The sequence below is a fragment of the Bradyrhizobium sp. Leo114 genome (assembly GCF_055229415.2).
Genome location: NZ_JBUYEN020000014.1, coordinates 1 through 56,611, shown reverse-complemented (window position 1 = coordinate 56,611; position 56,611 = coordinate 1). Strand labels below are relative to the sequence as shown.

The 56,611-nt window shown below is 63.0% G+C and carries 54 protein-coding genes and 1 tRNA gene (1 of these 55 cut by a window edge); 40 read left to right on the top strand and 15 right to left on the bottom strand.

The features are described from left to right. The 4 genes from ACZIRK_RS18585 to ACZIRK_RS18570 form a co-directional block, all read left to right on the top strand. Positions 1–1,301: the 3' portion of an aldehyde dehydrogenase gene (locus ACZIRK_RS18585; RefSeq protein WP_207231012.1), read on the top strand. The gene continues 193 nt to the left of window position 1, outside the view; only the last 1,301 of its 1,494 coding nucleotides appear in the window; the start codon falls outside the window, past its left edge; its stop codon occupies positions 1,299–1,301. A gap of 49 nt (positions 1,302–1,350) precedes the next feature. Further along, positions 1,351–2,121, top strand: coding sequence for an SDR family NAD(P)-dependent oxidoreductase (locus tag ACZIRK_RS18580; RefSeq protein ID WP_130225655.1), 771 nt, complete (start codon positions 1,351–1,353; stop codon positions 2,119–2,121). 164 nt (positions 2,122–2,285) lie between these two features. Then, entirely contained in the window at positions 2,286–3,563 is a 1,278-nt protein-coding gene (locus ACZIRK_RS18575) for a cystathionine gamma-synthase family protein (RefSeq protein WP_130225654.1), read from the top strand. Positions 3,564–3,723: 160 nt separating this feature from the next. Next, the gene (locus tag ACZIRK_RS18570; protein WP_130225653.1) at positions 3,724–4,674 is read left to right on the top strand and encodes a c-type cytochrome; all 951 of its coding nucleotides are present in this window, start codon (positions 3,724–3,726) and stop codon (positions 4,672–4,674) included. Between the two features lie 37 nt (positions 4,675–4,711). Here ACZIRK_RS18570 and ACZIRK_RS18565 read toward each other — a convergent pair whose 3' ends face one another. Beyond that, positions 4,712–5,161, bottom strand: a complete 450-nt coding sequence (locus ACZIRK_RS18565; protein WP_245474689.1) for a hypothetical protein — start codon at positions 5,159–5,161, stop codon at positions 4,712–4,714. Between ACZIRK_RS18565 and ACZIRK_RS18560 the strand changes: the two genes are divergently transcribed. The 4 genes from ACZIRK_RS18560 (at position 5,138) to ACZIRK_RS18545 (ending at position 6,527) form a co-directional block, all read left to right on the top strand. Then, positions 5,138–5,584 (top strand): baeRF12 domain-containing protein, encoded by a 447-nt coding sequence (locus ACZIRK_RS18560; RefSeq protein ID WP_130225652.1) that lies wholly within the window; start codon positions 5,138–5,140, stop codon positions 5,582–5,584. The genes ACZIRK_RS18565 and ACZIRK_RS18560 overlap by 24 nt on opposite strands. Before the next feature lie 66 nt (positions 5,585–5,650). Next, positions 5,651–5,824, top strand: a complete 174-nt coding sequence (locus ACZIRK_RS18555; RefSeq protein WP_155255129.1) for a hypothetical protein — start codon at positions 5,651–5,653, stop codon at positions 5,822–5,824. 119 nt (positions 5,825–5,943) lie between these two features. Then, the gene (locus ACZIRK_RS18550; protein WP_165435189.1) at positions 5,944–6,108 is read left to right on the top strand and encodes a hypothetical protein; all 165 of its coding nucleotides are present in this window, start codon (positions 5,944–5,946) and stop codon (positions 6,106–6,108) included. A gap of 206 nt (positions 6,109–6,314) precedes the next feature. After that, positions 6,315–6,527 carry a hypothetical protein gene (locus ACZIRK_RS18545; protein WP_028163304.1) on the top strand — a complete coding sequence of 71 codons (213 nt, stop codon included), beginning with the start codon at positions 6,315–6,317 and terminating at the stop codon, positions 6,525–6,527. A 68-nt stretch (positions 6,528–6,595) separates the two neighbouring features. Here the strand turns inward: ACZIRK_RS18545 and ACZIRK_RS18540 are convergent, their stop codons facing one another. Then, on the bottom strand, positions 6,596–6,973 hold the full coding sequence (locus tag ACZIRK_RS18540; protein WP_463327945.1) for a BA14K family protein: 378 nt from the start codon (positions 6,971–6,973) through the stop codon (positions 6,596–6,598). Between the two features lie 355 nt (positions 6,974–7,328). Here ACZIRK_RS18540 and ACZIRK_RS18535 point away from each other — a divergent pair, with 355 nt between their 5' ends. From ACZIRK_RS18535 to cutA, 5 genes are all read left to right on the top strand, one after another. Next, the gene (locus tag ACZIRK_RS18535) at positions 7,329–8,300 is read left to right on the top strand and encodes an isopenicillin N synthase family dioxygenase (RefSeq protein ID WP_130225650.1); all 972 of its coding nucleotides are present in this window, start codon (positions 7,329–7,331) and stop codon (positions 8,298–8,300) included. A gap of 15 nt (positions 8,301–8,315) precedes the next feature. Further along, positions 8,316–9,080: an alpha/beta fold hydrolase gene (locus ACZIRK_RS18530; protein WP_463327884.1), complete on the top strand. Its 765-nt coding sequence runs from the start codon at positions 8,316–8,318 to the stop codon at positions 9,078–9,080. Between the two features lie 138 nt (positions 9,081–9,218). Beyond that, positions 9,219–10,097: an FAD binding domain-containing protein gene (locus tag ACZIRK_RS18525; protein WP_463327883.1), complete on the top strand. Its 879-nt coding sequence runs from the start codon at positions 9,219–9,221 to the stop codon at positions 10,095–10,097. Further along, entirely contained in the window at positions 10,097–10,624 is a 528-nt protein-coding gene (locus ACZIRK_RS18520) for a (2Fe-2S)-binding protein (RefSeq protein ID WP_245474688.1), read from the top strand. Before ACZIRK_RS18525 ends, ACZIRK_RS18520 begins: the two co-directional genes overlap by 1 nt. Next, positions 10,624–13,017: an aerobic carbon-monoxide dehydrogenase large subunit gene (gene cutA, locus ACZIRK_RS18515; protein WP_130225647.1), complete on the top strand. Its 2,394-nt coding sequence runs from the start codon at positions 10,624–10,626 to the stop codon at positions 13,015–13,017. Before ACZIRK_RS18520 ends, cutA begins: the two co-directional genes overlap by 1 nt. Positions 13,018–13,124: 107 nt before the next feature. On the opposite strand, the gene ACZIRK_RS18510 is transcribed toward cutA, so the two are convergent. Genes ACZIRK_RS18510 through ACZIRK_RS18495 form a run of 4 tightly spaced genes read right to left on the bottom strand, consistent with a single transcriptional unit; the run spans position 13,125 to position 17,759 of the window. Continuing rightward, the gene (locus tag ACZIRK_RS18510) at positions 13,125–14,060 is read right to left on the bottom strand and encodes an ABC transporter permease (protein ID WP_207231011.1); all 936 of its coding nucleotides are present in this window, start codon (positions 14,058–14,060) and stop codon (positions 13,125–13,127) included. 10 nt (positions 14,061–14,070) lie between these two features. After that, positions 14,071–15,138, bottom strand: coding sequence for an ABC transporter permease (locus tag ACZIRK_RS18505; protein ID WP_463327882.1), 1,068 nt, complete (start codon positions 15,136–15,138; stop codon positions 14,071–14,073). A 22-nt stretch (positions 15,139–15,160) separates the two neighbouring features. After that, positions 15,161–16,663: an ABC transporter ATP-binding protein gene (locus tag ACZIRK_RS18500; RefSeq protein WP_130225645.1), complete on the bottom strand. Its 1,503-nt coding sequence runs from the start codon at positions 16,661–16,663 to the stop codon at positions 15,161–15,163. A gap of 16 nt (positions 16,664–16,679) precedes the next feature. Next, positions 16,680–17,759, bottom strand: a complete 1,080-nt coding sequence (locus tag ACZIRK_RS18495) for a BMP family ABC transporter substrate-binding protein (protein ID WP_130225644.1) — start codon at positions 17,757–17,759, stop codon at positions 16,680–16,682. A gap of 399 nt (positions 17,760–18,158) precedes the next feature. Here ACZIRK_RS18495 and ACZIRK_RS18490 point away from each other — a divergent pair, with 399 nt between their 5' ends. From ACZIRK_RS18490 to ACZIRK_RS18470, 5 genes are all read left to right on the top strand, one after another. After that, positions 18,159–18,833, top strand: a complete 675-nt coding sequence (locus tag ACZIRK_RS18490; protein ID WP_130225643.1) for a cysteine hydrolase family protein — start codon at positions 18,159–18,161, stop codon at positions 18,831–18,833. Between the two features lie 166 nt (positions 18,834–18,999). Further along, the gene (locus ACZIRK_RS18485; protein ID WP_130225642.1) at positions 19,000–19,854 is read left to right on the top strand and encodes an FAD binding domain-containing protein; all 855 of its coding nucleotides are present in this window, start codon (positions 19,000–19,002) and stop codon (positions 19,852–19,854) included. After that, positions 19,851–22,166 (top strand): xanthine dehydrogenase family protein molybdopterin-binding subunit, encoded by a 2,316-nt coding sequence (locus tag ACZIRK_RS18480; RefSeq protein ID WP_130225641.1) that lies wholly within the window; start codon positions 19,851–19,853, stop codon positions 22,164–22,166. The genes ACZIRK_RS18485 and ACZIRK_RS18480 overlap by 4 nt, the downstream gene beginning before the upstream one ends. Then, positions 22,159–22,647, top strand: a complete 489-nt coding sequence (locus ACZIRK_RS18475; RefSeq protein ID WP_130225640.1) for a (2Fe-2S)-binding protein — start codon at positions 22,159–22,161, stop codon at positions 22,645–22,647. The genes ACZIRK_RS18480 and ACZIRK_RS18475 overlap by 8 nt, the downstream gene beginning before the upstream one ends. After that, positions 22,644–24,920 (top strand): xanthine dehydrogenase family protein molybdopterin-binding subunit, encoded by a 2,277-nt coding sequence (locus tag ACZIRK_RS18470; RefSeq protein WP_130225639.1) that lies wholly within the window; start codon positions 22,644–22,646, stop codon positions 24,918–24,920. Before ACZIRK_RS18475 ends, ACZIRK_RS18470 begins: the two co-directional genes overlap by 4 nt. 10 nt (positions 24,921–24,930) lie before the next feature. Here the strand turns inward: ACZIRK_RS18470 and ACZIRK_RS18465 are convergent, their stop codons facing one another. After that, positions 24,931–25,551: a helix-turn-helix domain-containing protein gene (locus tag ACZIRK_RS18465; RefSeq protein WP_028163319.1), complete on the bottom strand. Its 621-nt coding sequence runs from the start codon at positions 25,549–25,551 to the stop codon at positions 24,931–24,933. A 112-nt stretch (positions 25,552–25,663) separates the two neighbouring features. Between ACZIRK_RS18465 and ACZIRK_RS18460 the strand changes: the two genes are divergently transcribed. The 3 genes from ACZIRK_RS18460 to ACZIRK_RS18450 are packed head-to-tail and all read left to right on the top strand — an operon-like array spanning position 25,664 to position 26,700. Then, complete coding sequence (locus tag ACZIRK_RS18460; protein WP_028163320.1) at positions 25,664–26,056, top strand: cupin domain-containing protein; 393 nt, start codon at positions 25,664–25,666, stop codon at positions 26,054–26,056. Between the two features lie 3 nt (positions 26,057–26,059). Further along, positions 26,060–26,464, top strand: coding sequence for a cupin domain-containing protein (locus tag ACZIRK_RS18455; protein WP_130225637.1), 405 nt, complete (start codon positions 26,060–26,062; stop codon positions 26,462–26,464). 11 nt (positions 26,465–26,475) lie between these two features. Then, the gene (locus ACZIRK_RS18450; protein ID WP_130225636.1) at positions 26,476–26,700 is read left to right on the top strand and encodes a hypothetical protein; all 225 of its coding nucleotides are present in this window, start codon (positions 26,476–26,478) and stop codon (positions 26,698–26,700) included. Positions 26,701–26,866: 166 nt separating this feature from the next. Here the strand turns inward: ACZIRK_RS18450 and ACZIRK_RS18445 are convergent, their stop codons facing one another. Continuing rightward, on the bottom strand, positions 26,867–27,235 hold the full coding sequence (locus tag ACZIRK_RS18445; protein ID WP_028163322.1) for a BA14K family protein: 369 nt from the start codon (positions 27,233–27,235) through the stop codon (positions 26,867–26,869). 157 nt (positions 27,236–27,392) lie between these two features. After that, positions 27,393–27,782, bottom strand: a complete 390-nt coding sequence (locus tag ACZIRK_RS18440; protein ID WP_245287255.1) for a hypothetical protein — start codon at positions 27,780–27,782, stop codon at positions 27,393–27,395. Positions 27,783–28,290: 508 nt separating this feature from the next. Between ACZIRK_RS18440 and ACZIRK_RS18435 the strand changes: the two genes are divergently transcribed. Beyond that, a complete protein-coding gene (locus ACZIRK_RS18435) occupies positions 28,291–29,289 on the top strand; it encodes a helix-turn-helix domain-containing protein (protein WP_245474687.1) in 999 nt (332 codons plus the stop codon). On the opposite strand, the gene ACZIRK_RS18430 is transcribed toward ACZIRK_RS18435, so the two are convergent. Continuing rightward, a complete protein-coding gene (locus ACZIRK_RS18430; protein WP_130225635.1) occupies positions 29,286–29,687 on the bottom strand; it encodes a YciI family protein in 402 nt (133 codons plus the stop codon). The genes ACZIRK_RS18435 and ACZIRK_RS18430 overlap by 4 nt on opposite strands. Positions 29,688–29,946: 259 nt before the next feature. On the opposite strand from ACZIRK_RS18430, the gene ACZIRK_RS18425 reads away from it, so the two are divergent. Further along, positions 29,947–30,636, top strand: coding sequence for a hypothetical protein (locus ACZIRK_RS18425; protein ID WP_474418290.1), 690 nt, complete (start codon positions 29,947–29,949; stop codon positions 30,634–30,636). Positions 30,637–31,178: 542 nt separating this feature from the next. Here the strand turns inward: ACZIRK_RS18425 and ACZIRK_RS18420 are convergent. Both ACZIRK_RS18420 and ACZIRK_RS18415 read right to left on the bottom strand, forming a co-directional pair. Beyond that, positions 31,179–31,252 (bottom strand) — tRNA-Gly (locus tag ACZIRK_RS18420). A gap of 350 nt (positions 31,253–31,602) precedes the next feature. Next, positions 31,603–33,297, bottom strand: a complete 1,695-nt coding sequence (locus ACZIRK_RS18415; RefSeq protein WP_130225633.1) for a tetratricopeptide repeat protein — start codon at positions 33,295–33,297, stop codon at positions 31,603–31,605. A 309-nt stretch (positions 33,298–33,606) separates the two neighbouring features. Here ACZIRK_RS18415 and ACZIRK_RS18410 point away from each other — a divergent pair, with 309 nt between their 5' ends. After that, positions 33,607–34,563 (top strand): helix-turn-helix transcriptional regulator, encoded by a 957-nt coding sequence (locus tag ACZIRK_RS18410; RefSeq protein ID WP_130225632.1) that lies wholly within the window; start codon positions 33,607–33,609, stop codon positions 34,561–34,563. Between the two features lie 225 nt (positions 34,564–34,788). Here ACZIRK_RS18410 and ACZIRK_RS18405 read toward each other — a convergent pair whose 3' ends face one another. Continuing rightward, positions 34,789–35,085, bottom strand: a complete 297-nt coding sequence (locus tag ACZIRK_RS18405) for a hypothetical protein (RefSeq protein ID WP_245474686.1) — start codon at positions 35,083–35,085, stop codon at positions 34,789–34,791. Between the two features lie 15 nt (positions 35,086–35,100). On the opposite strand from ACZIRK_RS18405, the gene ACZIRK_RS18400 reads away from it, so the two are divergent. From ACZIRK_RS18400 to ACZIRK_RS18375, 6 genes are all read left to right on the top strand, one after another. Beyond that, positions 35,101–35,319, top strand: a complete 219-nt coding sequence (locus tag ACZIRK_RS18400) for a hypothetical protein (protein WP_245474685.1) — start codon at positions 35,101–35,103, stop codon at positions 35,317–35,319. A 250-nt stretch (positions 35,320–35,569) separates the two neighbouring features. Then, a complete protein-coding gene (locus tag ACZIRK_RS18395) occupies positions 35,570–36,127 on the top strand; it encodes a TetR family transcriptional regulator (protein WP_130225629.1) in 558 nt (185 codons plus the stop codon). Between the two features lie 39 nt (positions 36,128–36,166). Continuing rightward, a complete protein-coding gene (locus ACZIRK_RS18390; RefSeq protein WP_463327881.1) occupies positions 36,167–37,363 on the top strand; it encodes an efflux RND transporter periplasmic adaptor subunit in 1,197 nt (398 codons plus the stop codon). Positions 37,364–37,367: 4 nt separating this feature from the next. Next, on the top strand, positions 37,368–40,517 hold the full coding sequence (locus tag ACZIRK_RS18385; protein WP_130225628.1) for a multidrug efflux RND transporter permease subunit: 3,150 nt from the start codon (positions 37,368–37,370) through the stop codon (positions 40,515–40,517). A 156-nt stretch (positions 40,518–40,673) separates the two neighbouring features. Beyond that, on the top strand, positions 40,674–41,996 hold the full coding sequence (locus ACZIRK_RS18380) for a glycosyltransferase (protein WP_130225627.1): 1,323 nt from the start codon (positions 40,674–40,676) through the stop codon (positions 41,994–41,996). Positions 41,997–42,209: 213 nt separating this feature from the next. After that, entirely contained in the window at positions 42,210–43,532 is a 1,323-nt protein-coding gene (locus ACZIRK_RS18375; RefSeq protein WP_130225626.1) for a glycosyltransferase, read from the top strand. Positions 43,533–43,586: 54 nt separating this feature from the next. Here the strand turns inward: ACZIRK_RS18375 and ACZIRK_RS18370 are convergent, their stop codons facing one another. Continuing rightward, positions 43,587–44,357, bottom strand: coding sequence for an IclR family transcriptional regulator domain-containing protein (locus ACZIRK_RS18370; RefSeq protein WP_463327880.1), 771 nt, complete (start codon positions 44,355–44,357; stop codon positions 43,587–43,589). Between the two features lie 105 nt (positions 44,358–44,462). Here ACZIRK_RS18370 and ACZIRK_RS18365 point away from each other — a divergent pair, with 105 nt between their 5' ends. The 5 genes from ACZIRK_RS18365 (at position 44,463) to ACZIRK_RS18345 (ending at position 48,576) form a co-directional block, all read left to right on the top strand. Beyond that, on the top strand, positions 44,463–44,954 hold the full coding sequence (locus ACZIRK_RS18365; protein WP_130225624.1) for a MaoC family dehydratase: 492 nt from the start codon (positions 44,463–44,465) through the stop codon (positions 44,952–44,954). A 13-nt stretch (positions 44,955–44,967) separates the two neighbouring features. After that, positions 44,968–45,417 (top strand): MaoC family dehydratase, encoded by a 450-nt coding sequence (locus ACZIRK_RS18360; RefSeq protein ID WP_130225623.1) that lies wholly within the window; start codon positions 44,968–44,970, stop codon positions 45,415–45,417. Between the two features lie 38 nt (positions 45,418–45,455). Further along, the gene (locus ACZIRK_RS18355) at positions 45,456–46,415 is read left to right on the top strand and encodes a Bug family tripartite tricarboxylate transporter substrate binding protein (protein WP_130225622.1); all 960 of its coding nucleotides are present in this window, start codon (positions 45,456–45,458) and stop codon (positions 46,413–46,415) included. A gap of 305 nt (positions 46,416–46,720) precedes the next feature. Beyond that, positions 46,721–47,950, top strand: a complete 1,230-nt coding sequence (locus ACZIRK_RS18350) for a CaiB/BaiF CoA transferase family protein (RefSeq protein WP_130225621.1) — start codon at positions 46,721–46,723, stop codon at positions 47,948–47,950. A gap of 239 nt (positions 47,951–48,189) precedes the next feature. After that, entirely contained in the window at positions 48,190–48,576 is a 387-nt protein-coding gene (locus ACZIRK_RS18345; protein WP_155255130.1) for a hypothetical protein, read from the top strand. 10 nt (positions 48,577–48,586) lie between these two features. Here ACZIRK_RS18345 and ACZIRK_RS18340 read toward each other — a convergent pair whose 3' ends face one another. Continuing rightward, entirely contained in the window at positions 48,587–49,258 is a 672-nt protein-coding gene (locus ACZIRK_RS18340) for a TetR/AcrR family transcriptional regulator (protein WP_130231013.1), read from the bottom strand. A gap of 199 nt (positions 49,259–49,457) precedes the next feature. Here ACZIRK_RS18340 and ACZIRK_RS18335 point away from each other — a divergent pair, with 199 nt between their 5' ends. The 5 genes from ACZIRK_RS18335 to ACZIRK_RS18315 all read left to right on the top strand — a co-directional run bounded on the left by ACZIRK_RS18335 (position 49,458) and on the right by ACZIRK_RS18315 (position 56,016). Further along, entirely contained in the window at positions 49,458–50,690 is a 1,233-nt protein-coding gene (locus ACZIRK_RS18335) for an acyl-CoA dehydrogenase family protein (RefSeq protein WP_130231011.1), read from the top strand. A 49-nt stretch (positions 50,691–50,739) separates the two neighbouring features. Next, positions 50,740–51,798, top strand: a complete 1,059-nt coding sequence (locus tag ACZIRK_RS18330; RefSeq protein ID WP_130231009.1) for a phosphotransferase family protein — start codon at positions 50,740–50,742, stop codon at positions 51,796–51,798. Positions 51,799–52,052: 254 nt separating this feature from the next. Then, positions 52,053–52,964 (top strand): DMT family transporter, encoded by a 912-nt coding sequence (locus ACZIRK_RS18325; protein ID WP_130231007.1) that lies wholly within the window; start codon positions 52,053–52,055, stop codon positions 52,962–52,964. Between the two features lie 516 nt (positions 52,965–53,480). Continuing rightward, positions 53,481–54,884 (top strand): adenylate/guanylate cyclase domain-containing protein, encoded by a 1,404-nt coding sequence (locus tag ACZIRK_RS18320; protein WP_463327879.1) that lies wholly within the window; start codon positions 53,481–53,483, stop codon positions 54,882–54,884. A 262-nt stretch (positions 54,885–55,146) separates the two neighbouring features. After that, complete coding sequence (locus ACZIRK_RS18315; protein ID WP_130231003.1) at positions 55,147–56,016, top strand: class II fructose-bisphosphate aldolase; 870 nt, start codon at positions 55,147–55,149, stop codon at positions 56,014–56,016. The last annotated feature ends 595 nt before the right edge of the window (positions 56,017–56,611 follow it).

Below are 56,611 nucleotides of genomic sequence, written 5' to 3'. Positions count from 1 at the left end.
GGGGGCGCATGCCCGGGCACGAGCGCGCCGCACTGCTGCGCAAGTTCGCTGACCTCTATGCGAAGCGCGCCGCTGATCTTGCGGTTCTGGAAACAACGGATTCCGGCCGCGCGCTGCGGGAGTCACGTGCCGATATTGGCGGCCACACCTATGGCTATCACTGGTGGGCATCATTGGCGGACAAGCATGCCGGCCGCACCATTCCATTCGACGACAGCGTGCACGCATTTACGACCCGCGTGCCGGTCGGCGTGGTCGGCGCGATTACGCCATGGAACGTGCCGCTCATGGCTGCGGCATGGAAGCTCGGTCCGGCACTCGCGGCAGGTTGCACTGTCGTGTTGAAGCCGGCAGAGCAGACGCCGGTCACCTCGCTTGAACTCGGAAAATTGTTTGACGAAGCCGGGTTTCCGCCTGGGGTAGTCAACATCGTTCCCGGATATGGGAAGGATGGCGCTGGTGAGCGGCTCGTCACCCATCCGGGCGTCGACAAGATCGCATTCACCGGCGAGGGCGCGACGGCGAAGGTCATTCTGCGTGCGGGCGCCGACACGATGAAGCGCTTCACTTTCGAGCTTGGCGGCAAGTCGCCCCATATCATTTTCGCTGACGCCGATCTCGAACAGGCGCTGAACGCGGCCACCAATTCCGCATGGACGCTGTGCGGACAGAGCTGTGCGCTCGGCTCGCGGGTCCTGGTTCAGAGGCCGATCTACGATCAGGTCGTCGCAGAATTTGCGCGCCGCGCGGCTCAGGTGCGGGTCGGTCCTCCGCTGGATGAAGCCACGCATATGGGCCCCCAGGCGCACGAGGAGCAACTCGCCAAGACACTGTCCTATATCGATATCGGACGGGCCGACGGCGCTGAACTGGTGACCGGCGGAAGCCGGCTGAGCGGCGGCGTGCATGGCGACGGCTACTTCGTCCAGCCAACTGTCTTTGCCAACGTCTCCAACGAGATGCGGATCGCCCGCGAGGAGATTTTTGGCCCCGTGGCCGCGCTGATTCCGTTCGACGATGAGGAGCAGGCGATCGCGATCGCGAACGACACGGCATACGGACTGACGGCCGGCCTCTGGACCCAGGACATCGGACGCGGCCATCGCGTCTCCAGCCGGATTCGCGCCGGCATGGTGTGGGTGAACACCTATCGCTTCATTCGCTGGTCGACGCCTTATGGCGGTTTCAAGGGCAGCGGGTGGGGCCGAGAGAACGGTATCGAAGCGCTCGATTCCTATCTCGAAACCCGCACCACGGTGGTCAGCACGACCGGGCGTTTTCCGAACGCCTATGCCAACTAAAATCAAGCACAGCACCTCTCGTTAAATCCAACAAGAAGAGAAGACGATCATGCGTTTGGCAAACAAGCTCGCGGTGGTAACGGCCGCCGCATCCGGGATGGGACGTGCCGGTGTCGAGGTCTTCCTGAGGGAAGGGGCCAAGGTCGTCGCCGTCGATATCAACCGCGATGCGCTGGCACAGCTCTCCGCGGACATGCGTGCCAAGGGCTACACCATCGAAACGCTTCAGGCGGATCTGTCACGGCCGGAAGAAACGCGACGGTCGGTGAACGATGCGGCGGCGCTATTGGGCGGCATCGACGTGATGTGGGCTCATGCCGGAATTCCCGGCCCGGCCGGCGTGGAGAATCTCGATCTGGCGGCCTATGAAGCCGCGATGGCGCTCAACGTCACGTCCGCCACCTTGGCAGCGGGCGAAGTGATTGGGCATATGCGCAAGCGGGGCGGTGGATCGCTGATCTTCACGGCATCCGTCTCGGGACTGGTCGGCTCGATGTTCAGCCCGGTCTATTCAGCGGCGAAATTCGCGGTGGTCGGGCTGACCAAGTCGTTGGCGCAACGCTTTGCCGCGGACAATGTGCGCGTCAACGCCGTTTGCCCCGGGCTTGCAGATACGCCCATGAAGACTGGATTCACGGGGCGTTCGGGTGATCCTGCCGAGGCCGCCGCCAATCAGGCGCGCCTGCTCGCGTCCGTGCCGATGGGACGGCTCTGCAAGGCGGAGGAAGTCGCGCATGCGGCACTTTGGCTGGCATCGGATGAAGCTTCGTTCGTGACCGGCGTTGCGCTTCCGATCGATGGCGGATTCACGGCTCGCTGAGTTCTGATGATCAGAACGAGGGCGGATGGCTTTCGATTGTGCCATCCGCCGAATTATGCCCGCATCGACGGGCTCGATCTGGCCATTCTGGCGTTATAGCCATAGGAGACTTCATACCGCCGTAGACAGGCGCCGGGTAAGGTGTTCCCCCAAAGGAGCGAGCCATGGTGAAACCGACGAAGACGCGCATTGGCAACCACACCCTGCACCCGGAAACGCTGATGCTGAACTACGGCTATGATCCGCAATTGTCGGAGGGAGCCGTCAAACCCCCGGTCTTCCTGACCTCGACCTTCGTCTTCAAGACGGCGGAAGACGGCAAGGACTTCTTCGATTTCGTCGCGGGCCGGCGCGAACCGCCGGAGGGGATGGGCGCGGGCCTGGTCTACTCGCGGTTCAATCATCCCAACAGTGAGATCGTGGAGGACAGGCTCGCCGTCTATGAGCGCACCGAGAACTGCGCGCTGTTCTCGTCCGGCATGGCGGCGATTTCGACGACGATCCTGGCCTTCGCACGCCCTGGCGATGTGATCCTGCATTCCCAACCGCTGTATGGCGGGACGGAAACGCTGTTTGCGAACACGCTTGCGAAGCTCTCCATCGGTGCCGTGGGCTTCGCCGATGGCCTCGATGAGGCCGCGGTCAGGCACGCGGCGGAGGACGCCATGCGCAGGGGCCGAGTGACGATGATCTTCATCGAAACCCCGGCAAATCCCACCAATGGCCTGGTCGATATCGCGATGATCCGCCGTATCGCCGAGCTGATCGGCGAGGTCCAGGGCCACACGCCGATCGTCGCATGCGACAATACGCTGCTCGGGCCGTTGTTTCAGCGGCCGATCGAGCATGGTGCTGATCTCTCCCTGTACTCGCTGACCAAATATGTCGGAGGCCATTCCGACCTGATCGCCGGTGCTGCGCTCGGCTCAAAGGCCCTGATGAAGGACATCAGGGCGTTGCGAGGCGCCATCGGCACCCAACTGGATGCCCATTCCTGCTGGATGATCAGCCGGTCGCTCGAAACCCTGAGCCTGCGGATGGAAAAGGCTGACAGAAATGCGCACCTTGTGGCGGATTATCTGCGCGATCATCCCAAAGTGGAGCGCGTCCATTATCTTGCCCACCACGCCGAGGATTCCGCGGCCGGCCGTCTGTTCGCGAGGCAATGCAGCGGAGCAGGCTCCACGTTTTCATTCGATATTGTCGGCGGCCAGACGGCTGCTTTCAAATTCCTGAATGCGCTAAAAATCCTGAAACTGGCGGTGAGCCTGGGCGGCACCGAGTCGCTTGCAAGCCATCCCGCAACCATGACCCACTCGGGCGTCCCGTCCGACATCCGTCAAAGGATAGGCGTGCTCGACTCCACGATCCGGTTGTCTGTTGGCATCGAGCATCCTTCCGATCTGATCGCGGATATCGCGCAAGCTTTGATCGCGGCATAGGTGCGACGCAACGGGAGGCGCTGGCTCAACCGCGATGCCGTGCACGTTACACCTGTAACGCGATAGGCCGGTCTCGAAATTATTTCGTATCGCGCGCCCCATAGCGTCTGCAGCGGTCGACATTTCATCGTCGAACGCATTGATTTGGGGGCAATACAGAATGTTCGAATGGCTCGAGCCTGCGGCGTTGATCGTCATAGCGGGATTGCTGGCATGCTCAGGTATTCGTAACTGGCGATCGAAGAAACCAATTGTCAAATGGGGCGGAGCAGGTTTGGCGGCTTTGGCTTCCGTCATTGCTTTCTCGATCAGCGTGCTGCTGACCATCGGGCTGTTCAAGCTGCACGCGCGCAGCGCGCCAAGCGTGGACGTGAAGGTTGCAGGGACCGCGGAGCAAATCCGGCGCGGCCAGACGATCGCGGACAGCTTTTGCAGCGGCTGCCATACCAGGACCGACACGCTCACCGGCGGCGCGGATCTCGGTAAGGATATCTCGTTGCCGATCGGTTCGTTTATAGCCGCCAACCTCACACCGGTCGGGCAATTAAGCCGGTGGTCGGACGGCGATATTTTCCGCGCCATTCGCAACGGGGTCGCTCCCGAAGGGGATTGGCTGGTCATCATGTCCTACACCAACGCCGGAAAGCTGAGCGACGCGGACACCAAAGCGGTGATTGCCTATCTCCGCAGTCTGCCTGCTGCAGGAGAAAAGACGAGAAATCCGGCCGATCGTCTCACGATGCTGGGCATCGCGATGTTGGGCGCTGGCATGCTGCCAGCAGGCAAGCCCGTCTCAACAGACCATGTGACCGCGCCACCAAAAGGCCCCACGTCACGATACGGCGAATATCTCATCTCGTATCAGGACTGCCGCGAATGCCATGGCAAAGATCTGACCGGTGGCAAACCCGGCCAGCTCGCCCCGCTAGGGCCCGATCTCAATGTCGTCAAGGAGTGGAAATTCCAGGAATTCGTCGCCACCATGCGCACTGGTGTCGATCCGAACGGTCACACCCTCGGCAATCGGATGCCGTGGCAGCCGATCGGCAGGATGGAAGATGAAGACCTTCGCGCTGTCTATGAGTATCTGACGCATCTGCCCGCAGCCTGAACAATTCCGTGCGGCGCTCGCATCCTTAGAATGACGGCTAGCTTTTCGGGGTTGAATCCGCGCCCAGTAGTTGGCCGGTCTTGCGGCTGAGAAAATGCAGTCGCGTGCAGGCAGGGCAGCTTACCGCCGTGAATTCGTTCTGATCGGTATTATCATCCTCGTCCAGGCTGTGCTGAACGTTGAGATGGGTATTGGGGCAGACGAAGATGAAATGTCTCATCCGCTCTTTGTCGAAGATCTGGAATCGGACGATTTGATCTAACGCAAGGTTTTGGGCCCGCGGAGGCGAAATGCCCCCACGGCCGGTACCGTCATATGGCGCGCGATCTATCCGGATGGTTTGATCCAGAACAAACGGCGGAGAAAAGCTCCGAGATAGCCTGTCGTCGTTGTTGAATTGTGCGCGGCTACGGCCTCGTTCCGCGCCGTTCGGCAGATTGAAGACAGGTACCGGAGGTTCATCATGGCTAAACTCAAGATTCCGCATGACGCCATCGTATTCGTGGGCGACGGGCGGAAAGCGCTGTTCCTCCGCAACGAAGGCGATGAGAAATTCCCCAATCTGAAGACCGAGCAGGTCTTTGAGCAGCAAAATTCCTCGACCCATGATCAGGGCAGCGAGCGGCCCGGACGCACGAGGAAGCCCGGTTCGGGGCAGCGAAGTACGGTCGAGCCGGTAGACTGGCATGATCTCGAAGAGCATCGGTTCGCGCGACAGGTGGCGGCCGCCGCCGAGCAGGTCATCCGCAGCGGCAAGGCAAAGGCCCTCGTCGTCGTGGCCCCGCCGCGAACCCTGGCAGAGCTTCGAGTTGCCTTTCATGCTGACGTGAAACGGCATATCCTGGCCGAGTTCGACAAGGATCTCACCAAGCATCCTGTCGGCGAAATCGAAAGGCATCTGGTTGGATGATCCGCGGGCGATGCCCGCCGATCTTGACGCATAACGTGTTCTCACGCGTCTCTGCGGGAGACAATGATGTCCGCTGTTCCTCGGAAGCGGGGCGCCGAACCGGCTGATCAGGCCGATGAAGCGCCCGGCTTGATCGATCAGGATCAGGTTGATGTCGAGCGCGATGAGCCGCTCGGCGAGAATGAGCCGGTCGAACGCGATTCCCCTGATGCGCCGGCCTCGCCGGCATTCGAGGAGTGATGTGCATGTGATGCAGTGTGGCTAAGCGTCGCTCGAAATCGTCTGGTCTCTCAGACCTCCATGCGGTAAGACGCAACAATTGTTGTGATGCTCGAATTCCGCGGATGGAGGTTGGTCCCGTGGAGAAATTCATTCACAATCAGAATCTCGCGCTGTTCAGGAAGAAGCTGAACGATCCGCACATCAGCGAGGCGGAGCGCGACGTCGTTCTCAAGCTGTTGGCGGATGAGGAAGCGAAGGAGGGGCTGCTGCGTTCCACCCGAGCGGATCGCAAACCGTCCTGATCCAACGCAATTTTCCGAAAATCACATCGCGCTTTGGCGCTGCTGCGGAAAGTTTGGGCATGGAAGACCGCGTCCGATGGTTCCGCTCTTGGGTGGAGATCTGCGTTGCAATTTCAAATCAGCTCATCGCCTATTCGACTTGCGCGAGATCAACGCGGGGCCTCGCGGGCTGGTTCAGCTAGCAGAGGAAAAGAGGAGCTACGCGGATGGCGCGCTTCATTGCCCGATTCTACAAAAATGTGCTCGGTGAGAACGGCCAGGTCGGCGATGTCTGCCAATGCACGGTGGATCTCGACGTGCCGGACGACGCGCAAGCAGTAGACGCCGCCAAGCAGAAATTCTGCGAGATACACGGGGTTCGTGATTGGACCCTGCACGCCGATCGGCTGGAGGTGAAGCCGGCCGACTTTCCGTCGTAGGCAGGGAGATACCGGGCTGCGTGCTGCGCACGCATCCCAGAATGACGCTTGCGCTCGGCTAGGACTCGTTACGGGCAGGGATGACGGTAGCCGTCGGTGCCGAGATAGGTGCCTGAGGCGGGATCATAGGAGCGGAAGCGCTGCGCGCAGTAAGCTTGGGCGTTTGCCGCCTGTGCCTGGCTGGATGCAATGGCACCGCCGATGATGGCGCCGGCGGCGAGTCCGCCAAGCACCGCGGCGCCGGTTCCGTATCCACGTCCATGTCCATACCCGCCGCGGTAACCGTAGTGGCGGTATCCGGGACCACCATGGTAGCGACGGTATTGCACCTGCTGTACCGAAGACTCTTGTGCCACGGGGGACGGCGTCATGGGCGCGGCTCGAACAGGTAGGGATGCCGATATCGTCAGCGCTGTGGCGGCGGCCATCAAGAAAATCCTACGCATGTTCACGGCTTGCTCCTTTTCTTGTTTGGTTGGGAACACAACGGCCGTGCTGCCGAACGGTTCCCGGGGACTTCCCGCTCGCGACGACAGAGAGCCAGCGAAGCGTTAACTCCCACTACAAGATTCCGCCCCTGCGGTCATCACAAGATCAGTCGGCCCTCACGTGCGAATATGAAGGGCTCCGTTGCATCTCTGTCGTGTAATCCGATTCGCCTTCGGATGCTTTTTTGAGCCGAAAGCGCCAATTTTTGCCGAAACTTTCAGCGCGCGTGATCGCGCTCGCCGCGCTACCTAGAAGCGGACGAGGGAAGCGCTTCATGGTCGTGAGGCGGCCGCGCGAAGGAGGGTAACCAACATGCTCGAAGCGGCACGGGTTTCGCAGTCCAGTCTGCCGGTGATCGATATCTCCGGCCTGTCGTCGCCAAACCTGTCGGATCGCAAAGCGGTTGCCGCCAAGCTGCGCGCCGCCTGTCTGTACAACGGCTTCTTTTATATCTCGAACCATGACGTCGATGAAAAGCTCGTCGCCGACGTCTTCGCCGAGGCTGCTGCGTTCTTCGATCTATCGCCCGAGACAAAGGCCGAGGTTGACAAGTCACGCTCGAAGGCCAATCGCGGTTACGAGCCGCTGCAGGGCCAGACGTTGGAGCCCGGTGCGCCGCCCGATCTGAAGGAGGGCTATTATGTCGGGCCTGAGCATGCGCCTGATGATCCGCGCGTGCTCGCCGGCATGTTCAATCATGGCGCCAACCAGTGGCCATCGTCGCGGCCGAACTTCAAGCCGGTGATGGAAGCCTATCTCAACGTGATGCTGGATCTGTCGGCCCGCATGATGGGCGGCATCGCGCTGTCGCTCGATCTTCCTGAGGATTATTTCAAAGGCTATTGCACTGACGCGATGGCGACTGTGCGGCTGCTGCACTATCCGCCGCAGCCTGCTGGCGGCAATCCGGATCAGAAGGGCGCCGGCGCGCACACCGATTTCGGCGGGCTGACGCTGTTGCGCCAGGGCGATATCGGCGGCCTGCAGGTCTGGGACCAGGCCACCGGCGGCTGGATCCACGCCGACCCGGTGCCCGGCACCTATGTCGTCAATCTCGGCGACATGATCGCGCGCTGGACCAACGACAAATACCGCTCGACGCTGCATCGCGTGGTCAACGTATCAGGCCACGAGCGCTATTCGGTGCCGTTCTTCTACACCGGCAATTACGCCCACAAGGTCGAATGCATCCCGACCTGCCTTGCACCGGATGAACAGCCGAAATACCCCCCTGTAACGGTCGAGGAGCATATGCGCGCGATGTACAAGCGGACCTACAAGTAGTCTGTCGTCGCCGCCATGACCGCTCCAACCCCGCGCTACACCTTCATCCTGATCCACGGCGCCTGGCAGGGCGCCTGGGCCTGGGAGACCATCGTCCCGCGCCTGAAGGCGCTCGGGCACGGGGCTGTTGCCGTCGACCTGCCGGGCAACGGCCACAACCCGCTACCGCCCGAGGAGGTCAATCTCGAGCGCTACGCCGCGCATGTTGTCGACATCATCGACACGACCGAAGGTCCGATCATCATGGTCGGGCACAGCATGGGCGGCACCGCGGCCGCGCAGGCCTGCGAATTGCGCCCGGAACGGATCGCGCTCGCGATCTTCCTCTGTGCGTTCATGCTGCCTGACGGGATGTCCGTGCTGCAGTTCTACGAGCGCTATCTGGAGCCATGGATGCGCGGCGCGCATGCGCGTGTCACCTATGATGAGGCAGGTCTCTTGTCGCGTATCGATCCGGCCTCCGCGGTCGAGGTGTTCTACCAGAAGGCGGATCGCGAGTTGGCGGAGGCCGCCGCGCGTCGCCTGACGCCGCAGCCTGAAGGCGGCCGCCGCTCGCAACTGAAGCTGTCGGGCGAGCGCTTCGGCACCGTGCCGCGCGTCTATATCGAGGCGCGCGAGGATCGCTCGGTGCACCTGCCACTGCAGCGGAAGATGCAGGAATTGTCGCCGTGCCTCGAAGTCTACGGCCTCGACAGCGACCACGCGCCGCAGCTCTCGCAGCCGGATGAGCTCGTTGCACTATTTATGAAGGCGGTTGCCGCGCACGCCCGCACGCTGTGACTGATCTCGCGACCGCGATTCAATCGCGGGGGCCAGATCGATGCTTCATTTGTGGGCAAATGGTGCTCATTTCACTTCGTTGACAGCATTTTCGCGCCACCTATCCTGACCGCAGTTTTGGCGAGCTGAAGAGATCAGATGAAGCCCTCCATCTTTGGCTATCAGGCGCCAGCATCAATCGAAGCGGTAATCAGCATTCTGGCCGGCGATCCCGACGCGGTCGTGCTCGCCGGCGGGCAGACATTGTTGCCCGCGATGAATTTTCGTGCCGCTAATCCATCCACGCTGGTGGATATCCAGCATGTGGCTGATCTCCGCGGCATCGAGGTCGGCGCCGACGTCATTGTCGTGAAGGCGATGACCCGCCACCGCGAATTCGAACTCGATGCGGGCGTCGCGGGCGTCAATCCGCTGGTCGCTGAGGTCATGCAGCATGTTGCCCATGTGCCGATCCGCAACCGCGGCACGGTGGTTGGCAGCCTTTGCCACGCCGATCCCTCCGCCGAAATGCCGATGCTGCTGGTGCTGCTCGGCGGCTCCGTGATCGCGCAGGGGCCGTCGGGGTGGCGCGAGATTGCGGCCGAGGATTTCTTTCAGTCGTTCCTCACCACGGCCCGAGAGCGGGACGAGATCATCACCGAGGCGCGCTTTCCGGTGCTGCCGAAAGGCGCCGGATGGGCCTTCGACGAGGTGACCCGGCGTCACGGCGACTACGCAATTGCCGGCGTCGGCTGCGTGCTGTCGCTTGACGATCGCGGCCATGCGTCGCGCGTGCAGCTTGCGGCGTGCGGCATCGCGGATACGCCAGTGCGCTTGAAGGAGGCGGAGAATATCCTCACAGGCACCGCGCTCGGTGCGTCCGATCTCGACGCCGCGGTGGCGGCCTCCGGTGCGGCCGTGACACAGCCCGACGAGATACATGTGTCCCAAACCTATCGCCGCAGGGCGCTCGGCACGCTGATCCGCAGGATCGTGACGACAGCCGCGCAACGTGCCACGCAGATGGAGACCGCCTGATGGCGCGAACGATGAAGGCCGCGATTCCGGACCGCTCCGCCGATGCCGAGGTCGACGTGTCGATGACGGTCAACGGCGAGGCCGTCAGTCGCAGCGTCAGCGTCCGCTTGCTGCTGAGCGACTTCCTGCGGCACGAGCTGAGGCTGACCGGCACCCATGTCGGCTGTGAGCACGGCGTCTGCGGCTGCTGCACGGTGCTCCTTAACGGCAGGGCCGGCCGCTCCTGCCTGACGTTGGCGGTGCAGGCGAATGGTTACGATATCCGCACCATCGAGTCGGTCGCATCGGCTGACGGCACGCTGCATCCGGTGCAGCAGGCGTTCAAGGAGTGCCATGGCCTGCAATGCGGCTATTGCACGCCCGGCATGGTGATGAACATCGTCGCCCGCTTCGAGGAGCCGGGAAAGCTTGATCTCACCGACGAAGGCATCAGGGATTTGCTCTCGGGCAATCTCTGCCGTTGCACTGGCTATCTCAACATCATCGCCGCGGTGCGCCGTGCCGCTGAGCTGCTCGGACGGGCCTGATGTCGACACGCCAGTTCGGAGCGCGCGTCGAGCGCAACATCGATCCCAAGCTGCTGCGGGGCGAGGGGGCCTTCGTCGACGACATTCCGCTGCCGGACGCGCTGCACGTCGCTTTCCTGCGCAGCCCGCATGCGCGGGCGCGGATCGTCTCCATCGACGCATCGGCAGCGAAGTGCCATCCGGGCGTCGCGGCTATCTATACCAGCGACGATATCGGCACTCTCGATGTCGAGATGCCGCTATTGATTCCGCATCCCTCGATGAAGAATCCGAAGACCCAGCGTCCGCTAGCGCGCGGCGATGTCCACTATGTCGGGCAGACCGTGGCAATGGTGGTCGCCGTCGATCGCTATACCGCCGAAGATGCTGCAGCACTGATCGAGGTCGAGTACGAACCACTGCCAGTCGAGATGGACCTGGCGAAGGCGCTGACCGACGACACGCCGCTTGTGCATGCCGACGTGCCGAACAATCTGGCGGCGCATTTCATCCAGATCAGCGGCAATCCGGACGACGCCTTTGCCCGTGCCGAGCACACTACCAAGATCACCGTGCAAGTCGATCGCTCGACGGCGGCCCCGATGGAGTGCCGCGCGGTCGCGGCGCGCTGGGATGCGGTATCCGGTGAACTCACAGTGTGGGACGGCACACAGGCGCCGATCTCGGTGCGCGGCGGGCTTGCATCCGTGTTCGAGCTCGATGAGGACAAGGTCCGCGTCATCGCGCCTGACGTCGGCGGCGGCTTCGGGCAGAAGGTGCTGCTGTTCTATCCGGACGAACTCCTGGTGCCGATGGCGGCGATGCGGCTCGGGCGCCCCGTGAAATATATCGAGGATCGCCGCGAGAACTTCCTGGGTTCCTCGCAGGAGCGGACGCAGATCCACACGATCGAGCTCGCCGCGCTCAGGACCGGTGAAGTGATCGGCCTGCGCGATTTCTTCCTGCACGACACCGGCGCCTTCATTCCCTATGGCATCGCGGTGGCGCAGGTCGCCTCCACCTCGATCGCGGGGCCGTACCGCATCCCCAACATCTTCGTGGAGTTCAAGGCGGTCTATACGCCGACGGTGCAGGTGACGCCCTATCGCGGCTGCGGCCGGCCGCAGGCGTGCTTTGCGATCGAGCGCGCGATGGATCAGCTCGCCGAGGAACTCGGGCTCGACCGTTTCGAGATCCGCCGCCGCAACTTGATCGCCGAGAAGGAATTTCCCTATGAGCGCGAGGGGCTGCTGTTCGCCGACGGGCTCAAGGTGACGCTCGACAGCGGCCAGTATGGCAAGGCGCTGGCGATGGCCGCAGCCGAGCTTGGCACGGAAAGTTTCGCCGCCGAGCAGGCGAAGGCGCGCGCCGAGGGACGTTATCTCGGGCTCGGGCTCGCCTGCTACGTCGAGGGCACGGGGCTCGGTCCTTACGAGGGAGGCCACGTCAAGATCCACCCGATCACCGGCAAGGTCTACGTCAACACCGGCCTCAGCACGCAGGGGCAGGGGCACGACACGGTGTTCGCGCAGATCGTCGCCGATCAGCTCGGCGTCAGTCCGCAGGACGTTATCGTGGTCGAGGGCGACACCAAGGCGTTCGACTGGGGCGTGGCGACCTTTGCCAGCCGCGCCGCCGTTGTCAGCGGCAACGCGATCCACAAGACCGCGCTCACCGTGCGCAAGAAGGTGATCGAAGCCGCTGCCAACATGCTCGACGTCGACCCCGACCAGATCGAGCTGCGCGATTCTGCGGCCTGGGTGAAAGGCTCGAACCGCTTTGCGCCGCTGGCGGCGATCGCGACCGCGAGCAATCCGCTGCGTTACGCCTTCAACAAGGCGGCGCAGGCGGCAACGCAGTTCGCGCCGGCGAGCAAGCATGACGGGCCGCCGCTCGCGGACGGCCAGGCGCCGGGACTGGAGGCCACCGACTATTACAGTCCATCCCAATCCACCTGGGCCTATGGCGTGCACGGCGCGATCATCGAGGTCGACCCGGGCCTGTGCACCGTGAAGATCAGGAAGTACGTCTGCATCCACGATTGCGGCAACATGATCAATCCGATGATCGTGGAGGGGCAGGTGCTCGGCGGCATCGCGCAGGGGATCGGCGGTGCGCTCTATGAACATCTCGACTACCAGGCCGACGGCAATCTCGCCAATGCCAGCCTGATGGATTTCCTGGTGCCTTACGCGACCGAGATTCCCAATGTCTCGATCCTGCACCTGGAGACGCCGACGCCGCTGAATCCGCTCGGCGTCAAGGGCGTCGGCGAGGCCGGCTGCATCGCGGTCGGCGCTGTCGTCGCATCAGGCGTGGAGGACGCGCTGCGTCCATTCGGTACGCTGAAGTTTCACCACGTGCCGCTGTCGCCGAACATGATCTCACACGCGCTGGAAACTGCTGGATATTGACGCCCGCCGTCATTGCGAGCGCAGCGAAGCAATCCATCTCACCGCTTGTGGAGACATGGATTGCTTCGCTACGCTCGCAATGACGTGGAAAGACAGGCGCGAGACGGCTACCGCCGCTCCTCGCGCACATGCGGCTGGCCCAGCGCGCCGGGCTCCTGCGTGATGCCGGAATCCTTGGTGCCGACCCAGATCATGACGGCGATGGTCGCAAGATATGGCGTCATCAGCATCAGATATTGCGGCACGCGGATGCCAGCCGCCGCGATCTGCGGGATCAGCGCCTCGATGCAGCCGAACAGAAGCGCGCCTGCGAGCGCGGGCCACGGCGCCCAGCGCGCGAACACGACCAGCGCCACCGCGATCCAGCCGCGGCCGCCGGTCATCCCGGTCACCCACAGCTTGACGCTGACGACCGAGATGTAGCCGCCGGCGAGGCCAATCAGTGAGGAGCCGGCGACGATCGCAAAGATCCGATGCAGCGTGACGTTGACGCCGGCGGCGTCTGCAGCGCCCGGGTTCTCGCCGACGGAACGAATCCGCAAGCCCAGCATGGTACGGAACAAGAGGAAGTTGACGGCGAAGAAGATGAGGATGGTGAGATAGACGATCGGATCCTGCTGGAACAATATCCGCCCGATGCCGGGGATTTCCGAGAGCGGCCAGATCTTCAGCGGAGCCAGCCCCGTCAGTTGCTTGTTCTGCCATTTCGCCAGCGTGCCGACGAGGCCTGTAAAGCCCTGGCAGAAGAACACGACTGACAGGCCCGCGATCACCTGGTTGATGCGCAGCACCACCACCAGCACCGCGAACAGCAGCGAGACCACGCTCGCCGCCACCATCGCGGCAACCAGCGCCACCGCCGGATAGCCGCCGAGCATGAGGCAGGTGCCGGCGCCGGCGAGCGCGCCGACCAGCATCAAGCCCTCCGCGGTGAGGTTCAATACGCCGGAACGCTCGGCGATGATCAGGCCGAGCGCCGCAAGCGCGTAGGGGACCGCCGTGACGGGAGCGTTGGCCAGCCAGTTGATGAGGAAATCAATCACAGTGGTCCTCTCAACGTATCCAGCGGATGCGGTGGCGGATCAGGAATTCCGACGACGCGACCGCCATGACGATGATCGCCTCGATCATCTGCACCATGGTGAAGGGGATCTGGTAGAATACCTGCAGCGTCTGGCCGGTGATGAAGAGCACCGCGATCAGGAAGCCAACGACAGCGACCACGATCGGATCGTTGCGCGAGAGGAACGCGATCAGCACGCCGGAGAACACGTAGCCGTTGGCGAAGGATTGCGTGAGCCGGCCTTCCTGGCTGGCGACATTGACGAAGCCGGCAAGACCTGAGCAGGCGCCGGAGATCGCGATGATCCAGATCGTCGCCGTCTGTACGGGAACGCCGACGACTTTCGCCATTTTCGGATTGGCGCTGATGAAGCGGGTGTAGAAGCCGATGCGGCTGAGATGGATCATCCAGCCGGCCGCGAGCACGCCCGCGATCGCGATCAATAATCCGCTGTTGACGCCATAACCGATATCGGTCAGCCGCTCGAAGGGACGGAACGGGGTCGATTGTGGAAACGCGGTTTTGGAGTCCTGCCAGGCGCCGTAGAGCAGGTGGAACAGGAAATATATCGCCACGTAATTGAGCAGCAGCGTCGCGATGATCTCGTTGACCCGGAAGCGCAGCTTGAGGAACACGACCAGCAGCACCCAGAGCGCGCCGCCGAGCGCTGCAGCCATTCCCATCAGGATCAGCCGCGTGGCCGGCGGGCCGATGTCATAGATCGAGATCGCGGCGGCAAAGATGCCGCCGAAGATCATCTGGCCTTCAATGCCGAGATTCCAGAAGCCGATGCGGAAGGCGAGGCTGGCCCCTAAGCCGACCAGGATCAGCGGCGCAGCCTGGATCAGGACGCCGCGCAGGTTCTCCGCCGTGAGCACGCCGGCAAGTTCGCTCGCGAGCGTCAGCGGCGGGATGCCGGCCACCGCGAGGATCGCGACCGAGATCGCGAGGCCGAGGATCAGCGATGATCCGACGAACACCGCCTGTTTCCATGCCGGCAGGTTCTGGCGCACGTCGAGCGTGAGGCGGCCGAGGCCGCGCGGGGGTGCGGGGGTCAATGGTTCGGCTCGGCGCAAGATGTCATGCATGGTCGACCATGGCCCGGCCAATCGCCTGGCGGTCCGCAGGGCGTTCGAATTCGGCGACGATCGCGCCGCGGGTCATCACTCCGATGCGGTCGGAGAGGCTTAATATCTCGTCGAGGTCCTCACTGATCAGCACGATGGCGGCGCCGCGTTCGCGCGCCGCGATCAGGCGCTGGTGCACAGCGGCACAGGCGCGCGCATCGAGCCCGCGGCTCGGGCTGTGCGCGACCACGACATCAGGCTCGCGGCTGAATTCGCGGGCGATAACGAGCTTCTGCGCATTTCCGCCGGACAGCAGCGAGGCCTTCTGCTTGACGCTGCGCACGCCCTGCACATCGTAGTCCTTCACCGCCGCGATGGCGTCGCGGCGCATCGCGGCACGATCGAGCCTGACAACGCTGCCGTAGCGCCCGGAGCGGATCTGCGCCACCGCGAGATTGTCCTGGATCGGCAGGCTGCCGGCGAGCGCATAGGCATAGCGGTCGGCGGGGATCACGGCGATCGCAGCTTCGCGCCGCTTGGCCTGGCCGGCACGACTGATGTCGCCGGCGCCATCGACCCAGATCTCGCCCAAGGAGGGCTCGATCGCGCCGATCAGCGCTTCCGCAAGCTCGGCCTGGCCGTTGCCGCTGACGCCGGCGATGCCGTAGATCTCGCCGGCGCGGACATAGAAGCTCGTGTTGTTCAGCATGGTGCGGCCGTCGGCGCGCGTATAGGTGAGGGCGCCGACATTGAGCCGGGTCGGACCACCCTGGTGCGGCGTTCGCTCCGGGAGCGCCGAGGTCTGGCCCACCGTGAGCTCGGTCAATTCTTCCGCGGTCGAATGGCGCGGATCGAGGGTCGCGACTGTCTTGCCGCCGCGCATGATGGTCACGACATCGGCGTAGCGCTTCACGTCCTGCAGCTTGTGCGTCACCAGCACGACCGCGGTGCCGGATCGGGCCAGCCGCTGCACGATCTCGAGCAGGCCGATAGCTTCGGCGTCGGTCAGCACCGCGGTCGGCTCGTCGAGGATCAGGATCCTGGCGCCGCCGACCAGCACCTTGACGATCTCGGCCTGCTGCTGCTCGGCCACCGTCATGGTGTCGATGCGGCGATCGGGATCGATGGAGAATTTGAGCGCATCGACCTGCTTCTTGATGGCGTCGCGGATGTCGCGCAGGCCGGAAGCAAAATGGGCCTTCGGATTGGCGAGCAGCACGTTCTCGGCCACGGTGAAAGGTCTGACCAGCTTGAAGTGTTGGTGCACCATGCCGATCCCGTGAGAGCGGGCCGAAGCGGGTCCGCTCAGCGAGATCGGTGCACCATTGATGGAGATCGATCCAGCATCCGGCGCGTAGAGACCGGCGGCGACGTTCATCAGCGACGATTTGCCGGCGCCGTTTTCGCCGAGCAGGGCATGGACCTCGCCGGAGCGGCTCTCGAAGGACGCGCCATCGAGAGCCAGAGCCCCGTCAAAGGATTTCCTGATCCCGGCAAGTTGCAGGGCCGCATTCATCAGAAGCTATGCTCGCCTATTTCTGAGTGATGACACCAGGGACGAACCAGTCCATCTTCCAGAAGCCGGCATCGTCGAGCGACTTGCCCTCGGCGACGCGGACGGTGCCGGCCGTGTCCTTGATCGGACCGGCGAAGATCTGCTTGCCGGCGATGATGGCGTCGCGCTCGGCCATCACCTTGTCGACGACGTCCTTCGGCACAACGCTGTTGCAGCAGGCGATGTCGGTGCCGCCATCCTTGATGCCGGGGAAGGCGCCGTAGGGATTGGGCTCCCAATTGCCCGCCGCGATCTTCTTCAGTTCGGGCCCGAGGAATTTTTCCCAGGTCCAGGCCGAGGAGCACAGCGTTGCCTTCGGCGCGAACTCGCGGAGATCGCGGTGATGGCCGGTGCCGTAGATGCCGCGCTCTTGCGCGACGATCTGCGGCGTCGGGGTGTCGACGTGCTGGCCGATCACGTCGATGCCCTGGTCGGCCATCGCCTGCGCCGCGGCGCGTTCCTTGACCGGATCGTTCCAGGCGCCGGTGAAGACCACGGTCACAGTGGCCTTCGGATTCATCTTCTGCGCGCCTAATTCATAGGCATTGATGGTCCAGTTCACCGGGCCGATCGGATGCGCAGCGACGAATCCGAGCTTGCCGGACTTCGACATCGCACCCGCGATCATGCCGCAAAGATACTGGCTCTCATAGGTGCGGCCGTAGAAGGACTCGAGGTTCGGGCCGTTGGTGGTGCCGGAGCCGTTGAGGAACGCGACTTTCGGATATTTCTGCGACAGCTCCTTGAAGGTGTCGGAATAGCCGAACGCGGTGCCGATGATCACATTGTAGCCGCGCTGGATGAAACGCTCCGCAGCCGGCGTGATCTGTCCTGCAACTTCAGGCACATTTTCGACGAAGGGAATCTGCATGCCGACGTCCTTCTCGATCTTCGGGCGCGCCTCGTCATAGGCTTGCGTCCAGCCGCCATCGCTCTTCTCGGCGAAATAGAGGAACGCAATCTTGGCCGGCGCCGGGAGTGTGAACCCGGCGGCATAGGCGGCTGCCGCGCCGCCTGTCAGGGCAGCGGCAAGAACAGGGATTGTAGTCCAGCGCATCACGCAAAATCCTCTCGATGTGCGAAAATTTGTCGACCGTTCAGGACGGGTTCCGAAAAAATCTTCGCATTGTTGGAAAAAATAGCACGCCAATTGTTTAGTCACCGTCGAGCCAATCGATGGGCAGTCCCCCTTGCATTCTCTTCGCCGCGCGACCGCGTGCCGTCGCGCGCAGGAATGAGCGAAGCGAGCTTGCTTTCGGCCCGCACATTCCAGTGTGTTGCCCGGCGGCATCTGGTCACGCGCAAGGCGCAACCGAAAATTGGTGTGTGATTGATGTTGGCGCGTTTGCGCGAGCGCCTCGTCGCGGCTTGAATATTGCTTGGCGAGCGCCGATGCGCTGTGATCGATGCGTGCGTTGGCGCGGAACGGAAAACTGCTTCGGCGATAGGAGAAATGATGAAGGCTTATGTGTACGGTGCGAAGCGCGAGCTGCCGCAGGGGTTCGAGGATTTCACGCAGGCCTCGCGGACCGCGATCATCTCCGTCGACATGCACCAGGGACATCTCGCCGATACGCCGGATTGTCCTTGTCCCGCGCCGCGCGCGCGAGAGATCGTGGTGCCGATCGATCAGTTCCATGCCGCCGCGCGCGCGATCGGCGTGCCGGTGATCCACGTCAAGTCGGTGCTGCGCAAGGGCGGGGTCGACGACATCGCCGGCATTCCGTCGGCATGGCGGCGCACCTTTCCGCTCTATGTCGGCGCGATCCCCAACTCCGATGCGCACGCGATCGAAGGCTCGCGCTGGACTGAATTCGTCACCCATGTGGAGCCGCAAGACCTCGTCGTCGCCGGCAAGAAACGGCTGTCGCCGTTCTTCGCCACCGATCTTGATTTCCTGCTGCGGCAGATGAACGTCCGCACCGTGGTGCTCGACGGGGGCATGACAGATTGTTGCATCCTCAACGCAGCGTTCGACGCCAGCAATCTCAGCTATCGCGTTGTCGTGCTGCGCGATCTCGTGCGCGGTACCAACGAGGAGATGGAAGACGCCGCGCTGAAGATGGTGTCGTTGCATCTTGGCGTCGTCACTGACGCCGCCGACCTGCTTGCGGAATGGCGCGCCCGTTGAGTTGAAACCACCCGGCGCATCGGGAGAAGCGAAAGCGCGGCCGCCGGCCGCTCTGCGCTTTTGCCCCTCGGCCCTGGACCAACCCATGCAGACAACCGTCCCGAACAGTAGACACCGCAATGGGGGCATGTTAATCAGACTAAATAAAATTGAGCAAGGTTGAAATGTGAAGGCTGCAGCGTTCGACTATCTCAGGCCGGCAAGTCTCGGCGAAGCGCTTGCGCTGCTCGCGACACATAAGGACGATTGCAAGATCCTGGCCGGCGGCCAGAGCCTGGTTCCGGCGATGAATTTCCGCCTGGCGCGGCCCGCTATCCTCATCGATATCAACGACCTCGACGAATTGGATCACCTGCGCGCGGACGCCGGTCAGTTGAAGATCGGTGCGCTGACGCGGCACGCCGCGTTCCATCGGCCGGTGGTCGAGGGGCCGCTCGGCGCGCTCCTGGCAAAGGTCGTGCGTCACATCGCGCATTATCCGATCCGCCAGCGCGGCACCTTTGCGGGAAGCCTGTCGCACGCCGATCCCGCCTCGGAATGGTGCCTGGTCGCCACGACCCTTCGCGCCGAGATGGTCGCAAGGAGCGCGCGCGGCGAACGGGGGATTGCCGCAAGCGATTTCTTCCACGGCACGTTCACGACCGCGCTCGAACCCGACGAAATCCTGACCGAAATCCGCCTTCCAATCATGACGCCGGATTGGCGCGTGGGCTTCTACGAGTTCTCGCGACGGGCCGGCGACTTTGCGCTCGGGATGGCGGTGGCGGCGGCCAGGGTTGAAGGCAGTACGATCCGGGAGGCCCGGCTAGGCGTCGGCGGTGTCGCCGATCGCGCGATCCGCCTTGGGGCGCTGGAAGATCAGCTTGTCGGGAAGTCCGCGTCCTCTGATGTCATCGACAGTATCGCCCGCGAGGCGCGCGGCATGATCGAGCCGAGCGGAGACATTCATGCGTCTCCCGAATATCGGCGCGATCTGATCGCCGCTTCTGTCAAGCGCGCATTGACCGAGGCGCTGGCATGAACTGGATCGGCCGACGGCTGCCACGGCTGGAAGATCCGGCGCTATTGAAAGGCGGCGGCAGCTATGTGGCCGATCGTGCGAGCAAGGCGGCTGCCGTCTGCTTCGTGCGCAGTCCGGTGGCGCGCGGGACGATCGTCGATATTGAGATTCCATCGGATGGAATCATCTTCACCGGGCGGGACCTTGCCGACGTGAAGCCGATCCGCCCCATTCTGCATCGGCCCGATTACGTCGCGATCGGCCAGCCCATACTGCCGGTCGATCGCGTCAGCTTCTGCGGGCAGGCGATCGCGGTCGTCGTCGCCGACGATCCGGCGCTAGCGGAAGATATCGCCGAGCAGGTGTTCGTCGATATCGACGTCGCGGATGCGATCATCGATTTCGAGGCCGCGCTGGCCCCCGATGCAACGCCGGTGCATCCCGAAGCTGCATCCAATGTGCTGGTCGAAGGGCGCATGAGGACGCAAGGACTCGATAAGGCCTTTGCGGATGCCGCCGAGATCGTCACGCTGGACGTGCGCTCGCACCGGCAATCGGCGGCGCCAATGGAGAACCGTGGCGGGCTCGCCGAATATGATGCCGCGTCGGGACGCGTCACGCTAACCGCGTCGGTGCAGATGCCGCATATGCTCAGAACCGGCATCGCCGACACGCTCGGCATGCCAGAGTCGGATTTGCGCGTGATCGCGCCAGATGTCGGCGGCGGCTTCGGGCAGAAGATGTCGCTATTCCCCGAATATGTCGTGCTGGTGTGGCTGGCGCGAAAGCTAAAGCGGAGCGTCGCCTGGATCGAAGATCGCCGCGAAAACCTGCTCGCCTCCGCCCATGGCCGCGATCAGGCCTTCAGCCTGCGCGGGGCCTTTGCCGGGGACGGCAGGCTGCTTGGGCTGGATGCGGATTTGCGTTCCAACATCGGCGCGTTCTCCTGCTATCCCGTGACCTGCGGCGTCGAGCCATTGATGGCTTTTGCCGAACTGCCGGGCCCATATGATTTCGCCGAATACGGCGTCCGCTCGCGCGGCGTGACCACCAACACCTGCATGATGGCGCCGTATCGCGGCGTGTCGCGGCCGACGCTGACCTTCTCCATGGAGCGGATGATGGATGTCGCAGCGAAACGGCTCGGCATCGATGCCGCCGAGATCCGCCGCCGCAACCTGATCAAGACGTTCCCGCATCGCTCGCCGACCGGCCTTGTCTATGATGAAGGAAGCTATCTGCAGGCGATGGAGGTGGCGCTCGATGCTGCCGACCTGCCGGCGTTCCGCGAACGGCAGGCCGCGATGCGCGAGCGCGGACGCTATCTCGGCGTCGGCCTTTCCGTGTTCAGCGAACGCACCGGCTACGGCACGCCGGCTTATGCCGCGCGGGGCATGGAGATCGTGCCCGGCTATGAGATCGTCGATTGCAGCATGGACCCTTCCGGCGATGTCGTACTGCGCATCGGCTCGTCGCCGCATGGTCAGGGCCTGAAGACCAGCCTCGCGCAACTGGTGTCCGACGAGCTCGGCATCGAGCCGCAGCGCATCCGGATCATCTCGGGCGATACCGACGCGACGCCCTATGGCTGGGGCACCTTCGCCAGCCGTTCGATGGTGATCGCCGGCGGCGCATCGAAGCTCGCGGCGGGGAAGGTTGCGGTGAAGCTCAAGACGATCGCGGCAACGCTGATGGAAACGTCACCGGACAACATCGAGTTGAAAGACGGTTGGGCACGGGTCAGCCATTCCAACCAGGCCATGGAGATCGGTGCGCTGGCGCGGGCTGCCTATCACCAGAGCCATCGCTTCAAGGGGCTATTGCCCGGACTGCATGAGAGCGCGGTCTACGATCCCGGCGGCACATTCTCCAATGCCTGCCACATCGCTTTTGTCGAGGTCGACATCGAGACCGGCGGCGTCAGCATCGAGCGCTTTCTCGTCGCCGAGGACGCCGGCGTCCTGATCAATCCGATGATCGTCGACGGCCAGATCACCGGAGGCGTCGCGCAGGGGATTGCGAATGCGCTGTTCGAGGAGATCGTCTACGACGACACCGGCAATCTCCTGACCGCGTCCTTTGCCGATTATCTGCCGCCGACCGCGGCGGAGATTCCGGAGATCGAGATCATGCACATGGAAACCGTCTCGCCCGAGAGCGTGACCAAGGCGAAGGGCGTCGGCGAGGGCGGGGCGATCGGCGCGCCGGCGGCGATCGTCAACGCGATCTGCGACGCGCTGGCGCCTTTCGGCATCGAACTGTTCGAACTGCCTGCAACCCCGCAGCGCGTCCGCGAGGCGCTGCGCCAGGCTGGAGTTGCGAGCTATGCCTGACAAGCGCGACATCACCCTTGCCGTGAACGGCAAGACTTACGCGGTATCGATCGAGCCGCGACGGAGCCTTGCCGACGTCCTGCGTGACGATTGCGGATTGACGGGCACGCATCTCGGCTGCGAGCACGGCGTCTGCGGTGCCTGCACCGTGCTGGTGAACGACAAGCCGGTCCGCTCCTGCCTGATGTTCGGCGTGCAGGCCGAGGGCAAGACGGTGCAGACCGTCGAGGGACTGGCCGACGGCGAGACGCTGCATCCGCTGCAGCAGGCGTTCTGGGAAAATCACGGTTTGCAATGCGGCTTCTGCACCCCGGGTTTCCTGATGCTCGCCGCCGGCGCGCTGCAGGAAAATCCGGATATGTCCGACGACGACATCAAGGACGTGCTGTCATCGAATCTTTGCCGCTGCACCGGCTATCAGAACATCGTCAAGGCGGTGCGGCTGGCCGCGCGCGAAATGCGGGCGAGAACGCGGGCATGAGCTTTGTTGGCCGCTCGCTCCGGCGGATCGAGGACCGTCCGCTGCTGATGGGCCAGGGCGCGTTCGCCGCCGACTGCAACTGGCCCAGCCAGCTTCACATGCGCGTGGTGCGCTCGCCGGTCGCTTTCGGCCGCATTCTCGGCGTCGAGACCGAAGAGGCCACTGCGCTCGAGGGCGTCGTCGCGATCTGGACCATCGTCGACCTCGACCACCTGCCGCCGATCGATTTCCGCCAGATGGGGCTGGAGCGGCTCGCGCCCTACCGGCAATTCGTGCTGGCGCGCGACTATGTGCGTTATGTCGGCGAGCCCGTGGCCGTGGTCGTTGCTGTCGATCCCTATGTCGCCGAGGATGCGGCCGATCTGGTGTTTTGCGATATCGAGGAACTGGAGCCGCAGCTCGATGCCACTGCCGAGCCCGTGGCGTTCATGCCCGATGTTCACCCCGGATTGATGTCCGAGCCGGCGGTGATCCGCCGCGGCTATGGTGATCTCGACGCGGCCTTTGCCGGCGCGCACATAGTCGTCGAACTGGAGGTGAAGATCGGGCGCCACACCGGTGTGCCGATGGAGACCCGCGGCGGGTTGTGTGTCTACGACACAGAGAAGGATACGTTGCGGCTCTACGGCGCCGCCAAGGTGCCGCACTACAACCGCGACGCCATCAGCAGGATGCTCGGCCTTGCGGCGGGGCGGCTTGAGCTCAGCGAAGGCCATGTCGGCGGTGGCTTTGGCATCCGCGGCGAGCTCTATCCCGAGGACGTGCTGGTCTGCGCCGCGGCGCTGCGGCTGAAGCGGCCGGTGAAATGGATCGAGGATCGCAGGGAGCATCTGCTCGCGGCCAACCATTCGCGCGACCAGGTCTATCGGCTCAAGGCCGCTGTCGACTCGCGCGGATTCATCCTTGGCCTGAAGGCGGATTTCTTCACCGACCAGGGCGCCTATGTGCGCACCCACGGCACCACCGTCACCGATCTCTCGGCCGGTCTGCTGCCGGGTCCCTACGTCATTCCCGCCTATGATGTCGCGGGCCATATCCGGCTCACCAACAAGACGCCGGCCGGCACCTATCGCGCGCCCGGCCGCTACGAATCGACGTTCGCGTGCGAGCGGCTGATCGACGCGATCGCCATCGAGTTGGGGCTTTCGCCGGTCGAAGTGCGCCGCGTGAACCTGATCAGCGAGGCCGCGATGCCGTTCGATCGCGGCTTCGAGACGCTCGGAACCAGGGTCGTCTACGACTCCGGCAAGTACGCTGATCTGCTCGAGCGCGTGCTGGCGCATCTCGATTATGACCGGCTGCAGCAACAGCTCACGGAGCGTCGGAGCCGCGGCGAGTTGGTCGGCCTGGGCCTCGGCTATTTCGTCGAGAAGAGCGGTCTCGGTCCGCAGGATCTGGTGCGGATGAGGGTCGACCTGCGCGGCGATATCGAGATCGTCACCGGCGTTGCCTCGGTCGGGCAGGGTGTCGAGACTGCGCTGGCGCAGATTTGCGCTGCGACGCTGCAGGTGCCGATCGAGCGCATCCGCGTGATCCATGGCCAGACCGACCGGATCGAAATCGGCTTCGGCGCCTTTGCCTCGCGCGTCACCGTCATGGCGGGCTCGGCCGTGAAGATCGCCGCCGAAGCACTGCGCGCTACCGCGCTGGAAGTAGCGGCAAGGCTGTTGCAGGCCACGCCGGAGGCACTGCGTCTGTCGAACGGCATGATCGAAACCGTCAACGGCAGCGCCTCACTGTCGCTTGGCGATGTTGCCGCGCATCTCGAAGAGACGGGCGGCTTGACGGGAGAGGGGCGTTTCGCCTCCTCGCATATGACCTATCCATATGGCATCCACGCCGCACAGGTACGTGTCGATCCCGCAACTTGTGCCGTCACCATCGAGCGCTATGTCGTCGCCTACGACGTCGGGCGCGCCGTCAATCCGATGCTGATCGAGGGGCAGATCGTGGGCGGCGTGGCGCAGGGCGTCGGCGGCGCGTTCCTGGAAGAGTTCGTTTATGACGAGAACGGCCAGCCGCTGGCGGCGAGCTTCGCCGATTATCTGATGCCGACCTGTCACGAGGTGCCGGAGGTCGAAGTGCTCCTGCGCGAGGATGCGCCGTCGCCGCTCAACCCGCTCGGCGTCAAGGGCGCGGGCGAGGGCGGCATCAACGCGGCCGGCGCTGCACTCGCGGGGGCCATCGACGCTGCGATTCAAAAGCCCGGCGCAGTCGCGCAGCTTCCGATCACGCCCGGCCGCCTGCACGCCATCCTGCGCGGAGGCCGATGATAAGGGGGCCTCAATCGCGATCGAGATTGAACCAGAGCGTGCGGACCTTGGTCTTGCCGTGGTTCCAGAGCTTGTGCTTGCGGCGCGAGCTATAGGCGATGAGATCGCCCTGCCGCAGCACGTGCTTGATGCCGTCGACCTCGACGGTCAATTCTCCCTGCAGCACGAAGCCATATTCGAATCCGTCATGGGTGATCGGATGCTCGGCGCTGCCGGTATGCGGGGCATATTCGTTGACGGCGACGGAGACCCCGCGGCTGCGGTCTTCCCGCATCAGCCGCCGCACGACATGCTGCGCGGTCTCGACCACGCGCGCCTCGGACGCGCGCACCACGATCTTCTCCTCGGCAAGGCTGCCGCTGACGAGCAGATCCGACATCGTGACGCCGAGCGCGCTCGCGATCACGATCAGCGATCCGATCGAGGGCGAGGCGCGTCCGCGCTCGACCAGGCTGAGCATGGAGGTGCTGAGGCCGGAGACGTCGGCGAGCTCCTGCAGCGTCAGTCCGCGCGCCTGCCGCAATTCGCGGATGCGCACGCCGATCGCCGCAAGCGTGTTCGCGGTGGTTTCGGCGATTTCCTCCGACAGATGGGCAAGATCGGCATTCGTGTCGGTCTCGGATTGGCTCATGTGCTGACGCTCCCGGCGCCGTTCGTCCTGGTCTTCGCAAAGAAGACGTTGCGTGTCTTGTGATTTTGAATATACTAAAAACACTTTAGTTTGGATCAAAAAATAGGCGGCGATGGCCAATCTCAGGTTTTCCCAGGTTCGAGTCATCGACAGCGCCGCCGGATGTCCAGAAATACCGATCGTGGAGGGCGAGGGCAACGCGAAGGTTGTGCTGTCGCCGCATAATGGCGCCGCGTTCCGCAGTTTTCAGCTGGTATCGCTGCAGCAGAATGCGCGCACCATCGACCTCCGCCATGCGTCCGACTGCGTGTACTACGTGATCGCGGGCGAGGGCGCGATCGTCGATACGGCCGGCGGCTCGCGGTATGAGGTGGCCGAAGGGCACATGGTCCATATCGATGCCGGCGATCGCTATCGTATCGAGGCGGGCGCAGCCGGCATCAAGGTGATCGGCGGGCCGTGCCCGGCGGATGCCAATCCCAACTCAACGATCGCAGCGAGCTAGACCATGGCCATTCGCCTGTTTCATCGCGACCATCCGACGCTGCGTCTGCCGCTGATCTCCAAGGACGCGCGCTTCGTGATCTGGCCCGGCGTCGGCGCCTGGCAGGCGAATCTCAACTATGTCTGCCTCGAACCCGGCGAGGCCAACGTCCCCCACATCCATACCCAGTCGGAGGACACGATCTTCATCCTCGAAGGCGAGGGGACGATTCACGACTACACCAATAACATCTCGCTGCCCTTCCATGCCGGCTGCGTCGTCCACGTGCCCGTCGGCGTCAAGCATGCGGTCGCAGCCGATCGTGGCAGCCATGTCGTCAGTGTCGGCGGTCCCTGTCCGGCTGACGTTCCGCTGCTGAAAAAGGTTGGTGCGCTGCCGGCGGATGCGACGCCGCCGCTATCGGCGTAACGGGGCCGGCTTTGCACGACACCAGCCACCTCGTGTTCCAGCGCGAATACTACATCGTGACCCTCAGCGACGAATGTCGCTCCGCGTGGCGCTGGGAAATCAAGCGCAGAGGCGCGCCGATGGGCGTCAGAGTGACCGGAGATGGATATTCGTCCCAGCGCGCGGCGGAAGAGGCTGGAAAGCAGGCACTCGCGGAGTTTCTCCTTGCTGTCGCTTCCGAGCAGAAGCGCGGATGAGATGATCGCGTCGACGTGTGCTCGGAACGAAGCGATCGGCCAGACCTCTCCGCCTGCCCGGCGAACCGCCAATCTCTTATCGCAGGCCCCAGCAAACAAAAAAGGGGCGGCGGTGTCACACCGCAGCCCCGAAACCGGATGCAGTCGCGACTGCATCTCAAAGAACTTACTGGCAGGGATACCGCCGGCCCTTTGCCACGTACGTATTCGTCGCTGGATCGTAGGAGCGGTAGCGCTGCGCGCAAGAGGCCGCGTGCTGCTGGGCGGCGGCGGCAGCGGCGGCTTCCTGCTGCGCGGCGGCAGTGGCCGCACCGGCCGCGATGGCGCCGCCGATGAGGCCGCCGACCAGTCCGCCAACACCGGCGCCGTTGTCATAGCACTGTCCGTAACGGCACCAGACCTTCTGGGTGAATGCCGGGACCGCGGCCGCAAGACCCGTGCCGGTCGGTAACGGAGCCGAAATCGCGGAGGCTGAAAGCGCCACGGCACCGGTGGTGGCCATCAAAACGACTTTCAAAATGTGATCGATGCGCATCGAATCTCCTGCTTCATTCCTGTGGGCGCAGGCCGGCGCCTGCCTCCCGATTCCTGAACATGGATTACGGGCTCGCCTGGCCTCGGCCCGGGCGAGACCGTACACGCACGGCCGGTTACAATTCGCGCGTCAGCTTAAGTTCACAGATGGGCGGTGTTTATTGGCCGGCTGCGTCCACGACGCGGCACAGGTTATTGCTGACACCCGGAGCCAATTGTCCGGGCGGCAAGACGAAGACCGCATCGACGCGGCTACCTCTGCCTTCCTTGCGGACGACGACTTGCAACGTTTGTGGTCGGCCGGATCCGGTTGTTTCTTGCTGAGTGGTCAGCGTGCCAAGCTTTTTGTCCACGTTCACACCGACAAAGCCCTCTGCCAGAACGGCCCGGGAAACCTTGTCAAGGGCGACACTGGGATTGACTGATGGGAAAATCATCCAAGTCTTGTGGGTCATGCCCGTCACCATCGGAACGCCGGTGCTCTGGAAGTGCTCTGCGCAGCCATCGGCCAGTGCGGGCATAGACGACAGAGCCATGAGCGTGAACACGCAAGTTATTCTTGTAAGCATGCTTTCATAACCTGTTGGAGTAAGTCGGGAGGATTGAGACCAAACGCGCCGTGAGTCCATGGATGCCTTCGCATTCTGGATGGAGGCATTCGGATTTTGGCTAGTGCACGGAGTGATCCTGCAAGCGATCGGCGATCTGGCCGACGCAGCAAACGCCGACGCTCGGCTTGCTACGTTCACCCGCAGGCGGAGCCCGCCTTCAACGAGCGCTGCGGGAATGGATCGGCGCTTTTTCGGAATAGAGGCCCCACGAATTAAATCGAATCTTATCTTTCGCGACTCGGTTGCGCGATCTGGATGTTTCGTTCGACGATTGGATATTGAGAGAAAGAATTGATAGAAAGAGGCCTCGACCTGAGTTTGCCAAAGCTGTGCCAGCGTGGTGACGCGGGTCTGTGCCTCCGGCGGACGCCCCCGAACGATGGATACTCGGTCTGGCGGGTGAGATCGGTTCGCGTCCAGCAAAAGTCCAATGGTCAGGATTTGCATGAACGAAGATGTACTCGCCGCACCTCCCACGCGATCAGGATCTTCGTTTCAAGAGTTGCTTGAAATACTCCAACCTCACGGGATCAATGCCCGCTCCTCGCCGAGGCCTGGCAAATCATTTCGTTGGCATGCGGATGTTGCAGTTGGAGCAGGAATTGACGTCGTAAGGGCGGAACTTTCTGCTGGTTGGGATTGGCGCTATTCATACGAGAATTCATCGGGAGAGCTTGCGATAAGCTTACTGAATGCGGGCAAGGCCGAAATGCTCATTTCAGGAAGGAACGTGCAACGAACACCCTCTGAAATCGCCATCGTATCGCTTCCGACGTTGCAAGAGCAGAGGGTCGAAGCGGTGGATGGGAGATACTCAAGTGTAACGCTAACGTTGCATACGGGTATGGTTACAAAGGCGCTGTCTGCGACGTTCGGGAGCACAGCACTGGAAGATCTCAATTTGACACCAACAGTCGATTTGTCTACCGGCGCCGGGCAGATCCTTTTTCAGCTTGTTCGTGCCAGCACGACCGGCTTGTATGACGGGATCCTGGCACGCTCTCCGAAAGCCAGCGCTCTGCTGTCAGAAGCTGCGATACAGCTCATACTTGAAAATGTCCCCCATCGGCTGATCGACCGGTTGAGCCGCTACCCACTGGATGCGCCCCCTCGTTACATCAGGCGGGCTATCGAGTATATGCGCGCCAATCTTCATCTGCCGCTTACGATAGCCGATATTGCTGGGACGGTTGGTGTTAGCAGCCGATCGCTAGAATCGGGATTTCGTAGAATCCATGGCACGACGCCTGTCGCATATTTGCGAAGAATTCGACTTGAGGCGATCCACGATGAGCTATCGCGACCAGAGAACCTGCTTCCGGTAAGCGAAGTTGCACTGAAGTGGGGTTTTACTCACATGGGCCGTTTTGCAGCGTTGTACCGCTCCGCATTTGGCCTGTATCCGTCCGATACAGTCCGGCGAGCGCGAGGGGTCTGCGACTAAGAGGGTTCGCTGTCGTCAACGGCCTCCGTCAGTGGAAAGGCCGTGCCCGGAAGATAGAGCGTGATCGGCCGGATCTCGTACACGGCCGTTGGATTCACCCGACGCAGGTCGCGCGCGGCTTCGATTGCGGCGTCCTCGCTGGTGCAGTCGACGACGTAAAAACCAAGCAGTTGCTCCTTGGTCTCGGCAAAGGGGCCGTCGATCACGACGCCGGCGCCCGGACCGCGCAAGGTGCGGGCTTTTCCGGTCTCGCCGAGCCGCGCCGCCGGCCCGAGGCGGCCTTCCTTGGTCAAGCGGTCATGGACCTTATGCAGGTCCGCCATCAGCGCGGCATCTTCCTCCGGCGTCCAGGACATGACCTCCGTTTCGACGTGATAGGCCAGGATGGCGTAGAGCATCGGTACCTCTCGTTGCTAGATGGCCGGGCAAAGGACGCTTGCGGCAGACTGAATCCGACAAATCGTCGTGGTTGGGCTACCCATTCTGAGCCGCCGCGTCCTTCATTTTTGTGCACGATGGCCGCTCGCGCCTTGTTTTGGCCGCAAGACGGGAATTCAACAAGCAAGTTAAAGTGTAAGCGTGTTCTGAGGTGTCCTTATGGTGGCACTTGCGGAGACAGCTCCTTCTGATCTAGTCGGCGAGCTCACCGCCCACGCGGTGGCCAGCATCGAGACGGCGGACCATTTCTCTTTACCCTTCCCCCATATCGTCTTCCGCGATTTCTTTCCCGCAGATTTTTACCGGGATCTGGTGCGGAGCATTCCCACTGATGGATATGATCCGATCACTGGCACGGGCACCCGCATGGCGCTGCGGCTCTATGGCGAGAACGTAGAGAAGATCGATCCGTCACTGCGACCCGCATGGGCTGCGGTATCGGTCATGTTGACCTCGATGGAGGTCGAGCATGCTGTACGGGACAGACTGCATGACGGGCTCGAAATTCGTGCTCGCGGCGACAAGGTGCCTCGCCCCGATGATTTGAAGCTGGTCGCGAAGCCGGTGCTCTACTGGGACCGGGACGGCTACCAGATCAAGCCGCATCCGGACACGCGCAAAAAGGTTGTAACGATGCAGCTCTATTGCCCGGGCGACAGCAGCCAGGAAGCGCTCGGCACCACGCTTTATCAGGCTTCCCTCAGGGGCCTGTTTCACGTCGGCTCCTATTGCCTCGAGCCTGTGAAAACCATCCCCTTCCTGCCCAACCTCGGCTACGCGTTCGTGGTCCTGAAAGCCTATCACTCGCTGGCAAAGATGAGCTGGCACGGCCGCCCGCCCATCAAGACCGATCGGCCTCGGATATCCATCCTCAACACCTTCTACATGAACGAGGATGTCGGCTTCTGATCTGGGCCGTATACAGCCACGACGGCGCTGCGGCGCTGCTTTCAGAACTGGGCCGGTTGAGCGGGTGGACTGGGCCAATCCGATCGCAGGTTGTTCGGGTTATTCCTGTCGAACAAGTCCTGCCTTAAAATGCCGCTCGGGTAGGCATTGATTGCTGGTGGCATTCTGCGGAGGTCACGGGTTGGCGGCACGATGACGCCGGGCCGAACGACACAATTGGCGGGATAGCCAACGGATTGGCAGTAAATTACGGCGCTCGCGCTTCCAGTGCTCGCAGCCGAGAAACCAACAATCAGCGATGCCGACAAGGCAATCGATCGCTTCATTTTTTGCCTCCGTAGCTTATCCACTCCCGTAGCTGATCCTCGGAAAAATGATCGCAAATGGAGTGCTGCGCTATGCCAAAGCGGCAAATGTCGAACCAAGGATTTCCGCTCCGGGTCCGTTTGCAGAAACCCCAATAGCTACGCCGCCTGCGGATTTGACCGCATGCGAAAGTACATGCAACGCGTTGTTTTATCGTGATTTTTGGTGCTGAGCGCTGGAGCGGGTGAAGGGAATCGAACCCTCGTATTCAGCTTGGAAGGCTGCTGCTCTACCATTGAGCTACACCCGCATATGAACGATCCACTATCACGCCGGAAGGGCTGCCTCAACCACCGTGAGGCGTTACGAACAGCCGGGTTCCGGCCGGTCCGCCTTGCGGCCTTAACAGGCGCGGATCGGCTCCCTATATTGCGTGTCCCATCAACAATGAAAGGAGGTGATCCAGTGTCTTATCTCAAGCGCTGTCACCTCGCTGGGATCGCCCGCTAAGCAGTCCAAAGCTTGGCATCGGGGCGCTCTCAGCCCTGGACCAGCGAGCACGAGAATCGGGCGCGGCGGAAGCGATTCCGCCGCGTCTTTATTATTGCTGGATTGTCGCGCCAGACCACGGAAAGACACCGACGACGCTTTGCGCTCTCGTCAGCGTTCCGGCAATCCGAGCTCGAGCAGCGTCTGCATGGTTTGCTCGCCCATCGCGAGAAAAGCCGGGCTGGCATTCCGAGTTGGCAGTCCGATGTTGAGCGCCGTCGAATCGGGCCTCAACGCCATGGCCTTTGCCATCGCCGTCCTTGCCTCGTCCGGCTGGCCCAGGCGCTGATAGGCTACGGCCAGCAGCATATAGGGGCGTCCCGACGCCGGCGTGATGGCGATCGACCGCTGCAGCCAGGACACCGCTTCCTCGTTGCGGCCCATGAGCAGGGCGGTCCATCCCGCCCCGAGCATCCAGGTCCAGCGCGAAACTTCCGGCGTGTCGAAGCGATCGGCCTGCTTGAATGTTGCCAGTGCGTCCTCGAAGCGCCCCAATTGAAGCTGCGCCAGGCCGATGTGGTAGAGAACGAGCCCGTTCCACGGATCAAAACTCAATGCTTTCGCGCAAGCCACCAGACTTTCAACGAACTCGTTGGTCGCAGTCAGGAAGCGGCAATAGGCTTCCAGCACCGGAATGTAACGTGGCGTCGTCTGCCGCGCGCGCTCCAGCAGCGATCCGGCGTTGCGCTCCGCCGCCGCACGTTCGGCCGGCGCGTACCACGTCATTTGAATCCCGCGCAACTGAAGGGCGGCCAGCGCGATCTGCAGCTCGGTATTGACGGGATCGGCGGCGAGCGCTTTTTCCAGCATGGTCTGCGCGGCGGCAAAACGTTCGCGTGTCGTTCGATTGATCGAGGCTGTGGCTTGCTCGATCGCAACTTTGGCGTCGCCGGTCGCGGCTGGATGGGCGCCGGATTCCAGAAGCGCGTTAAGGCGCCGTGCCAGCGCATGACCTGCTCCCGCGGCGAGCCGCGATTGCTGCAACTGCATGTCCAATTCGGTGGCGTCGACCGAAGCCGTAGCGACCGCCTGGACCTCGCCGGTGTTGGTCTGGATCATGCGTGCCCGCAAGATCCACGATTGCGGGCCTCTCTCCAGTTCGCCATTCAGTACGAAGTCCGACTGTGCCGAGGACGTGGACGTGGGCGCCGCTGCCACTGCGACGGCCCCCGGGGCGACCACGCGGATATTGTCGACCCTGGCCAAGCCATCGGTCAGGCGGTCGGTTACAGCCGCCGCCATGCCGGCCCCTCGGGGGTCGTTGCTCGCATCGACGATCGGCGTTAGCGCAATGGTCGGCGGCGACCGCTTGAACATGAGATCAGGACGGAAGGTCGGAGCGGCCACCGCAAACCCGACAATCACGCAGAGGGCCGCTGCGGCGGCCGCAGCCACCGGCCGGCGTAGGCCGAATAGTCGCCGCGGTGTTGTAATCTCGTTCGCGGGTTCCGCGCTTGCGATTGGCTCGGCGCTTGCCTGCACGGCAACGGCAGGTGCTGGCGGTTTAACCGACACCTCGGCGGCGAACAGGTAGCCGCGGCCGGACACGAGCTTGATCGTCTGGCGCCGGTCATCGCCCAGCGCGGTGCGAATCTCGCGGATGCATTGGAACAGGCTGTCTTCGCCGACATGGACGTTCGGCCAGACCGCCTCCATCAGCTCTTCTTTGCTCAGGACCCGGCCTGCATTGGCGGCGAATAGCTGCAGCATCTCAAGCGCTTTCGGCCTGAGCTTGATCGCCTCGCCATCCGGACCGCGCAACTCGGCGCGCTCCCGATCGAGCTCAAATCCGGCAAAACGAAACACCCAGCCCCCGAAACTGCTTCAACCCGCCGGAAATGTCGGAAGATCCGTGCTGTGGCGGCTCATTCAGAAAATATCAGAAAAACTTCAGAATGCCACGGGCCCCGCATCAGGACACCTGACCGCCATCATGGGACCAATGCGCCCCGCCTTTTCGGTTGCCGTGGGGCTGCGCGCCGGCGGGCGGGCGGGGCGAGACGGTGTTCCGGAAAAGTATGGGATCGGTTCGGGGCCCCCCGGGTACCGGCACACCGATCTCGCCCCGTTTTGAGACAACGACGTTTTTCATTCCTTTTGGACGACGAGACCCCTGTGCTCAGCTTTACGACCGACGACATCGATCCCGAGCATCGCTTCGATCACTGGCGCGAGGTGCGCGGAAAGGGCCTGTTCGGTGTCACGATCGAGCTGCCGGCCGAGCGCCGCGCCGACTTTCAGGGGCGATTTTCCGCTGATGATATCGGAGGCGCGATCGTCTCGCGGATGCATGCCTCGTCCTATCGGGTCAGCCGGACCAGCGGCGATATCGCGCGCACGCCGGCCGACAGCCTGTGCATTGCGTGGCAGACGCGCGGGGCCGGCTGGATGGATGTCGGCCGGGGGCGGGGGCATCGTGTGGCCGACGGCGACATCGTCATCAACCATTCCGACACTCCCTTCGAGGGGACGCCCGAGCGTTCGGACGGTTTCGACTTCCTGATGCTGAAGATCCGCTTAAGTGGCGATCTTCTGCTGGGCGCGCCGGCTCATGATCTTTTCGCGGCGACGCTGTTGCAGAAGAGTCCTTTCTTCAGGGCACTCTCCGCGCTGTTTCATGCGTTGACGCAGGAGCCGCGCGATGTCGTCGATCCGTCGGCAGAGATCACGCATGTCGCAAGATTGGCCATGCTGGCGCGGGGCCGTCTTTTGCCTGGAATGCCCGAGTGTCGCGCGGCGCTGCGTTCGGGCTTCTACTATGCCTCGCGCGACATTCTCGTCCGCAATCTCCACCAGCCGGGCTTGTCGCCCGCGGCCGTCGCGCAAGAGCTCGGAATATCGCTGCGGCAGGTTCATGTGTTGTTCGAGCCGACGGGGCTCTCATTTTCGCGCACGCTGACGGCCTTGCGGGTGCGCAAAGCTGGCGAACTGCTGGCAATGGCGCCGTCACGGCCCGTCGCGGATGTCGCCTATGCCTGTGGTTTCGATAGCCTTGCAACATTTTATCGCGCCTTCCGAAACTACTACGGCATGACGCCGCGCGACATGCGCATTCACGCGAATTGCGAGTGAGAGGCTGTGGCCGCTTGGCTGCAGCCGCGCAGAGTCATGGGGACGCTTGCCGGTCAAAATCGAGGGCGTGCGCGCATTGAGAAGACAGCCTGTTACCGCTTCTGTAAACGCGGGCAGGCATTTGGATTTTCGGATCATTCCCGAAAGAGGAATGGCCGGGCCGTTCAGGGAGCTCTTTTCGCTTGCTGACCATCAGGGTTTTCATCACCAAAATATTTTTAAAGTCTACGCTTGCGGCAGGCATCGGGGGTTTTCAATGGCGATCGACGCCGCTTCGCAACTTCGCCTGGCGCGTCGTCGGTTGCACTTGAACTGCTGTCCTTCCTCGGAGTCCGGCCGCTCGGCAATCCATGTGCGCCAGGTGCGCTCCGTAAATTGATCGGAAAGGAAGGCCAGTGTATCACGCTGCGCGAGATCTGAGCGCAGGGAAGAGAAATGGCGGCAGGGGATTTGGACGTTCTGATTCGGTCGATGGCAAAGAAGCAGGCCAAGGCGATCACTGATGCCGCCAGGAAGCAGCATGGCCGTCTGATGGGAATGGCCGTCAAGGCCAAGGACAAAGAGACCAAGGAACGCCATAAACACCTCGCCAAGAACACGCTCGCGTCGGCAGCGGCGGCGGCGAGAAGGCTGCAAATCACGGCGGAGAATGTGGCCGACAGCTATGCGCGATCGATGAAGAAGGCCGCCGAAGAAAAGCCGCCGGCGGCAAAGCCGGTCAAGGCGGCTAAGCCGGCCAAAAAGAAAAAGGGCTGACTTCGGACCCATCGCGGACGTCGCGAACTCGCGCTGGTCCTGCGAGCCCGGGGCGGCGTCCGATCGGCGGATGGCGCCAAGGAATACCCGGCGAACACAGAATACTTAAATATTTCAATCGGTTGTGCGCGAGTTGGCCGTCTTTGAGGCCGGGCACGACAACCGATACCTGCCAAATCGTCTGATATCAGCAAATCTTTACTTGAATTAAAACACGAACGTTCGTACTCGAACGGTTACGGAGCGCCAGTTGTCCAGGACACGCAAAATCACGACCGACGATATCCTCGATGCCGCGGAGCGGGTGGTTATCCGTCTCGGGGCCGCGGGGCTCTCGATCGATGCGGTGGCCCAGGAAGCTGGCGTCAGCAAGTCGCGGGTCGTCTACGACCATAGGTCCAAGAGCGCGCTGCTGGAGGCGTTGATCGACCGCCGCGTCAAGGTAGAGCTTGAGCGCATCGAAGCGAGCGTGGCGGAGAACGCCGGCGCGCCGCATCCCGAACTGTTCGGCCGGATCGCGGTGGCCGAGCGAATTCCCGACGATCGGGACAAGGCGGTCGCGCTCGCGATCAGTGCCTCGATGTCGAGCGAGGAGAAGATCCAGGAGCAGATGCGCGACTGGACCCTGGCCGACCTGCGCGCGATGGCCGCGGGCCTGCGGCCGAAAGCGGCGCTGATGGCCTACCTGGCGCTGACCGGCTTTTACTGCACCGAACTCTTCGGCTTCCACCAGTGGGACGCAGCCGAGCGATCCGAAATCCTGGCGGGCATCAGGACGATTTACACGTCCTATCCCGACGAAAGCTGATGCCGCCGACAACTGGCTGACACTCAAGGAAATCAAGACATGTACAGCAGCAGACCTCTGCCGCGCGTGAGGACTTATCTGGCAGCGGCGGCGTTCCTTGCGCTAACGATCGGTGGGGTTGCCGCGCAGCAAGGCGCGGAACTGCCGCCGCCTGCGGTCAGCGTGATCGAACTCAAGGCGCATCCCGTTCCGGTCGTGAACGAGCTTCCGGGCCGCATCGCTGCGACGCGCATCTCCGAGGTTCGCGCGCGTGTCTCCGGAATCCTTCAGGCGCGCGTGTTCACGCAGGGCACTCCGGTCAAGGAAGGCGACGTCCTGTACCGCATCGATCCGAAGCTGTTCCAGGTGCGCGTGGCGAGCGCCGAAGCCTCGCTGCGGCGCGCCAAGGCCGTTCAGCAAAATGCGAAACAGCAGTTCGAGCGCCAGAAGACCCTTCACGACCGCGACGCCACCAGCGGCGTGAACCTGGATGCGGCAACTGCGACCCTTGCCCAGGCCGATGCCGACGTCGCATTGGCCGAAGCCGCGCTCGCCGAGGCGAAGATCAATCTCGATTACACCGAGGTTCGCGCGCCCATCAGCGGCATCATCGGCGGCGCCCTGGTCACCGAGGGCGCGCTCGTCACCGCCGATGGAACGCAGAATCTGGCACTGATCCAGCAGGTGGATTCCGTCTATGTCGACTTCACGCAGTCGGCGCAAGACCTGCTCACGCTCAAGCGCGCCGTTGAGGAAGGCAAGCTCGCCAGCCCGGCGCCGGGAGAGGCTCGGGTCGAACTCGTTTTCGACGACGGCGGCCTCTATGCGGAAGCGGGGCGATTGCTGTTCGCCAGCGCCAGCGTCGATTCCACCACCGGGCAGGTCACTCTGCGCGCCGAATTCCCGAACCCGAAACACGACCTGTTACCGGGCATGTATGTTCGCGTGCGCATTGCGCAGGCGGTTCGCGAGGGCGCCATCACCATACCTCAGCGTGCCGTGACCCGGGCACGCGACGGCAGGGCGCAGGTCTACCTCCTATCGGAAGGCGGGATTGCGGAGACGCGTGACGTCGAGCTTGGACAGGCACTCGGTTCGGAATGGATCGTCGAGTCCGGCCTGAAGGAAGGCGAGCGCGTCGTCGTCGATGGCGTGCAGAAGGTGCGGGTGGGCGGCAAGGTTGTCCCGGAGCCATGGAAGCCTGCCGATCGGGAAGCAGAAATCTCCGCCGACCAGCCGACCAGCCGGGCGAGGTGATCCGATGGCTCAGTTTTTCATCAGGCGGCCGGTCCTTGCCTGGGTCTTCGCCCTGTTCATCTGCATTGCCGGTGTCATCGCGATTCCGCTGCTGCCGGTCGCGCAGTACCCCAAGGTCGCGCCGCCGCAACTGACGATTTCGACGTCGTATCCAGGGGCCTCGCCGCAGGAAATCTATCAGGGCGTCACGCGCCTGATCGAGGAGGAACTGAATGGCGCCGCCAGATTGATGTATTTCGAATCGACGTCGGACACGTCTGGCTCGATCAGCATCAACGTATCTTTCGAGGCCGGCACCAGCATCGAGCAGGCGTCGGTCGACGTGCAGAACAGGCTGCGGCGAATTCAATCGCGACTGCCGGCGGCGGTGGCCGCGCAGGGCGTGACCGTGGAAGAGGCTTCGGCCGGCTTCCTCATGATCGTGTCGCTCACGTCCACCGATGGCAAGCTCGATGAAGTCGCGCTCGGCGACTACTTCAGTCGCAACGTGCTTGGCGAACTGCGCCGTCTTGGCGGAGTGGGGCGCGCGCAGTTGTTTGCCGCTCAGCGCGCGATGCGCGTCTGGATCGATCCGGACAAGATGGTCGGCCTCGGGCTGACCGCCGCCGACATCAACGGCGCAATCATGGCGCAGAACGCGCAGGTCGCGGCCGGGCAGATCGGCGCATCGCCCAATCCGGTCACCACCGACCTGACGGCGACCGTTCTCGTCAAGGGACAGCTCGTCAATACCAAAGAATTCGGCAACATCGTGCTGCGGGCAAACCCTGATGGCAGTACGGTTCGGCTCAAGGATGTTGCCCGCCTCGAGCTCGGCGCGGAGAACTACAACTTCTCCAGCCGCCTGAACGGTCAGCCGAGCGCCGCTGTGGGCATCCAGCTTTCCGCAACCGGCAACGCAGTCGCGACGTCGCGTGCGGTCCAGGCGAAGATGGAGGAATTGTCGCGGTTCTTCCCGCAGGGCGTGAAATATTCGGTGCCGTACGACACCAGTCCCTTCGTGTCTGCCTCGATCAAGAAGGTCCTGGAGACGCTGCTCGAAGCGGTCGTGCTCGTCTTCGTGGTGATGTTCGTCTTCCTGCAGAACTTCCGCTACACGCTGATCCCGACGCTGGTGGTGCCGATCGCATTGCTCGGCACCGGCGCGGTCATGCTGGCGGCGGGCTTTTCGATCAACGTCCTGACCATGTTCGCGATGGTGCTGGCGATCGGCATCCTCGTCGATGACGCCATCGTCGTCGTCGAGAACGTCGAGCGCGTCATGGCGGAGGAGGGGCTTTCACCGAAGGACGCCACCACGAAGGCCATGAAACAGATCACGGGCGCCATCCTCGGGATCACGCTCGTTCTGTCTTCCGTCTTCATCCCGATGGCGTTCTTCCCTGGTTCGACAGGCATCATCTATCGCCAGTTCAGCCTGACCATGGTGGTTTCGATCCTGTTCTCGGCATTTCTGGCGCTGTCGCTGACCCCGGCGCTTTGCGCGACGTTCCTCAAACCGATCAAGCCTGGTCATCATGAGAAGAAGGGGATTGGTGGCTGGTTCAATCGCAAATTCGAAGCATTGACCGATCGCTACACCGACGCTGCCGGCGGCATCGTGCGGCGGGCCGGGCGCATGATGGTGATCTATCTCGCTTTGGTCATTGGCCTCGGTTACTTCTTCGTCAGCCTCCCCACCGCCTTCCTCCCGAACGAGGATCAGGGCTTTCTGGTCGTTGATATCCAGGGCCCGCCCGAAGCCAGCGCCAACCGGACACTGGCGTCGATCAAGCAGATCGAGGAGATTTTCAAGACGGAGCCTGCCGTGCGCGATATCGTGGCCATTCAGGGCTTCAGCTTCTCGGGCAACGGCGCCAACGCCGCCTTGATGTTCGTCACCCTCAAGGACTGGAGCGAGCGCGGCGCGGGCCAATCCGCCCAGGCGATCGCCGATCGCGCCAACGGGCAATTGTTTGCGTTGAAGGACGCCACCAGCTTCGCGCTTTCGCCGCCCCCGATCGACGGCTTCGGCACGACAGGCGGCTTCGTCTTCCGTCTTCAGGATCGCAATGGCCTCGGTCAGGCGGCGCTCACGGACGCGGCGGCCGAGCTGATGGAGAAGGCCGGCAAGAGCCCGGTGCTCGCGGGCCTTCGCATTGAAGGGTTGTCGGATGCGGCGCAGGTTCTTCTTGTTATTGATCGCGAGAAGGCCAACACCTTCGGCGTGACCTTCGCCGACATCAACAACACGATCACGGCTAACCTCGGATCGTCCTACATCAACGACTTTCCGAACGCCGGCCGTATGCAGCGGGTCATCATCCAGGCGCGGGATCACGGCCGCCTGCGGGTGGAGGATCTCTTGAAGCTCAACGTCCGCAATGCGGGCGGCGGCATGGTGCCTTTGTCCTCGTTTGCCATGGCCCAGTGGCAGAAGGGATCGCCGCAGATCGTTGGCTACAACGGCTACCCCACGGTGCGCATCGCGGGCGAGCCGGCTCCAGGCAATTCGTCGGGCGCGGCGATCGCCGAGATGGAGCGCCTCGCTTCGGAGCTGCCGAACGGTATCGGCTCCGAATGGACCGGTCAGTCGCTGGAAGAGATCAAATCGGGATCGCAGGCGCCGATCCTGTTCGGCCTCAGCATCCTCTTCGTCTTCCTGCTGCTCGCCGGCCTCTATGAAAGTTGGTCGATCCCGCTCTCGGTCATGCTCGTCGTGCCGCTCGGCGTGATCGGCTGCGTCCTGGCCGTGATGCTCCGGGGAATGCCAAACGACCTCTACTTCAAGGTCGGACTGATCGCGATCATCGGCCTGTCGGCAAAGAACGCCATCCTGATCGTGGAGTTCGCCAAGGACTACTACGCGGAAGGCAGATCGCTGGCTGATGCCGCGGTCGACGCCGCTCGTGTCCGGTTCCGGCCGATCATCATGACGTCGCTCGCCTTCACGCTCGGCGTGGTGCCGCTCGCCATCGCATCAGGCGCCAGCGCGGCCAGCCAGAACGCCATCGGCACCGGCGTTCTCGGCGGCATGATCTCCGCGACGGTTCTCGCGATCTTCTTCGTCCCGGCCTTCTTCGTGTTCGTTCTGCGGCTGCTGCGGACCAGAAGGCCGGCCGCGAACGACGACGCGGTAGCCGAAGCTCCGCTTGCGAAGCCTTCCGAAGCGTAGCGGTCAGCGCGGTGCAACTTCATTTCAGCCGTAACCATTCGGTCGCCGTTCGAAGCCGAAGCGTAGCGACGCTTCGCCAAAGTCCTCCGTGAGTCGGCCGGGCCTTCTCGAGGCGAGAAGGTCCCACCGCGCCGATCGTTCACGCTGGAGGATCACATGAAAGTTCTCATCGCCTGCACGCCCGCAACCGGCCATCTCAATCCGCTGCTGGCGGTGGCCCATGGCCTTATCGACGAACGACACGATGTTACATTCCTGACCGGCAGCGCGCTGCGGCCGCGGGTAGAGGCAATCGGTGCGAAATTCCGGGCGCTTCCCGCCGACGCTGACCTCGATCTCCGGGACATGGATGCGGCCGTGCCGGAGCTCAAGAATGTCGAGCCGGGGCTGCAATGGTTGAGCATCGCCCTTCAGCGCTTTTTTGTCGACACCATGCCAGCGCAACTTGCCGGTTTGCGGCAGCTGGTGCACGAAATCCAGGCCGATGTCGTCGTGGCCGACGACATGTTCTTTGGTGTGCTTCCGATGCTGCTCGGTCCGCGGGCAAGCCGTCCTCCCGTGGTGCTATGCGGAACCTCGATCCTGCACGCCACTCGTGAGGACGGTGCGCCTCTCTTCCTTGGACTGCCACCTGCAGCCACACAGGCCGATCGTGACAGCTATGCCGTCATCGCCAAGGAGTATGACAGCGTGGTCAACGAGCCCGCGACGCGCCGCATAAATGAGCTCTTGGCCGGACTGGGCGTCGGGTTGTTGTCCGTGCCTCTCTTCGAGTCCGTCGTCGTGCTGGCCGATGCCTATCTGCAACTGTCGGTGCCGAGCTTCGAGTTTCCGCGAAAGCTGCCACCCACGGTCCATTTCGTCGGTACGCCTCCGATCATTCCGAATCAGGCGCCGGTGCCGTCATGGGCCGGTGAACTCGACCGCTCGCGCAAGGTGGTGCTGGTCACGCAGGGAACGTTCGCCAATTTCGATTTCGGGCTTCTCGTCGCACCGACGCTCAAAGCCCTTGCGGACGAGCCGGATCTGCTCGTGGTGGTGACCACCGGCGGTCGTCCCGTCGACACGATCCCCGGTGCGATTCCCTCCAACGCCCGCGTGGCCAGCTACCTGCCGTTCGAGTGGATCCTGCGCAAGGCGGATGTGTTCGTCACCAATGGCGGCTATGGCAGCGTCAATCAGGCCATGAGCTATGGAATCCCGATCGTGGGCGCCGGGCTGACCGAGGACAAGGCCGATGTGAACGCACGCATCGCGTGGTCCGGCGTCGGTATCAATCTGGCGACCAATCAGCCGGATCCGAAGGCCCTGCGCGAGGCGGTCCGGGCCGTGCTCGAACAGCCGGGCTACCGCACGCGGGCCGCGTCGATGGCCGCTGAGTTCGACAAGCGCGATACGCGATCGCTGATCGTCCGCATCATCAACGAAGCGGCGACCGGAAGGAAAGCGCCCGCGCGTCGCAAGGCCGCGGCTGCGTAACTTCGCGCCGCATCCGTTCGATATCGCTCGGGGGGTGCTCGCGAATGTGACGTGAGTTGCCCTCCGCTGACTCAATCCTATTTCAGCCGTAACCATTCTCTCGCCGTTCGAAGTCGAAGCGTAGCGATGCTTCGCCAGAGTCCTCCTTGAGCCGGCCGGGCCTTCTCAAGGCGAGATGGTCTTCCGCGCCGATGTTCATGCTGGAGGATCACAATGAAAGTTCTCATCGCTTCGACGCCTGCAACCGGCCATCTCAATCCGCTGCTTGCAGTCGCCCGCGGCCTCATCGACGAGCAACACGAGGTTACATTCCTGACCGGCAGCGTGCTGCGGCCGCGGGTAGAGGCCATCGGTGCCGGCTTCCGGGCGCTTCCCGCCGGTGCCGACTTCGATCTGCGCGTGATGGATGAGGTCGTTCCCGAGCTCAAGACTATCGCGCCGGGACCGCAATGGCTTCGCATCGCCATGGAACGGCTGTTCGTGGACGCCATACCGGCGCAACATGCCGGATTGCAGCTCGCGTTGCGCGACGTCCGGCCCGACGTCGTCGTGGGCGATGACATGATCTTCGGCGTGCTTCCGATGCTGCTCGGTCAGCGGGCAAACCGGCCTCCCGTCGTTCTCTGCGGGACTTCGATCCTGCACTGGACCCGCGATGATGGCGCGCCACTGTTTCTTGGGCTGCCGCCCGCTGCCACCCAGGCTGACCGCGACAAGTATGCCGTCATCGCGCAGGAATTCGACGGGATCGTCAACGAGCCCGTGGCGGAGCGCCTGAACGGTGTATTGGCGAAGTTTGGCGTGGGGCCGCTGTCCATGCCGATGTTCGAATCCGTTGTCGCGCTCGCCGATGCCTATCTGCAATTGTCGGTGCCGAGCTTCGAGTTCCCGCGCAAGCTCCCGCCCACGGTTCATTTCGTGGGTACGCCTCCGATCATCCCGAACCAGGCGCCGGTGCCGCCGTGGGCCGCCGACCTCGATGGCTCGCGTAAGGTGGTGCTGGTCACGCAGGGGACGGTCGCAAATCACAATTTCGGTCTTCTCGTCGCGCCGACCCTCCAGGCCCTTGCGAACGAGCCGGATCTGCTGGTGGTGGCGACCACCGGCGGTCGTCCGGTCGATACGATTCCCGGCCCGATTCCGTCCAATGCCCGCGTCGCCAGCTACCTGCCGTTCGAGTGGATCCTGCGCAAGGCGGATGTGTTCGTCACCAATGGCGGCTACGGCAGCGTCAATCAGGCCATGAGCTATGGAATTCCGATCGTCAGCGCCGGGCTGACCGAAGACAAGGCCGATGTGAACGCGCGCGTCGCGTGGTCCGGCGTCGGCATCAACCTGGCGACCAATCAGCCGGATCCGCGGGTTCTGCGCGAGGCGGTTCGGACCGTGCTCGAAAAGCCAGGCTACCGCATGCGGGCCGCGTCGTTGGCCGATGAGTTCGCCAAGCGGGATACGCGAGCGCTGATCGTTCGCATCATCAACGAAGCGGCGACGGGGAAAAAAGCGCCCGCGCGCCGCAACGCCGCAGCGGCCTAACTTCGCATCCGTGGATATCGCCGCGAGGGATCAGCGCCGATCGTTGATCCCTCGCTATCGCGCGGAAACCATCTGGCTGCGAATGTCCTGCGCGGTCTTCTTCAGCGGGATCAGGTATTTCTTCTTGGCGGCGGCCTCGCTCATCGCGCCCGAGATCATGTTGATACTGATGGCGGCGACGACTGCGCCGATCTGGTCGCGGAGCGGCACCGCGATGCCGCAGATGGCCGGGTCAAGTTCGCCATCGACCCAGGCGTAGCCTTCTTTCTCGACGCGGCCGAGGATCGCGCCGATCCGCTGCGGATCGGTCTCCGTGCGCGGTGTCACCGGCTTGAAGTCGCCGCTCGCAAGATAGGCGGCGCGTTTCTCCGGTGGAAGCGCTGCGAGCAGCACCCGGCCGAGCGAGACGAGATGCGCGGGCAGGCGACTGCCGATGCCGAGATTGGTGGACAGAATCCGCCGCGCAGGCAGCCGCAGCGCATAGACGATCTCGCGTTCGTCGAGCACCGCCAGCGCGCAGGATTCGCCGATCTCGTTGCGCAGATCCTCCAGCGCGCGCTGGGCGTAGCCCCAATAGGGCAGCGCGTTGAGATACGACAGGCCTAATCCCAATGCCCGCGGCTTGAGCGAGAAATAGCGGCCGTCGGAGGCGCAGTAGTTCAACGTGACGAGCGTCGCCAGGATCCGCCGCGCGGTCGCACGGCTGAGGTCGGCGATCTGCGCGGCTTCGGCGAGCGTGTGGCGGCCCGGAGGTTTTCCGAGCGCTTCGACGATCGAAAAGCCGCGCGCGATCGAGCGCACGAATTCATCACTGTCCTTGCTCATGGCGCATGCGTGGTTGGCCCTTGCCAGGTCCGGCCGGGTGGTTTAGTGGTGGTTCGTATAACGAACGAACAGTTCGCCAGGCGAACAATTAGGGGAGTGGAGCGGATGGCGCAAGCCTCAAGCTCGCAAAGCGCAGACTTCGAGACCGATTTCTGGAAGGACGCGACATCGCGAAAGGTCTGGGACGAGATCGTGCCCGGCGAGCCGCGCAAGACCTTGCCGTACAAGCTGACACAGGAGGCGATCGCTCTGTTCTGCAAGGCCGTCGGCGAGACCAATCCGCTCTATCTCGACGAGGCCGCGGCGAAGGCCGGCCCTTACGGCGGCCTGGTCGCACCGCCTTCGATCCACATCCTCTTGATGTTCGCCTGCACGCCCACCGACGACTGGATGCGAAGCCCGGGCACCGTGAATGCCGGGCAGTCATGGAGCTACAACATTCCGGCACGGCCGGGTGACACCATCACGTTGCAGGCGCGCGCGCTCGACAAGTTCATCCGGCGCGAGCGGCTGTTCGTCGTGCACGACAACGTCTTCTTCAATCAGCATGGCGACGTGATCTGTTCGGGTCGCGGTCAGACCATTCGTCCGATGTGAGGAGCGGCAAGCGATGACAGTCAGTTTCGATCAGCTCAAGGCCGGCGACGGCATCGAGGGTCCGAGGTTCGCGGTGTCGCGGGAGTCGATCCGGTTATTCTGCGACGGCTCGCTCGATTACAATCCGCTGCACCTCGACGACGAATATATGAAGGGCAATTTCGGCAAGACCAATTTCGGCGGCATCATCATGCATGGCATGAACAATTTCGGCCTGCTCACGCGCATGCTGACCGATTGGGCAACGCCGCCGAGCGCTATTCATCGTCGCCTCGAGACCCGCTGGCTCAAGCCGGTGCGGCCCGGCGATACGATCCAGCCCACCGGCGTCATCAAATCCAAACAGGTCACGACCAAATCCCGCTGGGTACTCATCGATGTCATGGTGAAGAACCAGAATGGCGAGCAGGTCGCCATCGGCGAAGCCATGGTGGAGTTTCCGGTCGCAACCGCGGCAGCCTGATGCCGGCGGCTTGCGCGAATGCGCGCGAGGATAGGACGATGAGAAGGCTGGTCGCGATCGCTTGCTCACTGCTTTTCCTTGGCCCTGCGCCGATGGCATCGGCGCAGGATCTGCCAAGGTCGATCAAGATCGTCGTGCCGTTCCCGGCGGGAGGGACGACCGACATTCTCGCGCGCTATGTGGCGCAATCGCTCGAGATCAGGCACGGCATCACCGTGGTCGTCGATAACCGCGCCGGGGCATCGGGCGTGATCGGCTCGCAGTCGGTCGCGGCGGCGCCGCCCGACGGCAGCGTGCTTTTGCTCACCGCGACACATCACGTCATCAACCCGAGCCTGCGGAAGAGTTTGCCTTACGATACCCGCACCGCATTCTCGACCGTCGCCGTCATCGCGACCGCGCCAAATGCATTGGTGGTCGGTCGGGATTTCGCGGCCAAAAACGTCGGCGAATTGATCGCGATGGCGAAGGCGCAGCCGGGCAAGCTGTCATTTGCTTCCTCCGGCGTAGGCGGCGCCAATCACCTCTCGGGCGAATTGTTCAAGCAGATGGCGGGCGTCGATATCGTGCACGTTCCCTACAAAGGAGCGGCCCCCGCGATGAACGATCTGATCGGCGGCCATGTGCCGATCATGTTCGACACGTTGCCGACGGTGATCCCTGGAGCTGCGGCCGGAACGCTGCGCGTGCTCGCGGTGACGGGCCGGGAGCGCGCGGCGACGCTGCCGGACGTGCCGACGCTCGATGAAGCAGGCCTGAAGGGTTTCGAGGCCACGGCCTGGTTCGGCCTCTACATGCCGCAAGCGGGCGAATCCGCCGTCTACAGGCTGGTGACCGTGATCCGGGATGTGCTTGCCGATCCCGCCATCAAGGAGAAGTTCGCAAGCCAGGGCGTCGAGCCGGGCAAACTGTTCGGCAGCGAATTCGCAAAATTCGTTGATGCCGAAATCACGAAATGGGGTCGCGTGGTTGCGGCCGCCAATCTGCAGCCGGAATAGTCAAACCCGCGGCGAGACCGTGCCACGTCCGCCGCGACCCTGCTCGCACGTCAAGGCCTGCACCGGCCTCCCGGCCTTGTGTCAGCCGATCCCGCCGCACGCGTCCTCTGCTTTCAAGCTATTGAAAATACACGAAAAATTTATCACGGGACGCGGATCGCGCTGGTCGCCTAAAGATAGGCGGATAGCTTCATGCCGAGAGCGCAGTACTCGCCGTTGGAAAATAGTGTATCCGCTGTTCGACAGCGCGGCCGGACCTCTGTTCCCGCGCCACAAGAGCATAAGTTTCTGCGGAGGAAGTTTTCATGTCGGCTCTGCCACTCTCGGGCATCAAGATTCTCGACCTGACGCGTGTGCTCGCGGGTCCCTTGTCGGCGCAGATGCTGGGCGATCTCGGCGCCGAGGTGATCAAGATCGAGCGTCCCGGCACCGGCGACGACGCGCGTGCCTTCGGTCCCCCTTATCTGGAGGACCCCGATGGCAAGGAGAACAACAACAACTCGTTCTATCTCTGCGCCAACCGCAACAAGAAGTCGGTCACGGTCAATATCGCCAGACCGGAAGGGCAGGAGATCATCCGTGAGCTCGCCAAAGGCGTCGACGTGATGATGGAGAACTACAAGGTCGGCGATCTCAAGCGCTACGGGCTCGATTACGAATCGATCAAGAAGATCAACCCGCGCATCATCTATTGCTCGGTGACCGGCTTCGGCCAGACCGGCCCCTATGCGCCGCGCGCCGGCTATGACGCGATCTTCCAGGCGATGGGCGGGCTGATGAGCGTCACCGGCCATATGGATGGCGAGCCCGGCGCCGGCCCCATGAAAGTCGGCCCCTCCATCGTCGACTACATGACCGGCATGAACACTTCGATCGGAATCCTGTCCGCGCTCTACCATCGTGATGCCAGGGGCGGGGAGGGGCAGCATGTCGACGTCTGCCTGTTCGACACCGTGATCGCCTCGCTCTCGCACTACGCGCAGATCTATCTCGTCAACGGCAAGACGCCGCCGCGCCGCGGCACCTGGGGCAATGGCGGCATGCCGGCCGGCGTGTTCCGTTGCACCGACGGTGAACTGATGCTGGTGGTCGGCAACGACGCGCAATTCGAGCGCACCTGCGCCGTGCTCGGCGAGCCCGAGCTCGCCAAGGACCCGCGCTTTATCAAGAACAACAACCGCGTCGTGCACGGCAAAGAGATCATGGCGATCTTCGCGGGCCTGTTCCTCAAGAAGCCGGTCGCCTACTGGTTGGAACAGCTGGAGAAGGCCGGCGTGCCGTCCGGCCCCGTCAACGATTTCGCGCAGATGTTTGCCGACGAGCATGTCCGCTCGCGCGGCATGGAGGTCAAGGTTGACCATCCCTTCGAGCATTCGCTGTCGCTGATCCGCAACGCGCTGACGTTCTCAGGCACGCCGATCAAGGACTACCGCGCACCGCCGCTGCTCGGCGCGAACACCAAGGAAGTGCTGTCGGGCAAGCTCGGCTATGACGAAGCCAGGATCGAGGGCTTGAAGGCGAAGGGGATCGTTTAGGCGTTACGGCAGAGCGTAGCCCGGCTGGAGCGAAGCGCAACCTGGGATCTGTCGGGCATCGCGCAGGCTTTCCCCGGGTTACGCTTCGCTCCACCCGGGCTACGGCCGCTGGGAGCGGTGCGCGCCCGTTGCTGGCCTAGGCAAACGTCATATTGTGCCGCGAAATTGAAAGACAGATTTCGTCGAAGGGTATCTAATTAGCCGCCTTTGTATCTGTAATTGTGAGGGGAGAATGACCGATGCAGCTCGCTCGCTCCGCTTTACCTTTACTTGCGGCGCTTCTTGCAAGTCCAGCCATTGCGCAATCGTTTCCGCCAGGATCTGCGGTTTATAACTGGCACTATACTTGTCCCACCAACAATCCCGACGGCACCTGCCGGTTTTCGATTTTGGCGGCCAACTACGCAGGGAATAACGTCGCCGACGTTCAGGCCGTGCTGGCCTATCAAACGGTCGGAGCGCAGCAGATTCCGTTCTACCATTTCCGGATCACGTTCATGGGCAACAAGAAACCGGATCTGGTGATGATCCAGGCCAACGCCGCGGTTGCGTTTGCAGCGTACGGCATGGCCCAGGCCAGTGGCACGGGTCCGATCGCGTCTGAGACTGCCTCTGTGTTGAATTAGCTGATAGCAGCTAGCGCGCGTCGCGTGCGAGCATGCGCGCCGGCGCCTTGCTCGCGGCATCACCCGTCGTCAGCGCCATCGCTGCGACCGAGACGACGCGCTCGATGATCCCTTCGACATCGTCGACGTCGCATTTGCCTTCCGACAGCTTCGTCAGCCGCTCGCTGTCGCGCACGGTCTGCTGCGCCATGGCGAGCGCGAAGTGCAGGCCCCAATAGAGTTCGACATCGCTGTGTCCGGGGAGCGACTGCCGCATCGCCGCAATGAACTTGCGCAAATGATCGATCTCGCGGTTCCGGATGCGGCGGATCGGCGGCACTGACTCGATCGAGACCCGTATCATGAAACGTGCTGCGGTCGAGCGCTGGTTCTCCGGGCCCAGACAGCCGCGCAAGGTCGGGCCGACGAGGGCGCGCAGTATCGCGTCGATCGAGGCGCGCCCATCGCCTGCTTCCTCGGCAGCCTGCAACAGCCTGAGCCGTTCGCGGTTGAGCTGGATGCTGCGGGTGACGAACAGTTCCGCGATCAATTCATCCTTAGAGCCGAAGTGATAGTTCACCGCGGCGAGGTTGACGTTCGCCTCCGCGACAATGTCGCGCAGCGTGACGTCGCCGAAGCCGCGGTCGGCATAGAGCCGCTCGGCGGCGGCGAGGATGGCGGTACGGGTCTGGTCGCTGGCCATTTGGATCACCCCCGTCGAGGGAGTTGCATTTCAAACATTTGTATGAAACTATCGTTTGAAGGCTGGAAAATGTCAATCCGCTGATATGCGCGATGGCGTTCTGGCACGCCACAGTCGTTGTCATCCGCGGTCGGGCCTTGCGGCGCGCGGGCGGCGGGAAGACAGTGCGGCCCAAAGTCTAGGAAACGAGGAGCGTCCCATGGATTTCACGATGTCGGACAAGCAGAGGGAATGGCTGAACCGCGTGCAGTCGTTCATGACCACGCATGTTCGCCCGGCGGTGCCGATCTACAGGAAGCAGGACGAGGAGGGGCCGCGCTGGAAGGTGATCCCGATCCTCGAGGAGCTGAAGAAGAAGGCCAAGGCCGAGGGTCTCTGGAACATGTTCCTGCCGCCGTCCTCGCATGATGACGACGAATTTCACGGCGCGGGATTGACCAATCTCGAATACGCGCTGCTCTCCGAAGAGATGGGCCACATCACCTGGGCGTCCGAAGTCTTCAACTGCTCGGCGCCCGATACCGGCAACACGGAAGTGCTGTTCCGCTATGGCACCAAGGAGCAGAAGCGGCAGTGGCTGCGGCCGCTGCTCGACGGCGAGATCCGCTCCGCCTTCCTGATGACGGAGCCCGCGGTGGCTTCGTCCGATGCCACCAACATCGAGACCCGCATCGAGCGCGACGGCGATCACTATGTGATCAACGGCCGCAAATGGTGGTCGTCGGGCGTCGGCGATCCCCGCTGCAAGATCGCGATCCTGATGGGCAAGACCGATCCTTCGGCGGCCCGGCATCAGCAGCAGTCGCAGATCCTGGTGCCGCTCGACACCCCCGGCATCAAGGTCGAGAAGATGCTGCCGGTGTTCGGCTTCGACGACGCGCCGCACGGCCACGCCCAGGTGCTGCTCGAAAACGTGCGCGTGCCGGCGTCGAACCTCTTGCTCGGCGAAGGCCGCGGCTTCGAGATCGCGCAGGGCCGCCTCGGCCCCGGCCGTATCCATCACTGCATGCGCACCATCGGCAAGGCCGAGGAGGCGCTGGAGAAGATGGTGAAGCGGCTGATGTCGCGCACCGCCTTCGGCAAGAAGATCATCGAGCACTCGGTGTGGGAGCAGCGCATCGGCGAGGCCCGCACCAATATCGAGATGACGCGCCTCTTGTGCCTCAAGGCCGCCGACATGATGGACAAGGTCGGCAACAAGACCGCTCAGCTCGAGATCGCCATGATCAAGGTTGCGGCGCCGAACATGGCGCTGAAGATCATCGACGAGGCGATCCAGGCCTATGGCGGCGGCGGCGTGTCCGACGATGCAGGGCTGGCGAAGGATTATGCCGGCATTCGCACGCTGCGGCTGGCCGACGGTCCGGACGAGGTGCATAACCGCGCCATTGCCAGACTTGAACTTCGGAAGTATGCAAACACTACACACTGACCGGGAACGCCCAGATGGCGCTCCCCAAAAAGAGTGAGGGAGCGTCATCGTGGCGGACGGCGTCAGGAAGGACGAAGAATTTTCCGGGACCCGGGAAGTCGAGGAACGGCATCGCATCGACGAGGCAAGCCTTGCCCGCTGGATGCAGGAGCATATCGACGGCTTTCAGGGACCGCTGAAAGTCCTGCAATTCAAGGGTGGTCAGTCCAATCCGACCTACAAGCTCGAGACGCCCGGTCGCGCTTACGTGATGCGGCGCAAGCCGTTCGGTAAATTGTTGCCGTCCGCGCACGCGGTCGATCGCGAGTTCCGCGTGATCGCCGCGCTCGGCAAGCAGGGCTTTCCGGTCGCCAAGGCCTACGCGCTCTGCACCGACGATTCCGTGATCGGCGCCACCTTCTACATCATGTCCTTTGAAGAGGGCCGGGTGTTCTGGGATCCGACATTGCCGAGCCAGCAGCCGGAGGATCGGCGCAATATCTTCACCAGCAAGATCGAGACGCTGGCGAAACTCCACGTCTTCAATCCCGAAGCGATCGGGCTTGGCGATTTCGGCAAGCCCGGCAATTATTTCGCGCGCCAGATCGATCGCTGGACCAAGCAGTACCGCGCGTCCGAGACGCAGCACATCGAAGAATTCGAGAAGGTGGCCGAGTGGCTGCCGAAGACGGTGCCGCAGCAGGAACGGGTCTCGATCGTTCACGGCGATTACCGCCTCGACAACATGATCTTCCATCCGACCGAGCCGCGCGTCTTGGCGGTGCTCGATTGGGAATTGTCGACGCTCGGCGATCCCATGGCCGACTTCACTTATCTGTTGATGCAATGGACCATGTCGGGGCTTGCTGACGCCGATCTCAAGGCGCTGAACATTCCGAGCATGGAAGAGGCCGCGCAGATCTATTGCAACGTCACCAACATGGCGGTGCCTGATCTCAACTGGTACTTCGCCTACAACCTGTTCCGCCTCGCGGGCATCACGCAGGGTATCGCCGGCCGCATCCGCGACGGCACCGCCGCGAACGCGAAGGCGATCGAGTCCGCCAAGCGCACGGTGCCGCTGTCCAAGGCATCCTGGGAATACGCGCAAAAGGCGGGCGCGACGTAAGAGAAGATAGTGTGGTGCGATCGCTTCGGACCACGCCACGTTGAATAGAGGCGAGCGGTAACTCTGCTTTCACCTCTCCCATAGGGAGAGGTCGCCGCGCAGCGCCGGGTGAGGGGTTACAGTCCCTCGATAGAGCGAGATCCCCTCACCCGAATTGCTGCGCAATTCGACCTCTCCCCGCTGGGGAGAGGTGAGGGACCTTCGACACGGTACCGATCGAATTTCATCACTTCTAGCCAACTCGGCATTTTCCCTTGGCGCTTTCCCCCAACGTCCGCGGAAGCCTGTTCATGGCGGTGGCCACGGCGGGCTTCACGATCAACGATGCGATCACCAAGGTCGTGTCAGCGGAGATGAACTTCGGCCAGGTGATGCTGGTGCGGGGCATCGTTGCTATTGCGCTGATCGCGGCGCTGGCATTCCATCAGGGCGCGATGCGGTCGCTTCGGACGCTCCTGGTAGGGCCGGTCGCGCTGCGGGTAACAGGCGAAGTCGGCGGAACGGTCTCGTACCTTGCGGCCCTCTCGCATTTGCCGCTCGCGAATATCTCCGCGATCCTCCAGGCGCTGCCGCTGCTCGTCACGCTCGGCGCCGCGCTGGCATTCGGCGAGCCCGTCGGCTGGCGGCGCTGGCTTGCGATCATCGCCGGCTTTGTCGGCGTTCTCATCATCGTTCGGCCAGGCGCCGAGGGCTTCAACCAGTTCGCGCTGCTCGCCTTGATCTCGGTGGTCTTCTGCGCGCTGCGCGATCTCGCGACCAGGCAGATACCGGCGCAGATTCCATCGCTGTTCGTCACGCTGCTGACAACAGTCACGGTGACCGCAACCGGCGCCGTCATCCTCGTCCCGCTTGGCGGTTGGACCCCGCCATCCGCCGGTGCGCTCGGCCTCCTGGCGATGGCTGCGGTCCTTGTCCTGATCGGCTACCAGTGCGTCATCGTGGCGCTGCGCACCGGCGATATCTCCGCCGTGGCGCCGTTCCGCTATCTCGCGCTGCTATGGGCCATGCTGCTCGGCTATCTCATCTTCGGCGATGTGCCCGACGCCATGATGATCGCGGGCGCATCGATCATCGTGCTGTCCGGCCTCTACGCCTTCTACCGCGAGCACAAGCGCAAACGCCCGGTGGCCGCAGGCGCATCCGGCCCGCCGCCGGATGGGCTGTGACAACCGCCGTCATTCCGGGGCGCGAAGCGCGAACCCGGAATCCATTTCTCCACCCGCACCCGCGGCTCGATGGATTCCGGGCTCATCGCTTCGCGATGCCCCGGAATAACAGCCCCGTCATTGCGAGCGCAGCGAAGCAATCCATGCCTCCACTTGGTGCGCTATGGATTGCTTCGCTGCGCTCGCAATGATGTTGTGGTTGCTTTGGGTGTGACAAATCAACGGGACGGGCAAATCAGCAGAAACATGTCCAGCTCTCGCGCAAAAAACATTCCGCTGTCGCGGTCGGGCAAATCAGTGACCTAACTCCGCGCGTCTCTCATCGAGGTCGCGTGCTGACCCGGAACGCACCTCCCGCGATGCCTGGTTGATACGGCTACCGAGCATATTGCGGATATCCATCCTCGCGAGTCGGCCTTCAGCCTTAGCTGATGACCTGAAACTTATGTATCACTAGACTGATGGTTGATTGCGTCCGTAATTGTGCTGCAGCCGCCCGCTCGAAGGAGACCGCCCGTGACCACGCTTGTCGAGCGCCTCGACTTGCCCGCCGCGTTGCTCCGTGCGCGCAGTCGGCGCGACACCGAAACTGACACCGTTCAGTTTGCGCAGGCCGCGCTCGCGGCGGCTAAGCGGGAGGGCCTGCGGCTCGCGGTGCGGGCGCGCTATGTCGCGCTCGCCGTAATCGCCTGCCTGTTGCCGATTATCAACCCGGCATGGGAGCAGCTATATTATGTGGCGCTGCTGGGCCTGTTCGCGCTGATCGGCTGGGCTCAGGTCAGGGTTGGGCGGGTCGGCGTGTCGAGGCCGGAGCTTGCGCTGCTGTTCTGCGACCTCGCGCTGCTGACGTTCGTCATCGTGGGGCCGAATCCCTTCGGCTCCGGGCACTGGCCAGCGGCGATGCAACTCCATTTCGGCAACTTCATCTATTTTTTCGTGATTCTATCGGGCGCGACGCTGACCTATTCCTGGCGAACGGTCATCGCGGTCGGAACATGGACCTCCGCCCTCTGGATCATCGGCATTGCCTGGGTGTGGTGGCAGCCTGATCGCGATCCCGCGCTGACCGCCCGCATCGCCGCGGCGATCGGCGGCGATCACAGGCTGTTTCAACTGATCTCGCCCAACTCGATCGTGTTCGGCGAGCGCATCCAGGAGATCGTCGTGTTCATGATCGTCGCGGTGACGCTCGCCGTGGCGGTGCGCCGCAGCAATGATCTCCTGATCCGGCATGCCGCGGTGGAGCGCGAACGCGGCAATCTCGCGCGCTACTTCTCGCCGAACGTAGTCGAGGAATTGTCAGGGCATGACGAGCCACTGAAGCAGGTGCGCACGCAAAACGTCGCGGTGCTGTTCGTCGACATCGTCGGCTTCACGGCCTTTGCCGACGCGCGCATGCCGGACGAGGTCGTGCGCACCTTGCGCGAATTCCACGCACTGATGGAGCAGGAGGTTTTCCGTCACAGCGGCACGCTGGACAAATATCTCGGCGACGGGCTGATGGCGACCTTCGGCACGCCGTTTGTCGGAAAGGCTGACGCCATTAACGCGCTACGCTGCGCGCAGGCGATGATGGCGGCAGCGGATCGATGGAACAACCAGCGCAAAACGGCCGGCGAGATTCCGATCCGCGTCAGCTTTGGCCTGCATTATGGGCCGGTCGTGCTCGGCGACATCGGAGTGACTTGTCTCGAATTCGCGGTCATCGGTTCGACCGTGAACGCCGCCAGCCGGCTCGAAGCCTTGACCCGCGCGCTCGGCTGCGCGCTGGTAGCGAGCGACGATCTCGTCAGGCAGGCCAGGATCGAACTCGACAGTGCAGAAGCGGTGTTTCGTCCACTGATGGCCCAGGTCCCGCAGACCATCCGCGGGCTCGAGCAGCCGATCGCGGTCTGGACGCAGGCACGCGCGGAGGAGTGATAGATCGCGGTGATCGCAACAGGCTTGGCGCGTGCGGAGCCTCGGTCGCATGAAGCCAGACTGCTATCCCACGAGATCGATGATCTCTCAGCCCGGAAAACAGCTGGCTGCTTCCGGCCCAGCAGCTCGTAACCGGCCATAATGGATTGAGCGCCCCTGCATTCAAATGCCCGTGACTTCGCGTCGAGAGAGGCAAGAGGAGACCCAGCTATGCGAGTATGGTGCAGAGCACTACGCAGCAACTTCTATGAGGAGGCTCTCGATGCAAGGCTTGCGGGATGCTTTGGAGCAGAGTCAGAAAGACGGTGTCGCGATCGGCCATTTCAACGTCGGCGATTGGGTTCTATTGAAGGCGGTGTCGGCAGCCGGGCAGGAACTTAAGGTCCCGGTGGTGGTCGGTGTATCCGAGGGCGAGCGGGAGTTTTTCGGACTCTCGGAAATTGCGGCTCTGGTGCGGAGGTTGCGTGAGGAATGCGACTCCCCAATATTCCTTAACGCAGATCATACGCATTCCCTGGCAAAGGCCGTCGAAGCGGTCAGGGCCGGATTTGACGCTATCGTCTTCGATCTTTCCGCGCTGCCATTCGAGCAGAATGTACGGCAAACAAAAGAAGCGGTCGAAGCTCTCAAAGCAATCAATCCCGACGTCCTTGTCGAGGGAGAGATCGGCGACATTGGAACCGGTTCTGAGATACATGAAGAAGCTCCCGACTTGTCGAGGGGCTTAACCTCTCCTGCAGAAGCGAAACAGTTTGTCGACTCTACAGCGGTCGACATCCTCGCTCCGGCCGTGGGCAACATGCATGGGATGCTAAAGAGCATGGTGCAGGGACAAACACGGAAGCGGTTGGATATCCAGAGAATCGCCGAGATCAAGAGCGCGGCCCGAGTGCCGCTTACCCTGCATGGCGGATCGGGAACCGACGACGAAGACTTGCGGAAGGCAATCGCCGCTGGGATCAATATCATCCACATCAATACTGAATTGCGGGTGGCCTGGAGACGAGGCTTGGAGGAGGGGCTGGCCCAACAGCCCCACGAAGTTGTCCCTTATAAGATCCTGCCGTTCGCGGTGGAATCGGTGAAAAACGTAGCTCGCTCACGCTTGAGCCTATTCAACGGCGATAAGTAGCCGTCGTGTGCTGCGCCGCTCGAACGGTGGACGGGAAACGCATTCAAGTTCTCCCGTTGGCATCGGTGCTTGTCGCTTGCCCAGTGCCTGACGGGCAAATCAAAGTCGCGATCTTGCTTCGCGTCGGTGCAGGGAGATCCGGGGCGACCCCGGGAATCTGGCGCGCGTGGAATCCAATTTGTTGAATGATCTCAAGCTGATTTGGGGCGTCCAGCCATCGGGTGAAAAATATTCCGCTTTCGCCGTCGGGCAAATCAATGATTTAACTCCGCGCGTCTCACGGCGGATGAGGGGCGGCTCGCGATCGTCACGAACGTTGCGGTGAGATGCGGTGGACGCGATGCGTGCGACTGACGAGCGCACACATCACGGACGGCGAAGTCGTGTGGTCCTGGCGCCCCGACGCTGGCGCTAAGTCCTGGGGGATGGAAACATCCCTGAGGATGACGGTGGCAAAAGAGCCCGGTCACCGGCTATCCGATTCACACATTTTTGAGCCTCAAAGTGGTGCCGTATTTGATGCGACGGAAGGCTTCGAGGCCCAGGCGCATCACCTTTGGACCAGGCTTTCCATAGTAGGCGGTCCATCCTCCAA

Excerpts from the sequence above, each read along its gene's own strand:
- ACZIRK_RS18580 (WP_130225655.1), top strand. The coding sequence starts at position 1,351 with ATGCGTTTGGCAAACAAGCTCGCGGTGGTAACGGCCGCCGCATCCGGG.
- ACZIRK_RS18575 (WP_130225654.1), top strand. The coding sequence starts at position 2,286 with ATGGTGAAACCGACGAAGACGCGCATTGGCAACCACACCCTGCACCCG.
- ACZIRK_RS18570 (WP_130225653.1), top strand. The coding sequence starts at position 3,724 with ATGTTCGAATGGCTCGAGCCTGCGGCGTTGATCGTCATAGCGGGATTG.
- ACZIRK_RS18560 (WP_130225652.1), top strand. The coding sequence starts at position 5,138 with ATGGCTAAACTCAAGATTCCGCATGACGCCATCGTATTCGTGGGCGAC.
- ACZIRK_RS18565 (WP_245474689.1), bottom strand. The coding sequence starts at position 5,161 with ATGCGGAATCTTGAGTTTAGCCATGATGAACCTCCGGTACCTGTCTTC.
- ACZIRK_RS18555 (WP_155255129.1), top strand. The coding sequence starts at position 5,651 with ATGTCCGCTGTTCCTCGGAAGCGGGGCGCCGAACCGGCTGATCAGGCC.
- ACZIRK_RS18545 (WP_028163304.1), top strand. The coding sequence starts at position 6,315 with ATGGCGCGCTTCATTGCCCGATTCTACAAAAATGTGCTCGGTGAGAAC.
- ACZIRK_RS18540 (WP_463327945.1), bottom strand. The coding sequence starts at position 6,973 with ATGCGTAGGATTTTCTTGATGGCCGCCGCCACAGCGCTGACGATATCG.
- ACZIRK_RS18535 (WP_130225650.1), top strand. The coding sequence starts at position 7,329 with ATGCTCGAAGCGGCACGGGTTTCGCAGTCCAGTCTGCCGGTGATCGAT.
- ACZIRK_RS18530 (WP_463327884.1), top strand. The coding sequence starts at position 8,316 with ATGACCGCTCCAACCCCGCGCTACACCTTCATCCTGATCCACGGCGCC.
- ACZIRK_RS18525 (WP_463327883.1), top strand. The coding sequence starts at position 9,219 with ATGAAGCCCTCCATCTTTGGCTATCAGGCGCCAGCATCAATCGAAGCG.
- ACZIRK_RS18520 (WP_245474688.1), top strand. The coding sequence starts at position 10,097 with ATGGCGCGAACGATGAAGGCCGCGATTCCGGACCGCTCCGCCGATGCC.
- cutA (WP_130225647.1), top strand. The coding sequence starts at position 10,624 with ATGTCGACACGCCAGTTCGGAGCGCGCGTCGAGCGCAACATCGATCCC.
- ACZIRK_RS18500 (WP_130225645.1), bottom strand. The coding sequence starts at position 16,663 with ATGAATGCGGCCCTGCAACTTGCCGGGATCAGGAAATCCTTTGACGGG.
- ACZIRK_RS18495 (WP_130225644.1), bottom strand. The coding sequence starts at position 17,759 with ATGCGCTGGACTACAATCCCTGTTCTTGCCGCTGCCCTGACAGGCGGC.
- ACZIRK_RS18490 (WP_130225643.1), top strand. The coding sequence starts at position 18,159 with ATGAAGGCTTATGTGTACGGTGCGAAGCGCGAGCTGCCGCAGGGGTTC.
- ACZIRK_RS18480 (WP_130225641.1), top strand. The coding sequence starts at position 19,851 with ATGAACTGGATCGGCCGACGGCTGCCACGGCTGGAAGATCCGGCGCTA.
- ACZIRK_RS18475 (WP_130225640.1), top strand. The coding sequence starts at position 22,159 with ATGCCTGACAAGCGCGACATCACCCTTGCCGTGAACGGCAAGACTTAC.
- ACZIRK_RS18470 (WP_130225639.1), top strand. The coding sequence starts at position 22,644 with ATGAGCTTTGTTGGCCGCTCGCTCCGGCGGATCGAGGACCGTCCGCTG.
- ACZIRK_RS18465 (WP_028163319.1), bottom strand. The coding sequence starts at position 25,551 with ATGAGCCAATCCGAGACCGACACGAATGCCGATCTTGCCCATCTGTCG.
- ACZIRK_RS18460 (WP_028163320.1), top strand. The coding sequence starts at position 25,664 with ATGGCCAATCTCAGGTTTTCCCAGGTTCGAGTCATCGACAGCGCCGCC.
- ACZIRK_RS18455 (WP_130225637.1), top strand. The coding sequence starts at position 26,060 with ATGGCCATTCGCCTGTTTCATCGCGACCATCCGACGCTGCGTCTGCCG.
- ACZIRK_RS18445 (WP_028163322.1), bottom strand. The coding sequence starts at position 27,235 with ATGCGCATCGATCACATTTTGAAAGTCGTTTTGATGGCCACCACCGGT.
- ACZIRK_RS18435 (WP_245474687.1), top strand. The coding sequence starts at position 28,291 with ATGAACGAAGATGTACTCGCCGCACCTCCCACGCGATCAGGATCTTCG.
- ACZIRK_RS18430 (WP_130225635.1), bottom strand. The coding sequence starts at position 29,687 with ATGCTCTACGCCATCCTGGCCTATCACGTCGAAACGGAGGTCATGTCC.
- ACZIRK_RS18405 (WP_245474686.1), bottom strand. The coding sequence starts at position 35,085 with ATGCTGCTTCCTGGCGGCATCAGTGATCGCCTTGGCCTGCTTCTTTGC.
- ACZIRK_RS18400 (WP_245474685.1), top strand. The coding sequence starts at position 35,101 with ATGGCCGTCAAGGCCAAGGACAAAGAGACCAAGGAACGCCATAAACAC.
- ACZIRK_RS18390 (WP_463327881.1), top strand. The coding sequence starts at position 36,167 with ATGTACAGCAGCAGACCTCTGCCGCGCGTGAGGACTTATCTGGCAGCG.
- ACZIRK_RS18385 (WP_130225628.1), top strand. The coding sequence starts at position 37,368 with ATGGCTCAGTTTTTCATCAGGCGGCCGGTCCTTGCCTGGGTCTTCGCC.
- ACZIRK_RS18380 (WP_130225627.1), top strand. The coding sequence starts at position 40,674 with ATGAAAGTTCTCATCGCCTGCACGCCCGCAACCGGCCATCTCAATCCG.
- ACZIRK_RS18375 (WP_130225626.1), top strand. The coding sequence starts at position 42,210 with ATGAAAGTTCTCATCGCTTCGACGCCTGCAACCGGCCATCTCAATCCG.
- ACZIRK_RS18370 (WP_463327880.1), bottom strand. The coding sequence starts at position 44,357 with ATGAGCAAGGACAGTGATGAATTCGTGCGCTCGATCGCGCGCGGCTTT.
- ACZIRK_RS18365 (WP_130225624.1), top strand. The coding sequence starts at position 44,463 with ATGGCGCAAGCCTCAAGCTCGCAAAGCGCAGACTTCGAGACCGATTTC.
- ACZIRK_RS18360 (WP_130225623.1), top strand. The coding sequence starts at position 44,968 with ATGACAGTCAGTTTCGATCAGCTCAAGGCCGGCGACGGCATCGAGGGT.
- ACZIRK_RS18355 (WP_130225622.1), top strand. The coding sequence starts at position 45,456 with ATGAGAAGGCTGGTCGCGATCGCTTGCTCACTGCTTTTCCTTGGCCCT.
- ACZIRK_RS18350 (WP_130225621.1), top strand. The coding sequence starts at position 46,721 with ATGTCGGCTCTGCCACTCTCGGGCATCAAGATTCTCGACCTGACGCGT.
- ACZIRK_RS18345 (WP_155255130.1), top strand. The coding sequence starts at position 48,190 with ATGCAGCTCGCTCGCTCCGCTTTACCTTTACTTGCGGCGCTTCTTGCA.
- ACZIRK_RS18340 (WP_130231013.1), bottom strand. The coding sequence starts at position 49,258 with ATGGCCAGCGACCAGACCCGTACCGCCATCCTCGCCGCCGCCGAGCGG.
- ACZIRK_RS18335 (WP_130231011.1), top strand. The coding sequence starts at position 49,458 with ATGGATTTCACGATGTCGGACAAGCAGAGGGAATGGCTGAACCGCGTG.
- ACZIRK_RS18315 (WP_130231003.1), top strand. The coding sequence starts at position 55,147 with ATGCAAGGCTTGCGGGATGCTTTGGAGCAGAGTCAGAAAGACGGTGTC.